Genomic DNA, 57,671 nt, shown 5'->3' on the forward strand with positions numbered 1-57,671 from the left:
ATTGGCTAATAGCACGCGAGGCGCATTCTTATGTGTGCGAAATACAGCAACAGGCTTGCCGGATTGGACAAGCAGTGTCTCATTATCTTCGAGCTGCTTCAGTTCCTTTACAATGGCGTGATAGCTGTTCCAGTTACGAGCTGCCTTGCCAATTCCTCCATACACGACAAGTTTATCCGGATACTCGGCTACTTCAGGGTCCAGATTATTCATGAGCATACGAAGTACGGCTTCTTGTACCCAGCCTTTGGTATTAAGGGTTGTTCCTCTAGGTGCTTGAATCATAGCTTGGTTCTGCTGTGTCATGACAATTTCCTCCTACTTAAATTGAATTACTGAAGATGAACGAGACCACTTAATTCGTCTAAAGCACCTAAATATTTCATCATATTGACCATGGTTATAAAATCAGCAGAAAGCACACGGTCATCTGTTACAGCAGCAACATGATTGCGGCAGTTCGTATAAACCCACTTCGTTCCTTTGCCTAATCGATTCGGATCTCTGTACTCGATAGCTTGTGATGCACACAAAAGCTCAATTGCTAGAACATAGTAGGCGTTCTCAATGATTTGCGCAGCCTTGCGTGCTCCGATGGTTCCCATACTGACATGATCTTCTTGGTTAGCAGATGATGGGATTGAGTCTACACTAGCCGGGTGAGCTAACGATTTATTCTCGGAAACAAGTGCAGCAGCTGCATACTGGGCGATCATGAAACCAGACTGTACGCCACCATGCTGTGTTAGAAATGGAGGTAGCTTCTCATTTAATTGTGGATTAACCAGGCGCTCAATTCTGCGTTCAGAGATATTAGCGAATTCCGACATGGCAATCGATAAGAAATCCATACTCAGTGCAATCGGCTGACCGTGAAAGTTACCTCCTGAAATCACACGATTCTTATCTGCAAAAATCAGAGGATTATCGGTGACGGAGTTAATCTCAATCTGTAATTTATCAGCAATGTACGCTAGTGCATCACGACTTGCACCATGAACCTGTGGTAAACAGCGCAGCGAGTACGCATCTTGTACACGCAGCTCCCCTTGAGTCGTAATTAGCTGACTTCCTTGTGTTAATTGTATGAGGTTACTCGCTACGATTTGCTGGAATTTATGCGGGCGCAGCTCATGTGTCTCAGGGTCAAAGGCATCTCTAACGCCTAATAGTGCTTCATAGGTCAGAGCACCGATGCAGTCTGCCCATTTGGCAAGGTTCAAGGCATCCCAGCAAGCAATAGTACCAATAGCGGTCATTACTTGTGTTCCATTAATAAGAGCGAGTCCTTCCTTCGCTTCGAGAGAGATTGGTTTGATCGCTGCAAGTGACATTGCTTCGAGTCCAGTCATTCGCTTTCCTTCGTAATACGCTTCACCTTCTCCCATAACAACGAGCGCAAAATGTGCCAAAGGAGCTAAGTCCCCGCTAGCACCAAGGGAACCTTTCTCAGGAATAACAGGGATTACATTCTTATTTAACATGGCGGCGATTGTATCCATAAGCTCTAGTCTTACACCTGAATATCCCTGTGCGAGGGCATTCATGCGAAGCAGCATGATCGCACGAACAACTTCCTCGGACAGTGGGTTACCAATTCCGCAGGCATGACTCCGGATTAAATTGACCTGCAAGGGTTTGGCATCTTCACTTGAAATATAGGTGTCACTAAACTTTCCGAAACCTGTCGTAAGTCCGTACACAACTTTCTTTTCTAGGAGTATTTTGTTAACGTAATCCCTGCTTTTAGTGATGTTAAGTTTGCTTGCTTCTGTAAGTCCAACGGGACATTTATGGCGTGCCACTTGAATAACATCGTGTAAGGTAAGCGACAATCCATCTAGCAAGATTACCTGATTCGCTGTATACGTCTGTTGCATGCTGATCAGCTCCTTAGAATAAATAAAAGAGGCCAATACCAAAGAAAGGTATTGACCCCTAAACACTAAAAGACTATGGTCTCCGATTATATATGGTTATATCCAAACCCAAGCGTATCATGCTCGAAACCTTTTTTGGGTGCGCCGATCGATCCATACACACAGACACTAATCCATTCACCCTGATGACCTGGCTTATCGACATTTCCTCTAACAATGGCAAAAGTTAACCCAACCGTTCTTAGAATTTCACCAAACTGGATTGTCCCTCTTCCAATACCTTGTATAGCTTCGATAATGGTGTGATAGAGGGCATGAACCTCGCGATATTGGTTTTCATCAATAATATGCTTCGCTTTCGCAGCCGTTTCAATAGCAGCAACGACTTTAACGATATCCATCGAGCCTACTTTACCAACCGTATAACGATATCCTCTAGCGATCAGCTCATTCTCGACTTCTTTGCCCCAATTGTTCTGGTGCAGCATAGCTAATAGACAGGTTAACTTCCCCATTGAGAACGAATTGCTTTCTAGTTCAACGACTTTCATCATTCCTCTCACACAAGTAAAGGCCATGTCTAAGTAACTAAACAACTAAATAACTAAAGTGGCTGTTCGCTTGGTTTCTTGTTTTCAGTGTAAGTCTCGGATCAGATAGTTGTCAAATTAATTTAATTATTAAGATTATTTACTTGTTATATCTTATGTATGATCGATTCTTCGTGTTAACGAAACAAATACAGGATGCCAGAAGGCATTCTGTATGGTATTGAAGTAGAGCTAGCTTCCTATACCACACTAGTCGGAAACATAGCATACCTCTGTAATACAGATTTCCACCAGATTTGATCTTGATTTGCTCGGTCGTTGTTAATAGTGAATATATCAATGTTATCAGATGATGGGAGTCTCAGCTTAGCTTGATATTCTCTTTTGAGAAAAGATTCATGCTCATTGCCGTAGTGGAGAATGGCTAATCTTTTGCCTGAAGTCGCAAGTGATCGGAACAGTCCATTGATATGACCATCATCTCCGTTAAACCCATACCCAATAATACAAATGATGTCTGAATCATTGAATCGATCATACAGCTCAACATACCTTCGGGACATTGTGATGGAGGTAAGAGGCTTAATTCCGCTCTGTGTAAAAATAAAGGGTACGACGATGTGTGGATATTCCGCTAGTAGTTGCTCTTGTTCGTTTACTTGTTCATCTACTAGTAGGCTGTTGCAATAAGGGTCATAGAATTCATTCACACTTCCATTTAAATGATAGATAGGTACAGATGAGAGCGTGCTTGATTCTAGTACTTGCTGAGCAAAACTATTATAGTTCGTAGTTCCAATGGCAATAATAGATGCATATTCAGCAAGCGATAATAGATCATGATAATAGCCGGGACCATGACTAAGCTTACCCGGATCAATGTTGTTATGATGACTAATATATCTTCTTACTGTATGTAGAAAAATACTAATACGCGTAAACTTCGCCCAATGAGCTTTGGGGTTGTATAGGTACCTAAAATGACTATCGATCAGAGCCTGATAATCCATTGCTTTGGCATAAATATCCTCAAGAATAGTCCTTCCAAGTTCGATGATAATTTCCTCTAATGAATGGTCTGGGGTAACAGGGCGAGCGGCATCTCCTAGTACAATTTCCATACCGGTCTGTCCTACACTGCGGTAATCCAGACTAAAGACACCTGATAAATCGTCAAAGACGGATAGTTTATCAGGCGCCGATTCAAATAACTCTTCATTAAGCTTAGAAATGAGTCGTTGACCACATGATCCAACAAGAAGCTCTAATATAGCTCTAATTGTGCGCTGAAGACACTGATTCTCTGGATTATGCTCCAAGGTTCTTAACATAGCTGAAAAGAATACCGACTCGAATAGCTTAACGCTTTCTGCGAGACGCGTATTTAATTTAACCGCTTGTCCATAAAGAACATCCCCAATGTCATCTTGGGTAGTCTCTTGGAATTTATCGCGCAATTGATCTTCAGTCAGATGCCAATTACGAAGGATACGCATCACATGAATATCAAAGTCATCCAAGTAGGACATGATGTCTTCTCGTCTATATTCTAAGCTTGAAGCAATAATAGCTTCAAAATCACTTTTTCCAAACACATGAACTCGCTTCTTGAGATAACCGCTCGGCAACCATTTGGCAGCATAGGTTGATGTGTTACTGATTCTTTCAAGCTGTCGACGGAATTCAGCTTTATCTTCATCGACTGATGTTCTAAAGAGGTCAAGTGCAAATTTACCGCCTGAAGGTAAGCCATATCCAATCTCTGCGCCAGCTCCAAAGAACAATGAAATTTTAGCCTTCGTCATAATTGGCAGCACCTCAATTTATTGGATACCTTGCGTTATTTTTTTCTTTTCTTTATGAGAGTCAAGAATTGAATCCAATACAATAAGGATTGCCCCACATGTAATCGCTACATCGGCAAGGTTGAAGATCGCAAACGTATAATCAATAAACCCAAAATGAAATTGTAGAAAATCGACTACCTCACCAAATATCGAACGATCAAGAAAATTACCTGCAGCCCCGCCTAGAACAAAACTCAGAGCAAGTGGAAGTAATTGTTTTCCAGCCGACTTCATTTTATGAATAAACCAGATGATCACAACGATTGCGATGAGTGTAACGATCAATAAGAGCCAACGCTTACCTTCTAGTATAGAAAAGGCTGCACCCTTATTTCGTATAGATGTAATTTGAAAAAAATTGCCGATGACACTGATCTCTTGTCCAATATCCATGTATTTCACAATGATCCATTTGGATGCTTGATCGATAGCAAATACGAGTAAAGCGATTAGATAGTAGTACATGGATTTCCTCCTTTATTAAGTGCTGCAACTCCCCATTAAAATGTCATAAAATGACTATATACTTTACGTTATTGTAGCACAAAAAGAGTCTGCATTGTTAATGAAGGAGATGTTAACATTAATAGAGAAAAGAGAAGTAAGTGATAGGATGAAGAAGAGGTGTAAGGGATGAATTTAGAAGACGTTATGCAGAAGCTTGAAGCAATGGGAACCGAGCAAACGAAGAGTACATTTTTACGGCATGGAGCGAAGGAGCCTCTATTCGGAGTGAAAGTTGGGGATATGAAGAAGCTCGTCAAGTATGTTAAGAAGGATCAAGAGCTAGCGCTCACTTTATATGAGACAGGCAACTATGATGCTATGTATTTAGCTGGACTGACAGTTAATCCGAAGCTAGTCACGAAGGAAACCCTTGGGCAATGGGTGAAGCAAGCGAATTGGTATGCGCCAGCTGAATATACGGTAGCGAAAATAACGGCAGAAAGTCCATATGCAGCTGAGTTAGCGAGAGAATGGATCGATTCTGATGAAGAAATAATTGCGACATGTGGATGGAGTACATACGCTAACTATGTATCGGTGGCCCCTGATGAAAACCTGGACATGGAAGAAATTCGAACTTTACTTCAACGAGTCGAATCCACCATTCAGCAGGAAAAAAATCGTGTTCGTTATACAATGAATTCATTTGTTATATCAGTCGGTTCCTATGTGATCGCTTTGAATGAAGAAGCGAAGCGGGTTGCCTCACAGATTGGTAAGGTACAAGTAAATGTTGGACAAACGGCCTGCAAAGTACCACTTGCTACAGACTATATAGCGAAAGTAGAGGAACGGGGATTAGGCAATAAGCGAAAGACGTGTATTTGTTAGAAGGCTAATGTCGGGATAGCGGGATAGCAGGATAGATTGAGACCAGTATATAGCTTATACCACAAATTAAGAGTAGAATAGAAACTCTTCCTTTATAGATGGGGGGAGTTTTTTTGAGGATGGATGAGATCATCCATTTGAAGAAACATTATCAATACATCACGTTCAGCCAGCAAGGAGTGGTAGTGTGACATTAAAAAGCTTTTTTGAGCTAGTTGAGATTAAAACAAAAGTAGCAAGTATGGTACCTTTTGCCATAGGGACTGTATATGCTATATTCCGGTTTCAAGCGTTTCAGTTGGATCATTTTCTGTTGATGTTTATTGCATTAATTAGCTTTGATATGGCGACGACAGCGATTAATAATTATATGGATTACAAAAAAGCCCTCAAAAAGTATGGTTATGGGTATGAAGTTCATAATGCCATCGTTCAATATAAGCTTAAAGAGAGTACGGTCTTAACGCTGATTGCTACTCTTCTAATCATCGCTATGGGAACTGGTTTTATCTTATTTCTAAGCACCAACATCATCGTTTTACTACTAGGCGGTCTGTCTTTTATGATTGGTATTCTATATTCTTTTGGGCCTGTTCCCATCTCTAGATTGCCACTTGGGGAGCTGTTCTCTGGGTTATTTATGGGTTTTGTCATTATTTTTGTTTCGGTACATATTGAGGTTCCGAATGGACAATTAGTTGCCTTGCTTTGGGATCGTGGATATATCAGTTTACATATGAATATTGTGGAGATTTTACTTGTGTTTATGATCTCGATTCCGGCAATTACAGGGATTGCTAACATTATGTTAGCTAATAATATTTGCGATATGGAAGATGATCTAGAGAATAAGCGATATACGCTGCCTGTATTTATCGGTAAGTCAGGAGCGTTATCGCTATTTAAATATGTGTATTATATCTCTTACTTTGATGTAATTATATTGCTTCTATTACGTGTGAATCCTATCTTGATCTTGCTTATTGCAGCGACCTTTATTCCAGTCCGTAAGAACATTCGTTTATTTACTGCCAAGCAAACGAAGCAACATACTTTCGTTCTAGCGGTTAAGAACTTTGTTCTGATCAATTGCACTCGGATTGTAGTGATTGGGATAGCGGCGCTAGCTCCCAAACTGTTCAACCTCTTCTAATGTTGGCAAAGCGGAGATTGCCCCGATCTTGGTACAGACGATCCGGTTCGGTTAGCAAAAGCAATAATCGTCTTCATGGCTTCGAAATCTTGACTATGCTTAATCGGATTATTAGACAAAGACAGCTGATATAAAGTAGCGCCAACAAAAGAATCACCAGCACCAGTGGAATCAATAGATTGAATAGGCATACTGGGTACAATGCATTGATGACTACCAGTAGATAGGAGCGTCCCATTCTTACCTAAGGTAACTGCTATGGTCTGCCCGCCTAGTTCGTGTAGGCGCTTTATGCCTTCATAAATATCATGCCTGCCTGTGATAAGCTGCAATTCTTCATCGCTAACTTTGACAAAATGGGAGAAAGGAAGAGCTTGTTGTACCAATTGCACGAACTCAGCTTCCTTACCCTCCCATAAGTTAGAGCGGTAGTTCGGATCAAATGACACACATACATTCCCTTGATACGCTTGTTCTATTAAAGCTAGATAGGTAGCTCTAGATACTCCGCTAAGCAGAGCTGTCGCAGATCCAAAATGAATGATGGATGACGCCATAACTCGCTCCACATCGAAATCATCGCCTGATAAATTCTCATCCGCACCCCGATAGAATACAAAATCACGCTCTCCGTTTGCCTGTAAGGATACGAAGGCAAGTGTTGTTTTGAGTATCTTATCCTTGGAAATCATGGAAGTATCTACATTCGCTTGGTTAAGCGCGTCAATTAAGAAGTCACCGAAGGGATCATTACCTACTTTGCCGACGAATGCAGAGGCTCCTCCTAGTTTGGAGACCGCGGCTGCTACATTAGCTGGTGCACCACCTGCTTGTTTCATAAAGGATGCTCCATTCATCAGATTAATATTGATGTCTGTACAAAAGAAATCTATCAGCAACTCGCCAATACAAGTGATGATGTTAGCCTGTTTCATTGAAATAAAACTCCCATCTGATGTTCGTTGATCATAATGTTATGTCAATCGTTTGGGGATGTAAAGATAAGCATTAGAGCTTAAGGTTATGCTTCATCTTTAGAACTAATAATTGCCTGAAGCATGTTCGGATAGTCACTTTCCATTCGGGGAAATATTCAACCATAGTGAACATTATGGGAGGGACAGTGACAATGAATCATCTTATTGTATATGCACATCCGAATCCAGCTAGCTTCAATAACGCCATACTGAAAACAGCGGTGAACACCTTACAGAGCAAAGGACATGAAGTTGTCGTGCGTGATCTATATGCTCTAAATTTTAAATCGGTACTTTCAAGTGAAGATTTCGTTACGTTTAGATCGGGGAATGTCCCAGCTGACATTAAAACCGAGCAACAATTCATTACACAAGCGGATGTGATTATTTTCATTTATCCTGTATGGTGGGCAGGGCTCCCAGCTATTATTAAGGGATATGTAGATCGCGTATTCTCTCATGGTTTTGCCTATGGCTCAGATGAAAATGGGATCGTTAAGCTATTAACTGGCAAAAAGGGTTTTATCATTAATACGCATGGTCAGTCTAAAGATTATTATAATGAAAATGGAATGACAAAGAGTATTGCGCAAATAATTGAAACGGGTATTTTCGATTTTGTTGGAATTGAGCCCGTTGGGCATTTATTCTTTGGTAGTGTTCCTTACATCGATGATGCTGCGCGGAAGCAAATGCTAAAGGAAGTTGAAGATAAACTGGGTAGCTTGTTTGGGTAGCTATAATATGAAACGGGTAGAGAATGATTAGGTCTCTACCCGTTTTTTAGTAACTTGGATTTATCGTGATCCTAGTTGATCCTAATCTAATTCTGATAATACATAAACAAGTAAATTGCTAGGCCCGCAAGGCCTAGACATATAAGTGCGAATAATGTAATTTTTAGTGCGCTTCTAGGCACATGACCAGAGACGCTGCCCGTTTCTCCATTCACCATATAGCGATAGGTTTTGCCATTGTAGCTGTACGTTGCGGTCCAAATAGGCAGTAGAATGTGTTTATAAGTCCTGTCCGAATATCGTGTAGAGATGGAAAGATTTCTAATTTCATCGCCACCAATTTCTGCTTTTATTTCTGACTCGAGTGTATCATTTATACGATTCTTAGCGTAAGTCCATCCATCTTGTAGAGAGACGGAGTATCGTTCCGCAATAAAACCGCTTAAGAACTCAGGCTTATAACTAACAAGCTGGTTGAGATCGAAGTCATTGAACTTCTCTAACAGTTTGGTCTCGTGCTTAGCTGATGCCGGGATTAGGATGTCGTCAAATTCACGCTCATAATCGCCATTTGTCCAATGCCACACGGTATATTTGACGGTTTCGGTATAGGTCTCCGTCTTCCCGTCAACTACTCGAGTTCTTGTCTCAGTACGGTAATGGTAAACCCCAACTTCGGCTGTATAAGATGATGCGGTATAGGAGTCAAAAGTCCAAAAGGGGATGTAGACACCATTTAAGCTTGAGTTCGTGTTCCGTTTCTTAAAATTATTAGGAAGGAACCATTTTTTCCGTTTCCAAGCATGAAATGCGGTTGTTGCTTCCTCTTTGGAGATGTGAAAAGGTATGACTGATTCTGGCCGGATGCTATTTGGACTCCCTTGTGGAAGCACTTTGGCTGATCCGCAGAACGGGCAAGCAGTTGCAGTCTGCTGGATGGGAAGCAATATTTCGCCTCCGCAGTTTTCACAGTGGATGACTTGCTGCTCGGTACCCCAATCCGTTAACGAAGCATCACTGTCTCCATGAAAATCAAGTTCGTGTTCGATAGGCGCTTCACCCGAATTGTCAATCGCTGATTCATTGCTACAATACATGCACTTCATCTTCTGGCTTTCGGTATCGAATACCATTTGACCGCCACAATCCGGACAAGGGAAATGGGCCAATGCTTCCTGCGCGTTCATCTTCGCTCACCCTTTATACTTTAGTGCCACAATTGGAGCAGAACTTCATATTAGCATCAAGCTTATTGCCGCATTGCGTGCAATACAGTTGCACAGGACGAGAAGTTCCGCATTGCGGACAAAACTTATCATTAGCCTGTAACTGATGACTGCAATTGCTGCAATCGACAGTGGATTCATTAGTTGTAGATTGAGTGCCATTCGCTGGCTGTGCGGTTTGGGGCTGCACAGGTTGTGCATCTGGCTTAGAGATCATCTGATTGACCATTTGTCCCATTGCCATTCCAGCACCAAGACCAACTCCTGCACCAGCGATACCTGAATCAGGGTTATTCGCTAATTCCCGCATGGCTTCAGCAGATTGATACTTCATATATTGATCCAGATTGCCAACAATGTTCATAGAGGATTTACGATCAATTATTTTCTCAACCTCATCTGGAAGTGATAGATTCTCAATGAAGAAGGCGGTCAGATCCAGACCAATCGCGTCAAAATGTGGCCGTAGTCGTTCACTAGCATCACGGCTAAGCTCGTTATAATGAATAGCGAGGTCTAGCGCAGGAATCTTCGATTCTGCAAGAAGATCGCTCACACCAGAGACAATTACAGTTTTTAGAAAACCAGTAATTTGCTCAGGGCTGAACTGCTGCTTCGTCCCGAATACTTCTTTCATGAATCGAGCAGGATCATTAACCTTGAAGGAATAGTTTCCAAAGCCGCGCAATCGAATAACACCAAATTCTTGGTCCCGCATGAGAACTGGATTGGTCGTTCCCCATTTTTGGTCTGTAAAATTAGTTGTGTTGACGAAGAATACATCAGCTTTGAATGGTGAATTAAATGCATGTGCCCACGACTTTAATGCAGTGAGGACAGGCATATTCTGTGTACTTAACGTATAACGTCCTGGACCGAACACATCAGCGATTTGCCCTTCGTTCAGAAAAATAGCAGCCTGTGACTCACGAACCGTAAGTTGTGCGCCCATTTTGATTGCATTATCATAAACCGGGAAGCGATAGATAATAGAATCTGTATCCTCTGTCCATTCAATTACTTCAATAAATTGACCTTTAATAAATGAAAATAATCCCATGAGTCAACCTCCAATTATGAAGTGATATTCCATAAGAGCCTATTAATATTATTATACGATATAAAGTTGGTTTTGGTAACGATGTAAGAATCAGGAACTAGACTGTAGTCACAGCATTTTATAAGTAAAAAGGGTCGTTCCATCCGCAGCCAAGCTACTTCTGGAACAACCCTGTATAGGTATTCTATTTATTCACTTAGCTTACTACTGAGGATTGGTTGTCCAAATACCTGCGCTCTTAATAAAAACGCGTTGAGGTAACTTCAATGTCGCAGTAATTAACTCAGCAACATCTTCGGACTGCATCATACGATCTTCATCACCAATTTTGAGGCCTGCATTTACAGCTAGGTCAGTATTTACCGTACTAGGTGTGATAGCAGTAACACGAATGTTCGATTTGCGAACTTCTTGTAATAGAGACTCTGTTAAGCCGAGTACGCCAAATTTAGATGCACAGTATGCGGAACCTGTAGCAAAGCCTTTCTCACCAGCAGTGGAAGCAACATTGATGATACTTCCTTCATTTTGCTCCATCATAGCTTGCAATACTGCACGGCTTACATAGTAAGTTCCCATAAGGTTGACCTGAATGATGCGTTCCCATTCCGTTGGCTCCATATCAAGCACAGTACCAAACGAAGCAATTCCAGCATTGTTAATGAGAATATTTACGGATCCGAGTTGTTCAATTAATGATGCAATAGCGGAGTCAACTGCAGACTTGTTAGCGACGTCTGCAGTAGCATAGTAAGCTTTAATTCCATATGCAGCGGTTAACTCTTGCTGAAGGGCTTGTAAATCTGAACTACTTCTAGCTAATAAACCAATGTTAACCCCTTCTTTAGCAAGTGCGATTGCAGTTGCTTTGCCAATACCTTTACCAGCGCCAGTGATGATCGCTGTCTTATTTTGCAAACTCATTCAAGCTCACTCTCCTCGTCAATTCTCGATGCATAACTGTGATGTGTCTATATTATATACTTTTATGAGGGGGAAGATAAAGTGAGTTAGTGTGCTCACGTATGAATGCATTAAAACCCGTTTTCTCTGTTCGCTGTGTCTATTATATAGTCTAACAGGAATTCCTCCCCTTATTTGCAGAATAATTAAAAATTTCACTGGAATAACAGGAATTCCTCCGTTTATTTCAATAGTTTTATCTGTTCTAAGAGTAATACCCTTGAAATAGCGGGACAATTTCCAGTTGTTATATTAGCCGAGCCGAGTGTAGTGACATTAGTGGGAGGATTTCCTGTTAATCGATCTTGTAGAAGCGTATCCGATCATAAAGACGGATGCATTACCTCTTGTTAGAGCATTTTTTCACTAACTGCCGCTGCTGTGCTTTCTTTATTAAGAATAGACTCTTCATGCGTTCTTTTGAAGTATTCTACGTATAGAATATCTAGTAAATAGAGCTGCGAAATTTTGGCTAATAAGGATCCACCCTGTAGAGGACCTTCGTTAGCACCGCATAGCAAGGTAAGATCGGAATAAGAGGTTAGTGGGGACTTAATAAATCTCGTAATCGAAATAACGGTTGCCCCGCGTTCCTTAGCCTTCTTCGCCAGTTCGATCGAATCTTTAGTTGAACCTGAATAAGAAATAACAACAGCGATATCACGCTTGGTCATTAACGCTGCCGATATCATTTGAAGATGTGAATCCATGGAGCATTCCGTTTTGTTTGTTATGCGCATAAATTTATTTTTAGCTTCCAATGCAGTTACGAATGAAGAGCCAACGCCAAAAAATAGGACACGATCCGCATTCACGATATGATTAACTGCTTTATCGATATCCTCAAAATTAATCAAGTTATAGGTCTCGTTAAGTGCGCTGATATTGTTCGATAACACCTTGGAAGCAACCTGTTCAATCGAATCAGTCATCCGTACATGATCCGTCAGCTGTGGTATTTCATGATCAACCGTTATGCTATGGGCGAGGGCAATTTTAAATTCTTGATAGCCTTTATAGCTGAGTGATTTACAGAACCGAAATATGCTTGATTCACCTACACCACATGCCTCCGCGAGATCTGTAATAGACATATAAACGACACTTCCCATATTGTCTAGAACGTAGTCCGCTACTTTTTTATCCGTATTGGTAAAGTTGTTGTATTTCGAATGAATGGAAGAATAAATACTGATTTTACGCATGTCCCCACCCCCCTTTACTTAAATTATAGTTTCTGGCTATTCCTTCTGTGAGAATAAGGAAACAGCTCCTAGAATGCCTGCTTTATTGCCCAAAGAAGCTTTAAGGATTTGTACTCCTGTAAAACTTTCCATGATTAATGCCTTTGTTCTTGCCTCAATGATCCGAACTAAACTCTCTTGCTCCATCACGCCGCCGCCTATAATAATTGCCGCTGGATTGAAGATATGAATAAGCGAAGCTAGTCCGATCGATACTTCATCGATCCAATCGTCCAGAATCGCTTGTAGTTTTTTGTCGCCTTTATGTATTTTACCAAAAAAAATTCTTCCATTGATACACTCAGGATCTACTTCTCTTGCTTTTTTTACTAGAGCTGTAGTTGAAGCAAAGGTTTCATAGTAAGGCTTGTTGCCAATGTCAAGCTGTTCAGACAGTGGGTGAGTCACAATATGCCCGAATTCAGCAGCTACACCATTAGCGCCTTTGTATACTTGTCGATCCATGATAATGGCCCCGCCGATACCCGTACCAAAAGTCAAACATAAGAAATTTTTGAACTCTTTAGCCGCACCGAAATGTGCCTCACCTAATGCGGCCGCATTCACATCATTCTCTACCTTAACGGGCTTATGAAACCTGGCTTCAAGAATATCTTTGATCTTCATTCCAGTGTAATCAGGTATGTTCTCGTTCGCATAAACAATGTAACCTTCTTCGGAATTCACTTGTCCTGCTGTACTAATCGCAATCGCGTCAAAATCATTATACATTGATATCTGATTAAGCAATTTTTGAATGACATACGGTCCGCCCTTGAGACTTTCAGTTTCGTACTCTGAAAATTGATCGATCGTTCCTTGTTCATCACAAAGGCAGATCTTGGTATTCGTTCCGCCAATATCAACCGCAACTATTCTCATTCCCTCATCGTTCCTTTCACGAGAGATATCTGTCAGCTATTGAATAGCCTGCATGAATTTCTTAGTAATATCCATTGGTCTTGTGATCGCAGAACCGACAACTGCTGAGTAAGCACCAAGATCAAACATTTTCTTCAATTTATCAGGTGTCGAAATACCTCCTTCTGCGATGAGAGGAATGGTAAGGTTTTGAATGATTTTCTCTGCCATTGCAAAATCGGGTAAGGATTGACCTTTTGTAGCTGCTGTATATCCAGCTAATGTCGTTCCTACACAATCAAATCCAAGCTCTTCAGCCTTCACAGCTTCCTCATAGGTTGAGCAATCTGCCATGAAGAGCTGATCTTTATACTTTTCTCTCAGGATTGGGAATAGCTCGGATATGGTAGAGCCATCCGGTCTTACCCGATCGGTTGCATCCATTGCGATAATGCTAACACCCTCGCAGTAAAGGCTATCTACTTCTTTCATCGTTGGCGTAATGAATACATCTGAACCTTCATATACGCTTTTGATAATTCCGATAATCGGTAGATTGACATTCTTCTTAATTTCTTGAATATCCTCGACACTGTTAGCTCGTATCCCTGAAGCTCCGCCCAAGTAAGCAGCATAAGCCATTCTCCCCATGATAAAGGGGCTATGCAACGGTTCATCAGGTAATGCTTGACAAGAGACAACTAACTTTCTATGGATATCTTGCAGTATTTTTTGGTTTGTGTTCATAGGTTTCTCAACTCCACTTGATTTGATATATTCTTCCACAACTCCTGCAGTTATACCTTGGATAATTATTTGTATTTTTCTAGTGTCATTGTTCATTTTCGTAGGATATTATTGACGCATACAGCTTTAAAATATCACTTAATTATGATTTTGTAAATTATTTTCATCATATATTTTTTTTGGGAAATTACTTTCTCCAGAAGCTGAGTTTCTAGAAATTAAGTTTGAAGCAATCATTGAATAACAATAAACAAGGGCTCAACCATTCTTCAATGAACGGTCGAGCCCTTGTTTATTGTTATTTATCCGAATCAATTTCATAAATTCATCCTAAATGATTTTATCCAAAAACTGCTGTGCACGATCTGTCTTCGGTTTCACGAAGAATTGTGCGGGCTCTGTTTCTTCGATTAATCTGCCTTCATCAATAAAACAGATCCGATCTGCTACTTCTCTGGCAAAGCCCATCTCATGAGTAACAAGAGCCATCGTAATACCTGTATGAGCCAGGTCTTTGATAACCTGTAGAACTTCTTTGACCATTTCAGGATCAAGTGCAGATGTGGGTTCATCGAAAAGCATGATCTCCGGCTCCATAGCAAGTGAACGGGCGATAGCTACACGCTGCTTCTGTCCACCAGATAGCTTGGATGGGAAGGCATTTGCTTTCTCATTAAGCCCAACACGTTCGAGCAATTCCATCGCTTTGGCTTCCGCATCAGCTTTGGACATGCCTTTCACATGGATGGGTGCATAGGTCATGTTCTGAAGTACAGTCATATGTGGAAATAGGTTAAAGTGTTGAAACACCATCCCGATGTTCTGACGAACGGCCATAATGTTTGTTTTCTTATCGGTAATATTATGGCCATTAATATAGATAGCTCCATCCGTAGGCGTTTCAAGTAAATTCATGCATCTTAGCAAGGTCGATTTACCTGAACCTGACGGTCCAATGATCGCTATGACATCACCTTTGTTAATTTGTAAGGATATATCTTTGAGTACTTTATGATTACCAAATTGTTTGGAGACATGATCGACTTTAATCACTTCGACGCACCCTCTTTTCTAGTAAACGAGCTAATGTAGTTAGAATCATAACAATAATATAGTAAATGACCGCTGCAAGAATTAAGGGTTCAAATGCAAGGAAAGTCGCACTCTGAATGAACTGAGCACCTCTTAGAATATCCATCACCCCGATGGTCGCAACGAGGGAGGATTCCTTAACTAACGCAATGCTTTCATTAACAAGTGCAGGAAGAATATGCTTGAAAGCTTGTGGCAGTATGATGGAGAACATTGTCTTACGGTAAGGAATACCGAGTGACATCGCCGCTTCCATCTGGCCTTTATCCACTGCAAGAATACCGCCTCGAATAATTTCAGCAATATAAGCAGCTGAATTTAATCCGAAGGTTAGAACCCCAGCCCCTAATGGCGAAATATTATAACCAGTTAGTTGCGGTGTTGCAAAATACACGAGAGATAATTGCACAAGCAGCGGTGTTCCGCGGAATATGGACGTATAAGCGATCGCAAACCAAGTGAGTAGTTTAATGTTCGATATCCGAATTAAGCTAAGAACGGTACCCCATATGAAGCCTAAAATCCCGGATAATAGGGTAAAGGTAAGCGTCACCCATATCCCGTCGATTAGAATGGGTAGACTGTTGAATACTTGATCAAAATGCAGATCCATGATGTTAGACTCCTTTATGAGGTGATTATTCTACGAATCCTGCACCTAGCCATTTTTCAATCAGTTTATTTAGTTCGCCGTTCTCTTTCATTTTCTTCAATTCCTGATTAACGGGTTCAAGCCACTTGGAACCTTTAGGGAAAGCGATGGCAAATGCATCCTCTGAAGCTTCGGCAGGAAGCAGGTGCATTTCTAACTTAGGATTTTTCTCCAAGTATTGAGCAGCTGATGAGCCATCAAGAATGGTTGCATCTGCTCGTTTGTTATTCACTTCTTGAATAACTGCCGTAATATCGTCAAGTGCTGTAACTTTGGCATCTTTAATGCCAGCAGCTGTTTTTTCATAAGTGGTACCAAAAGCGACAGTGATTTTCTTGCCCTCTAGTTGCTCAAGTGTAGTAATGTTTGAGCCCTTTGGAGCGATAATCGCGATTCTAGGTTGGAAATAGGTATCTGAGAAATCTACGTTTTGTAAACGTTCAGGCGTAGCTGATAATCCGGAGATCGACAGATCAGCACGTCCTTCAGTTAATGAAGCGATCACACTAGGGAATGGCATTTCGTTGATTTTAACGGTAAGGCCAAGCTCTTTAGCAATATGGTTAGCGATATCAACGTCTAATCCGATAATATCCTTGCCACCTTTAGCTGTATCAATGAATTCAAAAGGAGCGTATGTTGCATTCAAAGCAACGGTAAGAACTTTCTCTGGATCAGCAGGTGGTGTTGCTTCTGCAACATTTGGTTTAGATCCACAACCTGTTAAAAATGTTAGTCCTAAAATAACGGTTAAACTTAATTTACTGAGTGATTTCTTGTTTATCATGATGTAATCCTCCATGTGTTTGTTATGATGTGTACGAGCTAATAACTATGCTTTATATTGTATATTAATTAATTGACATAGTAAACCTATTTTTCATAATAATTGTCAGAAATTACTGACTATTAATGTGGATTTATTTATAAAACCCTTTCATTCAGTGATGTTATTTGATTTGAATTGATGAACATAAATGGATGTAAATTGTAATTTAGTTAATATAATATTTATTTGGTTATGTATGTGCATGCATAAAATTGCTTTTTTATTGTATATAGAATTATAACTTTCAGATCATAAATTCTAAGTATCCCCTTAAGAAATGCATCCGCCATCGCGACGGACGGTAAAACCGTTTCTTCTTGTTGTATATAGAATATTAGGCTTTTGTGTGACAATAAAGGGATTTCGACTAGAAAGAGTTATGCGTATGCTAAGATAGCACTAGTATATTAATAGGAGAATAACAGGATGAACAAGCAGCCTTTATTAGAGAAAGCCGAACGTTTTATTATAGATTACAGCCATGAGCTGATGAAATCGCAAGAAGAAACAAACAGCCGATTGTCTGAAGTTAGGCAAGCGATTATGGAACACGGTTATTATGTGCATACGTTTGAAGAATTACAACACGGAGCCAAAATGGCTTGGCGTAACAGTAATCGCTGTATTGGGCGGTTATTCTGGGATACCATTCAGGTATATGATGCTCGTAAGGTTGAAACAGAGGATGAAATGGTAACAGAGCTATTTCACCATATTGAAATGGCAACCAACGGCGGGAAGATTCGGCCTAGCATTACGGTTTTTAAGCCTGATCTTCAATCAGACGAGCGCGTTCGTATATTAAACCATCAGTTGATTCGTTATGCCGGATACAGGACGGAGAATGGGGTTGTTGGTGATCCCGACTCTCTTATGTTTACCGCTACATGTGAAACATTAGGCTGGCAAGGTTCTATGACACCTTATGATGTCCTGCCGCTAGTTCTGCAAATTGGCAACCGTGAACCACGCGTTTATGAAATTCCTAAGGATTTGGTGCTTGAGGTCCAAATCGAGCATCCGGAAATAACTGCTTTTACTGAGTTAGGCTTACAGTGGTATGCCGTACCGATTGTCTCGAATATGCGGCTTGAAATCGGAGGTATTTCGTATACGGCTGCTCCATTTAACGGATGGTATATGGGCACAGAAATTGGAGCTCGCAACCTGGCTGATACGGAACGTTATAATAAGTTGCCCGAGGTAGCGGCAATGATGGGGCTAGATACGAGCCGACAATCGTCGTTGTGGAAAGACAGAGCGCTAGTTGAGCTTAATGTGGCGGTGCTTCATTCTTATAAACAGAGTGGAGTGGCGATCGTGGACCATCATACAGCAGCACAACAATTCATGCATTTTAAAGCTAACGAACAGAAGGCGGGCCGAGATGTGACGGGCAATTGGGCCTGGCTAATCCCTCCAATGTCTGCAGCAGCTACGCCCATCTTTCATAAGCCATTTAAGAATGAAATAAATACTCCTAATTTTTTCTATCAAAAATGATATCCTATAATCAAGCAGAAGCGCAGACAAGCCAACGATAGTTGATGGGTGAGTCTGCGCTTCTTGTATATCTGTAAGTTAAAAGTACCGACTGTATCTTATTTTTGGGTATCACAGGATATTGCTGGGTATATCTAGTTATTACTGATTATTATCCGCGTATACAGCCATTGCATCTCGCATAAACACAGCTAACCCTTCCCCAAATTTATCGATGTTCTTCGTGAAGCGTTCGTCATCTACATACATTTGACCTAAACCTTTGAAGGCTTCGAGTGAGTAGCTGCCGAGTTGATTCAGAAAGTCATACCACTCTCTAATTGCCACTTGTGCTTCAGGCGAATCAGGTGATTCATTACGGAGAGAAGCGAGTTTGGTGTAGATTTCGTTCATAGCTGCTAACATACCATCCTGCTCCTTCCTAGGTAGGCTTTCCACCTTAGCATTTGAAGAATCAACAGCTTTATCTCCCCAACGCTCGCGTGCTTCTTGTTCATATGGGTTATGACTAAAGTCAAACCCTTCAAATTTCTCTTTATTCGTCATGGTAATTTCTCCTTTTGTATATTGAATCGTTTTATCCACTGTTGCAATCATCTGATCCAGTCTGCGGCGTTTCTCAAGTAGCATTTGACGGTGTAAGTTCAACGCCTCTTGTCGATCATATGAGGGATTATGAATAATTTCTTTAATTTGTTTCAAAGGGAAGCCCAGCTCTTTAAAAAATAAGATTTGCTGCAGCAATTCAAGATTGTCTTGTGAGTAGAGGCGATAGCCGGACTCAGTTGTCTCCTCAGGAGTTAATAACCCCATTTCATCGTAATGGTGTAGTGTGCGCACACTAATACCAACTAAATCGGCAACCTCTTTCACCTTCATAGCCATTGTTTCTATTCTCCCTTCACAATTCACTATAAGTTATAACGTAACGTGAGAGTCAATATTCAAAAAAAAGCTCCATCCGCAGGAGCAGATAGAAGCTATGTGTTCTTCATTAATCATTTAATTGAATAAAGCGATGATTCCTGGTGTGAGTCCTAGCGTGAAGATCGCTGCTAATATCATGGATATGCTGGAAATAGCTCCGGCTTTCGAGCTAAACTCAAATGCTTTGGTGGTTCCGAGTGCATGTGCGCCAGTACCAAGTAGAATACCGCGTGAAATGTCGTTATGCAAATGTAGCTTTTGAATAATGAGAGGTCCAATCATACTACCGATTAAGCCTGTCATAATAACTATTGCAGCTGTAATACTAGGATTTCCTCCAATGGATTGCGATAGTCCCATCGCAATCGGCGTTGTAATGGAGCGTGGAACCATGCTTGTCACTATTTGTGAACTAAGATCAAACCAGCCAGCAATTATAATGGTTGATATGATGGAAATCAATGAACCGGATATGACGCTGACGATGATCTCTACTGCATATTTTTTGAGAACGTCATAATATTTATATAGTGGAATTGCAAAAGCAATTGTTGCAGGTTCTAGCATATCAATTAATACCTTCGTGCCTTTGTTGTAGGTGGTGAGGGGAATATCCGCCCAGACTAAGAAGAGAATAAGAATCGCAGGAACAACGAGAATAGGCGATAAATATAATTTAGGCTTACGCATATATCCCCATTTTGCTCCATAGTACGCCCCTATAGTAGCTATTAAGCAAACAATTGCAATGATCATGATGATTTACGCTCCTTTATATGGGCGAGTCTTTGCGCAATGATTCCAGAGCATGCCATTACAAGAGCTGTACTTAGAATAATGATTACGACTAAACTAACACCATGCGTATAAATCATATTTTTAAACTCCATAATCCCAACTGCAGCTGGAATGAAAAATAATAAAATATGAGCTAACAACCAGTTAGCGCCAAGCTCAATCCAACTTAGCTTTAGAATGTTAAACTTAAGCAGGAGGAACACAACTATAATTCCTAGAATGGTCCCAGGAATCGGTAAGTGGAGTAAGTCTGTGAGCTTATGCATGATGTAAGCAATGATGGACAAGAAGACAACCTGCCAGGAAACTTTGAGTATATTAATCATGATGACTTACCTCCCTAACCTATAAAAGTATAAGGAATCTGTTATCATAGGTAAAATACATATAAAGAATCATTGCCATTCATTTTATCTATACAAAGGAGTGATTAAGAGGATGGATATCCGTCATTTACAGTACTTTCTAGAGGTCGCTCGCTGGAAAAGCTTTACGAAAGCGGGAGAGGAACTTCATATAACACAGCCTACTATCAGTAAAATGATTAAGAATATAGAAGAGGAATTAGGCGTCGAGTTATTTGATCGCTCAGGTAGACGAGTGGAGCTGACGGATGCAGGAGAGGTTATATTGGCGCAAGCGAAGCACATTGTAACAGCATTCGAGAATCTATCTTCGGAGCTTGATGTCCTTAGAAGTTTGAAGAAAGGACATATTCGGATTGGACTACCACCAATGGCTGGTTCGAGCTTCTTTCCGCAGGTGATTGGTCAGTTTCACGAGCAGTATCCTGAAATCACAGTAGAGCTAGTAGAAGTAGGGGCAAAGAAAGTTGAAGCGGATGTAGAAAGTGGTGCGCTTGATATTGGCGTTGGTCTATTACCGACGAAGGCAGATATTTATCATTCTATTACCATAGTCAAAGGGAGACTTATGGTGCTTGTCCATCCCACGCATCCGCTTGCTAACAGGAGTGAAGTGAGGTTAGCTGAGCTATCACAAGAACTGTTCGTTCTATTTCGCGAGGATTTTGCCCTTCATGACCGTATTCCGGCTGAATGTATGCGTGCGGGGTTCCAGCCACATGTAGTGTGCGAGAGCTCGCAGTGGGATTTTATTCGCGAAATGGTCGCAGCAAATCTAGGTATTGCCCTATTGCCAGAGACGATATGCCAGGGATTTGATCCCACACGTGTATGCTTCATTCCCCTCGTAGAGCCGGAGATTCCATGGCATTTAGCCATTATTTGGCGTAAAGACCGCTATGTTTCATTTGCTACACAGGAATGGATAAAATTTACTCGTAAATTACTTACCCCTTAAACTGAGGTTCCATTAAATTAGAACTCTTCTCAAATTAGACTTATTTTTTCTACCTTTTTGTGACGTTTAAGCGAACGGTCTGTATTTATTGATTTCTTTCGTGTATATTGTGATAATAATCACATGTTTATAGATGAAAATCTGACATTATATCTCAAGGGTATTAATAATGACTATTATTAATTCTATTTTTTGTAACCTCTGAGAATGGCAGATTCATACTATTAGAGAAAGAAGGAATGTGAAATGTTGGATGTAGTTTTCCTGTCTAGACTTCAATTTGCTTCAACGACTATTTTCCACTTTATTTTTGTTCCATTGTCGATTGGTTTAGCTCTACTAATTGCTATCATGGAAACGATGTATGTCGTTAAAGGCGACGAGAAGTACAAGAAAATGGCAAAGTTCTGGGGACATTTTTTCCTCATTAACTTCGCAGTCGGTATTGTTACTGGTATTTTACAAGAATTCCAATTCGGAATGAACTGGTCAGATTACTCACGCTTTGTTGGGGATGTGTTCGGTGCTCCGTTAGCTATTGAAGCTTTACTAGCATTCTTTATGGAATCTACCTTTATTGGTTTATGGATATTCGGTTGGGATAAGTTATCCAAAAAGGTTCACTTAGCCTGTATATGGCTCGTTGCCTTTGGTACAACAATCTCGGCATTCTGGATTCTAGCAGCGAATTCCTTTATGCAAAGACCTGTTGGAATGGAGATTGTTGATGGAAGAGCACAAATGAATGATGTTTTCGCGCTCTTGGGTAATGGACAGCTGTGGGTGGAATTCCCACATACGGTACTAGGCGCATTTGCTACTGGTGCTTTCCTGATTGCAGGAATAAGCGCGTTCAAGTTGCTTAAGAAACAAGATATAGCTTTCTTCAAAAAATCATTCTCAATCGCGATTATTGTTGCGTTAATTGCTTCTTCTGGTACAGCACTTTACGGTCATCAGCAAGCACAATACTTAATGCACACACAACCTATGAAAATGGCAGCAAGTGAAGCTCTGTGGGATACAAGCGCCGACCCTGCGCCTTGGACTGTGTTTGCTGTCATTGATACAGAAAAGAAAGACAATTCCGCAGAGATCAAAATTCCTTACATGCTGAGCTTCTTGTCCTACAGTAAATTCTCAGGTTCAGTTCCCGGGATGAATGAGCTTCAAGCACAGTATGAGCAACAATACGGGCCAGGAAATTACATTCCGCCTGTCAAAACAACCTTCTGGAGCTTTAGAATCATGGTTGCAGCTGGATCACTTATGATCGTTCTTGCCCTGTATGGTGTATATTTGGTCGCTCGCAAGAAGCTGGATCGACCGAACAAATGGTTCATGCGCTCAATGATTGGGGCGATTTTCCTGCCAATCATCGCGAGTACAACGGGTTGGATTATGACAGAAGTGGGTCGTCAGCCTTGGACTGTATTTGGTTATATGACAACGGAAAACTCTGTTTCTCCTAGTGTTACAGGAGGGGAAGTGCTATTCTCATTAATTACTTTCTCCACAATCTACCTGATTCTATTATGTGTTCTGATTTACTTGTTCGTTCGTGAAATTAAAAAAGGACCATACGGAGAACACCCAGTTGCATCGAACTCCGTTGATCCATTTGCTAAGGGAGGACACTAATTATGTCACTGCCAGAACTGTGGTTTCTACTTGTCGCTGTTTTGTTCGTTGGTTTCTTTTTCCTAGAAGGATTTGACTTTGGTGTAGGTATGGCAACTAAGCTATTAGCTCGCAATGATGGAGAACGTCGTGTTCTGATTAATACAATTGGTCCCTTCTGGGATGCGAATGAAGTTTGGCTTATTACTGCAGGCGGTGCGATGTTCGCAGCGTTTCCAAACTGGTATGCTACCCTATTTAGCGGGTTCTACATTCCATTAGTATTCGTTCTGCTGGCGTTGATTGGCCGTGGTGTTGCGTTTGAGTTTAGAAGTAAAGGCAAAGGTCCAACCTGGACCAAAACATGGGATTGGGCTATCTTTATCGGAAGTCTAGTACCTCCTCTCTTATTTGGTATTGTATTTGCAAACCTACTTAAAGGATTGCCAATTGATAAAGATATGGAATTGCATGCAAGCTTATTGGATATGGTGAATCCATATGCGCTTCTGGTTGGTATTACGGTAGTCGCTCTCTGCCTTGTTCATGGTCTGATGTTTACATCACTAAGAACCTTGGGAAGCTTACAAGAGAGAGCACGTAAAATGGCACAAGTTCTATTAGTACCGCTTGGTGTATTACTTGTTGCTTTTGTAATTGCAACTTACTTCGTGACAGATGCATTTGAAGTTCGTGGTGCGATTCTTTATCCGGTTGTTGCAATCATTGTAGTTGCATTAGTTCTCTCCTATATCTTCATGACGAAGAAGAGAGATGGATGGGCATTTGGTATGACTGGCATCATGATTGTCCTATCTATTGCTTCTGTGTTTATCGGACTATTCCCACGTGTTATGGTCAGCTCAATTGATAGTGCATTCAATTTAACGATTGAAAATGCATCATCTGGTGCATACTCACTCAAGGTAATGACAATTGTTGCCTTAACGTTATTACCGTTCGTAATCGGCTATCAGATTTGGAGTTACTTCGTATTTAACAAACGCGTTACTGAGAAGGAGCACTTGGAATACTAATGGGTAAAGACCTGCTCGGATACAAAGGGGTTAAGCAAGTACTTTTTATCGTAACCTTAATTACTTTGGTGCAAAGCTTCATCATACTTGTTCAAGCAAAATGGTTGGCGGAAGTTATTTCCGCCCTTTTTGCGCATGAGCCTCTACAGGAACAATTCGGGACAATGGGCTTGTTCTTGGCTGCTTTTCTAATTAGACATTTATGCAATTTAATTATGCAAAAGGTGTCATATCGATTCGCTGAAATAACGGGTACGACTCTACGTAAACAGCTATTAGATAAACTATTCAAGTTAGGTCCACTCTTCTCGAAAACGGAAGGGACGGGTAATCTAGTTACACTTGCGTTAGAAGGTGTGGGCTATTTCCGTACCTATTTGGAGCTGATCATCCCTCGGATGATCAGTACGTCTATCACGCCTATTATCGTACTCGTCTATATTTTCATGCAGGATGTAGTTTCGGGTATCATTCTACTCGTGACCATGCCAATTCTGATTGTCTTCATGATTCTGATTGGCCTTGCTGCACGTAAACAAATGGATCAACAGTGGCAGTCCTATCGTATTCTGTCGAATCACTTTGTTGATTCGCTTCGGGGATTAGAGACTCTAAAGTTTCTAGGACGCAGCCGTGAGCATGAACAAACAATCGATCGTGTAAGTAACTCCTATCGATCGGCTACAATGCGCACACTGCGAGTTGCTTTCTTATCTTCATTTGCACTTGATTTCTTCGCTATGTTATCAGTTGCTTCGGTAGCGGTTAGCTTAGGTTTACGCCTAATAAGCGGTGATATGCTGCTTACAACAGGACTTACGATTTTGATTCTAGCGCCTGAGTATTTCTTGCCGGTTCGAATGGTGGGAGCAGATTACCATGCTACGTTAAATGGCAAAGAGGCTGGAGCAGCTATTCAGTCGATTATTGATCATCCAGTAGAGGAAACAGAATTAGGAGATTCCTCCTCATCTACCTTGCGCTGGACGAAGGATAGCACGCTTGCTTTATCTTCTATTGAAGTACAGCATACTAAGGAAGGCTCGCCTTCACTGCATGATGTTTCTTTTGAAATTAAAGGTATGAATAAAATTGGGATCATTGGCGAGAGTGGGGCTGGAAAGTCAACGCTGATCGATGTCCTTGGTGGTTTCTTAAGACCATCGGCTGGCACAATTGAATTGAATGGTCGTCCTATCCAATCGTTAACAGGTACGGCTTGGCAAAAGGAGCTTACCTATATTCCGCAGAGTCCGTATCTGTTTAGTGGTTCTGTGGCTGACAATGTTAAATTCTATATACCGGAAGCATCGATCCATGAAGTTGTTGAAGCGATTAAAACGGCGGGTTTATCTGAGCTTGTAGGTCAATTGCCTAATGGTTATGACGAATTGATTGGTAATGGTGGACGTACGCTAAGTGGTGGACAAGAGCAGCGTGTAGCGCTTGCTCGTGCATTTTTAAGTGATCGTCCTGTTATTTTATTAGATGAGCCAACGGCTCACTTAGATATTGAAACGGAATATGAATTGAAAAGCACGATGCTTTCTTTGTTTGAGAATAAACTGGTGTTCCTAGCCACCCATCGGTTACATTGGATGCCCGATATGGACTGGATCATCGTTATAGATAACGGCTTAGTAGCTGAGACAGGTACACATGAACAATTAATTGCACGCAAAGGTGTGTACTACGCAATGATTCAATCACAACTGGAGGTGCTGCAGTGAAAAGGGAACAATGGCTTCGTCCCTATATCCGCGCACACATCGGAAGGTTTATCGCGATTATTGCCTTGGCGACACTCACGATTCTGTGTGCGGCTTCGCTCATGTTTACTTCCGGTTACCTCATTTCGAAATCATCACTTCGTCCGGAGAACATCCTCATGGTTTATGTTCCTGTTGTTCTAGTAAGAACCTTCGGGATCAGCAAGTCGTTTGTTAATTACGTAGAACGACTTGTGGGACATGACGCGGTTCTACGGATTCTGTCCAAGATGCGTGTAAGGCTGTATCGCATTCTTGAGCCGCAGGCTTTGTTCATTCGGTCTAGATTCCGTACAGGTGATGTTCTTGGTGTGTTAGCTGATGATATTGAACATCTGCAAAATATTTACTTGCGGACTGTATTCCCAAGCATTGTGGCATTAGTTCTATATGCCGTATGTATCATCGCTTTAGGATGGTTTGACATGCAGTTTGCTCTCTTAATGGCGCTCTATATCCTGATTCTCGTATTTATTCTGCCATGTATCTCCTTGTGGCTGACAAAGAATAAGCAGAAGCAGGTTAAGCAGCAACGTAATCGGTTATATCAGACGCTAACGGATGCTGTTCTCGGCATGAACGATTGGGTCATTAGCGGAAGACAATCACAATTTGTCCAGACGTATGAATCTGACGAGGCAGAAGTAGCCCGAATGGAAAGAATTCTTAGTAACTGGGCCAGATGGCGTACGTTTATCGGTCAATTGGTAGTCGGTATTGCAGTCATTTCGATGATTTATTGGACGGGACAACAGGTCTCTGACGGACATATGGATGTAGTACTGATTGCAGCATTTGTACTTGTTGTATTTCCTTTGATGGAAGCCTTCCTGCCTATATCCGAGGCGATTGAGAAATTGCCTAGATATCAGGAATCGTTACATCGATTATCGACAATGAGTGACCCTACTCCTAGTGAAACGAGTGGATATTCACTTAGCCAGGAACAGATTGATGCAGTGGGTAAGAAAGCCAATATTCAATTGGACCGCATTAGCTATCAATATGATGCGGAGCATTTAACAGTCAACAATGTTTCATTGGATATCCCGCAGGGGAAGAAGGTGGCTATCATTGGACGAAGCGGTGCAGGGAAATCTACTCTGCTCAAAGTGATTCAAGGTGCGCTTGTGCCTCATCAAGGCTTAGTCACGATTAATGGTACCCCAGCCGCTGCTTATGGTGAGCATATCCCAACTGTTATTTCAGTGTTGAACCAAAGTCCGCATTTATTCGATACGACAGTGGCTAATAACATTCGCCTAGGCGATGTGGATGCGTCTGATGAAGAGATAAGAAGAGTAGCTAAGCAAGTTAAATTAGATGCTTTGATTGAATCTTTACCTTCGGGCTATGATACCCGAATGCTAGAAACGGGTCAGCGCTTCTCAGGCGGTGAACGTCAGCGAATTGCACTTGCGCGTGTGTTATTGCAAGACACGCCAGTTGTTATTCTGGATGAACCGACGATTGGGCTTGATCCTCGGACGGAGAAAGATCTACTTTCGACGATTTTCCACTCTATAGAGGGGAAATCACTCATTTGGATTACGCATCACCTTGTAGGTGCTGAACTCATGGATGAAATTATTTTCATGGAGCATGGTCGGATCGTGATGCGCGGCTCACATGATGAGTTAATGGAGCATGAGGAACGTTATCGGAACTTATATCAGCTTGATCGGCCAATCCAGCTGTCCTAATACTTGTAAGAAAAGCGTGGTACCAGAGAAATGTGAATTTCACTTTTCTCGGTACCACGCTTTGTTGTATTTGTTCGTCTGAATAGGCTGTTTAATCTTACTCTGTTCGCAAATCTGGACGGATCGAGCGGAGGTAATTCAGGCTTCTTTTTGTTATTTTACAGTTTTATTGTATTGCTGAAGCTTGGAACTGATTTCTTTAGCAGCGGCATCTAGAGCATCCTTTGGCGATTTCTTGTTGTTAAGAGCCTCTTCAATAGCTCCTTCAACAATTTGCCTTGCTTCTGGGAATACACCCATAACTCCGCCCTGTGTTGCTGTGTTTAATTTTGTTGAATGAAGTTGTTCGATTGCTGTCTTGAACTGCGGGAACTTCTTCAAGTTTTCCTTAACGCTTTCTTCTTCATAAGCCTTGGTAGTGATTGGGAAGTATCCTGTATTAATATGCCAGTAAGCTTGCTCTTTAGGTGAAGTCAAGAATTTGATGAAATCCCAAGCAGCATTTTGCTCATCATCCGGACGGTTGTTCATCATCCACAAGCTAGCTCCGCCGACGATTACGCCGCCTTCTTTGCCATCGGCAGGTTTAGGTAGTGGTGCAGTACCAACTTCGAATTTACCCGTATTGCTGTCTACAAGTCCTTTAAGTGCTGCAGTGGAATCGAGGATCATTCCGACTTGCCCTGCAGAGAATGCCTTCTTGGAATCATCTGTTTTACGTCCAAGATTATTTGCAGCCTTCGTGTCAATTAGGTCTTTCCACCAAGTAAGTGTTTTCACACCAGCTTCAGAATTCACGAGGGATTCAGTTGCGAGTTCTGTACGACCATTACCGTTATTTAGATATTCTGCACCTTGTTTAGCAAAGAATTGCTCCATGAACCAGCCATAGATTGCGAAGTTTGCACCAGTTGCTTTACCAGCTTTGGTAATCGCAGTAGCAGCTGCTTTGATTTCTTCATACGTTGTTGGCGGTTTCTCTGGATCTAGACCAGCTTCTTTAAAAATTGTTTTGTTATAGTAAAGAATAGGATTAGATGTGTTGAAAGGCATTGAGTTTAGTTTACCGTTAAAAGTATAATAGCCTGCAATGTTCGGCTCTAACTGAGTTACATCCCATTTATCAGCATCAATGAATTTTTGCATCGGTGTAACCGTTTTGGAATCGATCATGAAGCGGCTACCGATTTCGTACATTTGTACAACAGTAGGACCGTCATTAGTGCCCATTGATGCTTTAAGCTTGGCTAATAGTTCATCGTAGTTACCTTGGAAAACAGCTTCAACCTTGATTTTGTCTTGAGAAGCATTGTAATTCGCAACCAATTGGTCTACGACCTTGGTGTTTGCTCCGCCCATTGCATGCCAGAACGTTACTTTCTTTGTGCCAGCTGCTACAGGAGCGGAAGTACTGCCACTTTCTTTTTTCTCTTCTGTTTTTTTGGCACCGTCCCCCATATTTACGTTACAAGCAGACAAGAATAGCATAACCATAACTAAAAGTAGACTCATTAACCCTTTTTTCTTCATAAGTTTATTCCCTCTTTCTTCGTACATATTTAAATGAAACTATATGATAAGTCTGTCAAAGGACAGACGGATCACCAGACAGCTATCCTTTCAGTGCACCTGCTGTAATTCCGCGTACCAGTTGTTTTACTCCAAATGCAAGTAGGATAAAGGAGGGTAGTAAAACGAGCGTAACACCTGCCAAAATTAAGTTCCACGACATAACCTCAGCATGTTGCAGCATGGCTACCCCGATTTGAACGGTTCTCATCGATGGTGAATTGGTAATTAGAAGTGGCCACAAATAGTGATTCCAGTGCGTTAGGAAAACATACACAGCTAGTGTCGAAAGCGCAGGTCGTGACAGTGGCAATACGATTGAGAAAAAGTTTCGTAAGTGTCCACAACCATCGATTTTGGCTGCATCAAACAATTCGCTAGGCAGTTGTAGGAAGAATTGACGTAGTAAGAATACGCCGAATGCGCCAGCCATGAATGGAACAATAAGACCTTGATAGCTATCCATCCACTGTAAATCTTTTATCATGAGATAATTCGGGATGATCGTAACTTCCCATGGAATCATCATCGTAGCTAGGAATAGAGTGAATAGTAATGTTTTGAATCTGAAATTTAAGAATGAGAACGCATAAGCAGCTAATGCGGAGGTGACGACTTGGCTGGCCATAATCGCCGACGATACAATAAAGCTGTTCAGAATAAATCGGATAATAGGAAAGCCTTCAACTGCTTGCTGAAAATTTCCTAAGTACAACTGAGAAGGAAATAGTGCTGGTGGAAAGCTGGATACTTCCTGCTCTGTCATGAAAGATGATAGAACGGTGAAAATCAGCGGATACAGAACCGTGAGAGCCAGTAAGATCAGCAATAAGTATTGTAGAGTGGATGAGATCCTTCTCGCCATCATTGATAATGCACCTTCTTTTCGAGAACTTTAAACTGAATAATCGTTAATGCTAGGATAATCAAGAAGAGAATTAATGCCTGAGCACTCCCTGTTCCAAACCGGAAGTTGATGAATGCATCCTGGTAGATGGAATACACGATTACATTTGTTGAATCCATCGGACCACCTTTGGTCAGAATGTGGATTTGCCCGAAGGTTTGGAAGGCACTAATGACAGAAACGATAAGGGCAAAGAATAGGGTAGGAGTTATAAGCGGTAGAACGATTTGGATAAAGGTTCTAACTGGTCCCGCACCATCGATTTTTGCACTCTCATAAATTTCCTCAGGAACCCCTTGCAGACCGCTAGACAGGACGATGAAGAGGAAGCCCATGTTCATCCATATGGTCATGAGGGAGATGGATATAAGAGCCCATGAAGGATCTGTTAACCATGGAATCGCCTCAATATGCACAAAGCTTAAGAAATAATTCAGCATGCCTGCAGTGGGGTGAAAGAGCAATAACCAGATAATGGATCCTGTACCTACAGAAATAACAATGGGTAATGAGAAAATGAACTGGAATATCTTCATACCCCTAAGTTTGTTGTGTGTGAATGCTGCTAACAGTAACGACCAAATAATTGAAGTAGGCACTGTAAACAAGATGAATAATAGCGTTACCTCCAAATTCGAGTAAAATTTCTCCGATGAAAGCAAATCGATAAAGTTCTCTAGGCCTACGAATTCAACGACTCTACCACGTGGATCTGTAATCGTCATGCTTAAGTAAATGGATCTCAACATTGGGAAAAAAAGGAATACAATGAAAATAAATAAGGAAGGAGCTAAAAATAAATAGGCTAATGCGTTTTCGCCTGACTTTCTCTTTTTTTTAAGTAGAGCGCTTTCATTAATTTTGGTAGTTAAAACGCTTTCATTTACTGACATGATGCATGCCCCTTTCTTTCAAAAATATAACCTCTTAGCAAATGGGGTTGTTTCCCTCTATTGCTCTTGATGCATTTAGGATGGATCATTGCTTCTCGAAATGAAGGAATAAAAAAACACATAGAATGCAATGTCGATTGACATGCAATCTATGTGAATCTCCTAATCTCCATCACATTTTATTAACTTGTTAACATCATACAAGGTTGTAATGACTACTGTCAACGTAATATTCTGAATTTTCTTTCCTTAATTTAACTGTACATATGACATGGCTTTGCCAAGCAGTTGTTATTGAGGTAACTATTCGGTGGAGCCGTTGATTGTCTTGTTATCAATAAAGATATGAAAAGCAGACTGCCGAATTAAATCGACAGCCTGCTAGGGGTAGTGAGTTTAGTTGATTAGTTTGGCTTTTTGTAACAAGAAATAAATAGCTGATGCAGCAGTTTCACGAGAGGTAGGATCTACTGGTTTGAAGTAGATGGAAGAATCTTCTTTTTCCCCGTCCATTAAGCCATTCTCTGTAATGATTTGAATGCTGCTTTGTGCGTAGGAGGAGATTTGCGATGCATCTGCATAAGTTACATTTCCAGGTAAGCTCTTGCTTTGGACTTTAAGCAGGGTCATCGCTCTGGAAAGCATCACAGCCAAATCCTGACGACTAATTGTTGCATTCGGATCGAACTTGTCGTTTCCAACACCACTTATTAAACCTGCTTCATAAGCAGCAGCAACGTTATTCGCGAACCAATCAGTAGCTTTTACATCTGTGAATGGTGCAGCGGATTTGGCTTGTAAGCCAAGAGCACGTGTTAACAAAGCTGCAAACTCAGCACGTGTTACATCTTGTTTAGGTGAGAAGGTATCAGCAGATGTCCCACTGATTAGGAACTTGTTCGCAAGTGTCTGAATTCTGGCTTGTGCCAAAGAAGTAGCGATGTCATTGAATTTGATCTGATGCGATGCAGCTGCATAGATCGAGAATCCAGGGCGGTTGATAACAACGGTTGTTGTACCATTACTATTACGTGTAAATGTGGCTGGAACCCCATTCATCTTGCCATCTTCCACAAATAGCGCTCCTGTTGCATTTGAATCAACAGTTCCAGATACTGTGAATGAACGTTTAATGAAGTCGCGATTAGAAACCTCAATTGGCGTAGATTCACTGCCATTAATCACATTTACTTCAAAATGGAATGGTGTACCTAGAATCTTGCTTCCAGGTAGTAGACCAGAGACCGTAGCATTTTGGATTGCTACTCCACCAAGGGTAATACTGACACTAGCGTTTGCAGGCAAGTTCTTGAAGATCGACACAGGTATTGCTACAGAAGCGTTTCCTATGGTTACAAGAATGGTGTTTCCTGCATTGGAATCTGCTAGTAGTTTTAACTGTGTAGGAGTCAATACAATTTGAGCTTGTTGTGGGCTTGTTACAGGGACATTGATTACAATCGCTGCTGGCGAATTACCGTTTTTCTTCAAAATTGCTTGAAGATCTGCGTCCGTAATTGTTGCAGTCGAAGTTTGACCCGTTTTGCTGATCTTGGCTTTGATTGGAGATGTCAGCTGGCCTTGATTAACGATAGCAATACTTGACGGGTTGCTACTTGGAGGTGTAGTGACACCGCCACTACTTCCGCCACCGCCGGAACTGCCACTGCCAGTATTACCGTTGCCATTATTTTGGGCTGTTAGAGTAACCGTAACATTCGTAGTAGTATTAATAGTTGGTTTAGATGCTGATGCAATGGTTACGGTCAGATCAACATTAGCCGATCCACTAGTAGGAAGAGCTGCAAGAATACCATCATTTCCAATTAAATCTCTATTATTACTTGCTGTCACCTGATAAGTAATTCCTTCGGTTGTTGGAAGAGTCAATACAGGTGAGTTGATGACTGTTGTATTCGAGATGTTCGGAACAAATGCGTTCTTGGCGTCAGTCACCTTTTGAAGTTCAATGAGGTCTACGTCTATAGGTGGAGCATCAAGATTAAAGCTAACGACCACGCCGTCGAAAATACTTGGTTTGGATGCTGAAGCAATGGTTACGTTAAGACGGACATTAACCGTTCCGCTAGTTGGAAGAGCTTTAAGGATACCATCGTTTCCAATGTAGGTTGAATTATTGCTTCCAGTCACTTGATAAGTTATTCCCTCTGTAGTAGGGAAAGCGAGTACAGGAGAGTTAATGACTGTTTTATTTATAATATTGGGTACAAATTGTTCTTTGGCTTTATTGACTTTTTCCTGTTCGATGGAGTCGTTACTTTTGACAGCAAATACTTTCATTGTGTTATATTCAATTGGAGTACCATCTGGATTTAGAACTCTTTCTTCGGTTAATGGATCAAGCTGTAGTGCAACAACGTTAACCTGATATTGACCAACAGGCAGCTTTTTAACTACAGGTTCTGCACCATTATCATCTACATATTGCTGATCAAATTCAAATTCATAGTAGCCAGTTTCCAATAGACTTAAATCGTCGTTATATTTAGCTCCAAAGTTACCTAGATATTCGTCATCTAAATTATTAATTTTGAATACGATTAAGTTTACATCTTCAGCTGTAAGCTTAAACGTTCCTTTAATTGGAGTGCCATTGTTTCCATCTTCAACAATAGCGGTAGGAGAGAATTCGAACTCCTGTAAACCAAACCCATTATCAGGAATCTCAGTGCCTACATGTACGGAGAATGGCAGGTGAAGTGATGGCAATCCATCGCTCTCTAGAAGAACTTCTCCTTCGTAAACTCCGTCTACTGCATCAGCAGTCGGCTCAACTGTCAGCGAGAAGACCTTATTAGAATTTCCGCTAACTGAAATTGTATTATCAGGACCGAGATTTTCGAGTGTCGTCCGAATATGATTGACATTCGGTGTAGCGATCGGGTCGTTTGGATCAGAAGTTACACTTGAATGCATACGAACGGATGCTTTGTACTGAACATTGCCTGCAATAGTGTTCTTGAGCTGTAGAATATTCGTTTTAACATCCCCATTATCCATTAAACCGAAGCTTGTATTGTCGCCATAATTCGTAACCACTTGCGGGTTCAGATCTTTGTCGAGTATCGTAAGTTCTTCAACAGATTGAAGAATAGCAGGCGTCAATAAAGCGTTCTTGATATTAACGCGTCCTGCACCTTGCGAATAGACATCATATTGCGTTCCAGTACTGTCACTGATTTGATCGGCTGTATTGCCCAGCGCAGCCCGAATATCAAATGGCGTCCACTCAGGATGCGCTTGCTTTAACAAGAGCGCAAGTCCTGTAACATGAGGAGTTGCCATACTAGTACCGCTCATGCGTGTGTAAGCTTGATCATAGGAGACAGTTTGATCGAATTTGCCGTAAGCTGGATAGGTTGAAAGAATGTTTACTCCAGGAGCAATGAAATCAGGCTTAATGCTGAAATTGCCATCAGACTCAGGTCCTCTGGAGCTAAAGGTAGCCATATCATCACCTGGTGCAATCACTGCAATGTAATTCGAGTCAAAGGTGAAGGATAAAGCGGAACCAGGATTGTCAATTACCTGCTTGGCAAGTTTACGGCCTTCTATTCCTGACATGTCAAAAGTAGGTATATAGGCAAAGTCATCTCCTAAATAACCACTGCTGCCGATATTGGAATCTCTGCCTGGAATGGATTCAGAGAGATTAGGAGTTGACGTTCCTGGAATTACATTACCATTGAAAATGATGATCGCTTTGGCATTGTGTTTCTTAGCGTTTGCGATCTTGTCAACGAAAGGCAATACACCTCTTGAAACCAAAGCAATTTTGTTGGCAACGTCGACATTCGCGTAATCAGCATCTGCTCCAATGCCTACATAGACCGTCTCAACTGGATCTGTACCTATAATCGCAGCAAAATCATTTTTGGCTGTTTCCCATCCCATGACATTAAAGTGGTGAGGTGCTGTAGTTGCCGCAACATTAGCAGGCTCTTCGCTTGGAGTAGGAGCAGCTTCTGGAGAAGGACTAGGCTCTTCGCTTGGAGTAGGAGCAGCTTCTGGAGAAGGACTAGGCTCTTCGCTTGGAGCAGGAGCAGCTTCTGGTGAATTAGCAGGTTCATCTTGCGGGCTGATAGGCTCATCGCCTGATGGTAGACTAGCGTCCGGTGAAACTGGTGGCGCAACGGGTGCCACTGGTGTCAACGTACTTGCAGCTGCTACTGAGTAGCGATAAGAAGGGCTCGTAACAGCTCCTACCGATATGGACAGCAGAGAGGAAGCTGGTGATCCCATTGAATAGTAATAAGGACCTTTATCTCCTGCATTACCGCTGGCTACAACAACTGTGACACCAGACAGAACCGCATTATTGAGCGCTATAGAATCTGGTGAGTTGGGATCTTTGTCCTCATCAGAGCCGAGTGACAGGTTGATGGCATCCATTCCATCCTTGACGGCATGTTCAATACCATCCAGAACCTGAGCAGTAGATCCTGAGGATCTTCCGGTTTTCGGATCAAAGCCAAGCACCTTGTATACGTAGAGGTCTGCTTCATATGCAAGCCCTTTCTGGACGATATCTGAGGTTGGATTGGCGGCTCGACCTACAATCGTACCTGCTACGTGAGTGCCATGATAGGTACCTCCGAAGGCTGTACCTGGTTTAGGAGCCTCTTCATATGGATCATCATTTTTGAAGTATGAGTTATATCCTCCCTTAAAAGCACCCTTCAAATCAGGATGGAGATAATCGACACCAGAATCAATGACTCCAACCTTTAATCCTTTTCCAGTTAGACCTTGGCTCCAGGCATAGTCTGCACCGATTTGTTGAATCGGCATAGCTTCGAAGTTCTTGCCCTCAGCATCTAATGGTGAACTATCAGCTATCGGCATTTCGTAGTAGATATGATTTTCATGGATGGATTTAACTCCTGGCAGTTTGGCCAATTGTGTGATTTGGTTTGCAGGTATTGTTACTTCCATTCCATTGAAAACCGTATTATATTCATAGTTTTTCTTCAGATTAATTCCTTGACTGCCAGCCAAATTGATTAGATTCGTTTGTTCAGTCTTGATGGAGGCTTCGGTAGCTGGTGCTGCGAAAGAGCGTAAGCCCATTTTGGCTGCATACTTGCTTGCAGTGATCGACTCGCTTTGCATTTGAATGATAACTCGAACGGGGTCTGAGGATGTTGTGTTAAGCTTGGGAGAAACGAATGCTTGCTGTGGAGCTGATTTTGCAGAATTGGAAGTAAGAATCTTATGAAGTGCTGGAAAACCTGTTTCTTTCAGCAGCATCTTGGTTGTACTTGCTTGAGCTAGACCACTCTGGAACAGTGTGCCGGAGCCAAGTAGAGAGAGAGCGAGTGCCGCAACCGAAATTCTTTTAAATAGCTTTCTTCTCAATCTTTTCCCTCTTTTCTTTTTAGAATTGGTGATACACTTCTATTGCTAGAACAAGTAGAAATAGTCCTAGCATCTAGAATTAAACAATACATTCTACTATAGTAATGTAATTTCCTTTTTATTCCTTGGTTAATAATATAACCCATAAATTGAGATATTTTGTCAGTATATGTTCCTGATTTTAGTGACATCAAACACGATAAATATAGGAAGGGCTTCATAATTTTATAGAAATGACTTTTTTTGATGGCATTGCGAGAAAAGATATTTTTTGAGAATAAGAGAGTTATTTGATCAAATAGTGACGATGGATGGAGGTAAAATATTATTTATGAAAATAAAAAAAATTAGAGTTGTGAAATTTATTTACTAGCAATAACAGGAAAATGCTGTTAATTATACAGCCAGGCTAACATTACATGTGTTAGAATAAGTTTACTAATTAGGGCGGTGTGCCTCAAAACGATTCTGAAAGGTTGAAATATGCAAAATGAATATAGGTACTAATGATCAAGCTCAGCCGTCGTCTGGGCTTACCAATAAACAGCGATTGTCCATGGCTGTAACACTAGGTGCGATGACAGGAATAGGACCCTTATCAATCGATATGTATTTACCCGCTTTGCCGATCATCACGAACGACTTGCAAACGAGTACCTCGCTTACACAGTTTAGCTTAACCGCTTGTTTATTAGGACTCGCAATTGGTCAACTGATTATGGGAGCGCTTAGTGATTCGAGAGGTCGCCGCATACCTCTGATTACTTCCCTCATTGTATATGCCATTGCATCCGTACTTTGCGCGATTGTTCCTTCTATATGGGGGCTCATTGCACTACGGTTTATTCAAGGGCTAGCTGGAGCGGGAGGCATTGTTATTGCTCGCGCAATGGCACGTGATCTATATACAGGATCAGAGCTAACGAAGTTCTTCTCTCTATTAATGCTTGTTAATGGGCTTGCACCCATTCTTGCACCTATTGCAGGCGGGCAACTGCTTAAGTTCATTTCATGGCATGGTGTCTTTATTGTCTTAGGTGTTCTTGGCGTACTGATGGTTGTTGCAGCTGTCCTGGGCCTTCCTGAAACATTACCTGTTAATCGTCGAAGTAAGGGTGGCATTAAGACTACGTTTTCTACCTTCCGAGGCTTGATCGGTGATCGTGTGTTTATGGGATATGCATTATCACAGGGATTCATATCTGCGGCGATGTTTAGTTATATTTCAGGTTCACCTTTTGTGCTGCAAGATATATATGGTATCTCTCCGCAGGCATTTAGTATGTTCTTCGCTATGAATGGGCTAGGGATTATCCTTGCTACTCAAATTACGGGCAGACTGTCACCCAAACTGGGCGAGACCAAATTGTTTAGTAGCGGTCTTATTATTGCGATTTTGAGTGGATTCACATTACTTGCAATGATTATGATTAAGGCACCGTTAATTGGCATACTAATCCCCTTATTCATGGTTGTTTCGTGTGTTGGGATTGTCAGTACCGCTGGATTCTCACTCGCGATGCAGAGCCAAGGAGAAAAGGCAGGCAGTGCTTCTGCGATGCTTGGTCTCTTACCGTTCATTTTTGGTTCCATTGCAGCTCCACTCGTCGGTATTGCTGGAAGCCAGACGGCTATTCCAATGGGTGTGGTCATTGCTTGTTGTGTAATGGTGGCGGCAGGATGTTATTTGCTCATGGTTAGAAGAAGGCAAAGTGTATCTAGTTCTACGGTTACGTTAAAACAATAATCTATTGTTATTCATTTATAGGCTAAAGCATACATGTTTTAGCCTTTTTGTGTTCCTATTATAATCAGTCTCCAGTCGCTTTAGCCTATTTCTCCATCCTATGATTGATCTATCAATCTGATAGGTGAGGCTCATTGATGAAACCTTCCTTACATGTTTATAATATGAATAGAAAAATAATCCATTTACATATAAAGCTGCCCGAGAGGAACATTCCTATGAATCCTTATCAAGCCCGAGGCTAGCTTTATCAACATACTTCCGGGTGTGAACTTAGACTGACAGTAACAATCTCTGTTGTTTCAAATCAAGAGGGTAAGCCTGAATTCTCTGACCATGACCTATGAAGGAGAAAGAGCCGTTCTCGGTGTTTTTATAGATGTTACGAAGCGCAAAATCGAGGAAGAATTATTGATGCAGTCAGAGAAGCTTTCAACAGCAGGCCAATTAGGGTTATTTTTTTAAAAAAAGTGTTACCTATATTATCCATTCTACGTATTAACTTATCGTTCTTATAGATACAAGATTCAAGGAGGCTTAATGTGTATTGCCTATACTTTTACGCCGTATATCACTGCAGTTATTAAAGCTTAAAAATTCAGTGCTTGCAATTGCCGCTTTTATTTTTATTGTGATAAGCAGTACGATTGCTTACTTCCTAGAGCCGGAGACGTTCGGAACATGGTTTAACGCTTTATACTGGGTACTTACAACGATGGCGACAGTGGGATATGGAGACTATTATGCTCATAGCTTAGCTGGCAAAATATTCTCGATCTTCCTATACGTATTTGGGATCGGATTACTCAGCTTAATCATCAGTAAAGTAATTGATGGGATTTCTAATTTCCAAAGACGAAGGGAGTCTGGCAGGTTGAAGTATCATGGCAAGAATCACATTATTATTATCAACTGGAGTAAGAAAGCGCATTATGCGATTGATGAGTTGTTGTCGTCTGAGCCTAATTTAGAGATCGTTATTATTGATGAGGGTGATCGGCGTCCTTATGATCATGCGCAGGTTCAGTTTGTTAGCGGTGACCCAAGCTCTGAAGAAATTCTGAGGCAGGCTAATCTTGCTGAGGCACGAGCAGCCATTATTTTTGCGGATTCCAGAATTGATGAGCCTTCGCTTGTTGATGGTAAATCACTTCTTGTTGCCTCGAGTATTGAGAGTATTGCTCCAAATGTTCATACGACGGTAGAGGTTATGCTGGAGAAGCATATTCAGAATTTTAAACATAATCGTGTGAACGAGTTCGTTCTCTCTCACGATTCGGTGTCTAGATTAGTGGCACGTTCAGCGCTTAATGAAGGTAGTATAGATATATTCACCCAACTGCTCAGTCATCAGCATGGAGCGGATATTCGTCATGTTCCGATAAGAGCGGAATGGAAGACCTATTTGGATGCTTTTCACGATCTCTTAGATGAAGGGGCAACACTCATTTCGGATAGGAACGATTTAAGTATTAATCGCAAGCTACACGATCCCATCCCGAAGGATGCCAGGCTGTTCGTCGTATGTGAGCCGGAGACTTATAACAGAATCATGAGTAATGAGAGGTGAAAGAATGACTACTACGCGATCCATTAGCTATCAAGAATGGTCAGAAGACGAAGGTAAAGTTGTACGTGTGTTACAAGAGCAATCCGTAACGAACGAAGAAATCTTTATTCGTAAGCTAGTGAATGCAACCGTTATACGGAATCAATTATATGAGCATACATCACATGAATCAGAAGAGGGTACACGGCATATTGTGTACGCTAAACCATTCCAAGAATCTGATGTTCAGGTGTATGGCAATAGCATTAAACCGCCTTTATTCGAGTACTGTTCCAGTACCATTCGTGTGGAGCCAGAGTTTCTCTACTGGGATGGCCATACATTCAGGCGTGGCAGTAGATTGATGCTAACGAGAGAGCCTTTGGAGATTGCTCAATTGCTGCTTGATCATTATTTGGTCGTACAGGATACGACATATGAAACCGTATATTCCGTACTCGATACGGATCGGAATAAAGCAGTCTTCTATTTGAAGGAGGTGAATAGTTAATGGATGAGCATAAACGCCTTCCTTTGTCCAAAATGCTGGCATTTGCCCTACTCTTGACTGTACCTGTTGCAATGACAGGCTGTAGCTCACCAACGCAATCTAGTATTAATTGTGATGAGAATAATGATAACTGCGAAGAGGGTTATTATGATTCAGGGGGGAACTCCATCTATTACGGCTCATCAAGGTCTTATAAGTCTTCGGGCAATTCTTCTTATAATTCTAACGCGACAAATAACTCTGGCTCTTCCTATAAATCCTCTAGTTCGAGCAGCAGTTCGTATAAAGGGTTTGGCAGTAGCGGTAGTAGCAGTACAGGGGGCTGAGTTCACTTGAGTTACATGTATCATTTGGGTCGCTCGCATGATAAAGTTTTTCAAGGCGAAATCGCAGCAAAACTTCCCTACCATCGGATGAACGGCAAAGAGTATTGTGTACCATCCCTTGTTGTATTCCGTTCAGCTGAGCTGGAGCAAATGCGCATCGCAGCTGAGAGCGTGGATCGGCTATATTGGAAGGTGCTACGGTTTACCCAAAGATTCATGCCCGATGTATTCTTGGAGAATCAGCTAGGCATTCATCCTGCGCTAATTCCTGCAGCAAGAATGGAAGTGCCTTATCATGGGGTATCTCGTCAAGATTGGATTAGGAATAATCAAGGACTTAAATGTATTGAGAATAACACGGATACACCTACAGGCATTCCCGAAACCGCTTATTTAGCCGAAGCCATTATATCTGCATATAGTACATACACTTCAGCTTCTTCTCATATGAAGGAAGCCATTCAACAAGCATTTAAGCAGTTAATTGACTACTATCAAGACTTAGGATTGACAGATGCGATTGCTTTCTCTAGTTATAGCTGGCATCTCGAGGATAAGACGAACACACAGTATCTGATGGAGGCCGTCCAAGAGTTAGGTTATGATACGTTATTCGCACCACTGGAAGATCTCGAAATCATCCCGGGTGATGGGCTGTATGTTAATGGGAAACGGATTTCCATTCTGTATCGATTATATCCCTTAGAATACCTTGTCTATGATATCGATGAAGCCACACAACGTAAAATCGGTGAAGATTTACTCCAGCTAATTGTAGATGGCAAGCTAGGACTTATCAATCCCGTTCAGAGCATCATTACCCAAAGCAAAGGCTTCACAGCTTTAATCTGGTCACTTTATGAGCACAGAGCAGAAACCGAGGAACTACTCGGTCATTCGCTTTTTGAACCACAGGATATTCAGGCCATCGAGAGCTATTTACTCCCAACCTATTATGACAACTCTGTATTCATTCAGACACAAACCTCTTTCGTTGCCAAAAGCTATTGGGGACGAGAAGGCAAGGGAACGGCACTATATGATGAGTCTGCAACCCTGGAACAAGTGGAGTGGGGACATCATGAAGCGGAAGTACAGGAAGTACAGACATATTACGACAACCAGCCCAAAATCTATCAGCAGCGCTGGATCATGCAAGAAGTAGAACTTCAAACGGAGGACGGTCCTTATACTGGATACCTGCTTACAGGTGCTTATGTACTTGGAGGCAAGCTGGCAGGATTACTTCCTCGGATCGGCAGTAAAATTACAGGGGACATGGCCTACTATTGTCCAGCAGCGATATCGAAATAAATCACAATAAGGAGGAATAACGTTGGGAAATTTGTGGAATAATGTTCTGAATGTCGGGGTTGGGATCGCAATCCTGCTCGTCGTTCTTGTCGCTGGATCGTTTGTTTTTAGTAAGTTAACTCGCTTTAATGATGCAGAGGAAATCGCCAAAGGAAATGAAGCAGCCGGTATTTATATGGGAAGTAAGCTGTTTGGGCTCTGTATTATTATTGGAATGGTATCCTATAGCTCAAATTCGTGGGTATCAATGCTCATTTGGTCAGTCATTGGAATCGGTATTCTATGTCTGGTATACATTGTTTTTGATTTCTTGACGCCGAAGATGAAAGTGAATGAAGAGATTGCCAAAGGGAATAAAGCAGTTGCACAGCTACTGCGCGCCATTATTATCGGTACCTCCTTCGTCATCGGTACTTTTCTTATGTAAACAGTCCTGCATCTGATCGGAATCTTGAAGCAGGCCCCATTCAATTGGAAACACTTAGGAGACTACTGTTCTTTCAGTAGTCTATTTTATTTGAATAATATGATATATTTGTTGTTGTGAGATTGTTTTTGAAGACGCTAGATTAAATATGGAGGAGGTACTCACATGATTCCTCGCGGTGAACGTAAAGAGACTTCGACGAAATCCAATAACCGGCCATATAAAGGCTGGCTCATCACAATCCGAATCGTGGTATTAAGCTGCTTGGTTACTTTGCTTATTCTTGTACAGCAGCAAGTAAATGCTCCTCGTGAGGCAATGGTGTCAGTATCGCAGGCCGTAACTACGCCTACTCCAAGCGCTACGATCTCAGAATCTGCGATTGCAGCAGAGGAAGGTCTTGCTTCCGAGAACGAGAATTGGAGGCAAGAAGCTCAGCCTGTGTTTAAAGCGATACGAGAGCAAGCGGAGCTTGAAGGAAAGGAATCCACCTACTACACAGATATTCAGACAGCCAATAAGGCAATGAGTTCGGAGTGGACGCTGCTACCAGACACAGTTGCTCCTGGTGACGTGGTGCTTGTTCGACATAAGCAGGCTGGTGAAGTGAAGTGGCTGGATAAAACCTACACCTTACAGTCCTTTGGAGCGGGGTATTTCACCTACTTGCCAATCGGGATTAATACCAAGGCAGGGAAATATTCGATAGGTGATCAGACACTAACGATTCAGAATAAGAAATTTGAGACGCAATATATTAAAGTTACCAAGCAAATGGCGAGCATGCGGCAGGAGACAGATCGTATTCAAGCAGATCAGAAGAAAATCAATTTAGCACGCGGTAAATCCAGTCCCGAGTTTCTGTTTACCACTGATTTTATCCAACCGATTGAAGGTATACTAACAACACCTTATGGATATACGCGTTATGTAAATGATAAATTGGATAGTCGGCATACGGCAATTGACCTTGCAGCAGACGAAGGAACGCCGATTCATGCAACCAATGATGGAGTTGTCGCTTTAGCAGATAACTTGTATTTAACAGGAAATTCGATTTATATTGATCATGGGATGCATTTGTTTTCTCAATATGCTCATATGTCCAAGCTGCTCGTTAAAGCGGGTGATCAGGTAAAGCAAGGCGATATTATTGGACTTGTAGGGTCGACTGGCTTCTCAACGGGACCTCATTTGCATTTTACATTCTGGGCGCATAATGTACCGGTCAATCCCAATCTTTTTTTTAAAACAACACCATTTCACTGGCTGAAGAAGGCTGACGATCATAACGGAGGATAGCAGGAATGGATTTGAAAGTGATGACGTTTAATTTGAGAATAGGTACATTAATTGACGGACTGAATACGTGGTATCTACGCAAAAAGGCCATTAATGAAGCCATTCAAGCATCGAATGCTGCCATAATTGGTGTACAGGAATGCCGCGGATATATGCTCGATGCCATTAGCAGACATATGCCAGCCTACAAGTTGGCAGGCGAGCCTCGAAGCAAATTTGGTGAATATTGTGCTGTGCTTTATAATGCGCAGATTGTAACCAAAATCGATAATGGGACCTTCTGGCTATCCAAGACACCATCCATTCCAGGGAGCAAAAGCTGGCGCAGCGCTTGGGTTCGAGTCTGTACATGGGTACATTTCCAGTTGGTCGATGCGCCTCATCAGGAGTTTATCGTGTATAATACGCACTTGGATAACCAAAGTCAGGAAGCACGAGAGCAAGGGCTGCAGGTGATATGGAGGCATGTGCAAGAGTACACGAAGAACAATAAGTTGCCTATCATTTTGATGGGTGATTTTAATGCCGAACCGAAGAATAAAGTGATTCAGTACTTACGTGGGTTAAAAAATAAAAAGAATAGTAAGGTTTCGATTTTTACAGATGTGTACTCGAAATTAAAAAAAGGCAGTTTAGACAAGATCGGGAGTACATACCATAACTTCAAGGGCGGTAACAAAGGGGAAACGATTGACTATATATTCGTTACACAGCCTTTTATCGTACTCGAGTCCACTGTGGATCGCCGCAAATTTAGCTCGCGTTATCCGTCTGATCATTATCCCGTGATTGCGAAGCTGAAGCTGAAATTATCGCCTTTGATACGTTCTAATGAATAATCGATTGTAGGTCTTAGCGATCGACTTCCAGTGGTATTTACTAGCTGTCTGACGGGCTTGATTGACTTTGGCATTCGTTCGTGATGGATTGCTCCACATAGTCTGGACGCTTTGGGCAATGATAGATGGTTTGATCTGCGAAATGATTGTCGCATTGCGGTCAGTTACAAAACTGCTTAATCCACCTTTGCGTGAGGAAACAAGTGGTATCCCGGCAGCCATTGCTTCGAGTGCTACTAAACCAAAAGATTCTACATAACTTGGTACAATAACGCATCCATAAGATGCATACAGCTGCTGCACAGCTGAGGGATTCTGCTTTCCTAACCATGTGACGTTTGAACTAATGAGCAGTGAAGAAGCTCTATTTGTAAGCAACTGGATGTATTTTTCTGAGCCTGTACCTACAATATCTAGCTGTACATTTGGTTCATTTAGCTTTAATAGGGCAATTGCGTTTATAAGATCGGTTACTCCTTTGGATGGAATTACCCGACCTACAAATAAAAGCCGATGTGCGTTATTGCTATAGTCAGGATGGGTAGTTGGCATATGCACACCATTGTGAATGACGAAAATCTTATTCCGAGCCCAAGGACAGTATCGAATGATTTCGGCTTTTTGCCATTGACTAGGCGTGGTTATGTACGCCGAGTGACGAAGGAGCTGGAGCTGCCTAAGATCGATTTTCCCAGATCGAATTGCCATCGAATGACAGGTGTATATGAAAGGGATCTGATATCTTCGTTTATAGAATAGGGCCAGTTTCTCGCATTGTAGGCTATGAACGTGAATAAGGTCTGGCTTGGAAAGTCTCTTGGCATGGATCCATTTAGCAATCGATAGATAATTAAAATTTTTAGTAGCCGGCAGAATATACTTGGATTTTCTCGGAAAATGAATCACTTGCAGGTTGTTTGTTTGATTCCTTGTTATGCTCACACTTTGCTCTGTGCCTGCGCATAGGACGGTAACGTGTGTACCCTTAATTTGAGCCAATGCTTCGGATAAGTGGGTGGCAACCGTACCTAGCCCGCCAATAATGTTGTCTTTATACTCATTTGTTAGCACCCATATTCTCATTGATACTTCCCTTTCGCGTTCAATTGTTGAAGGAAGACTGTAATCCTTCGATCTTCTTGAAAATATTGCTTTATATTACTGAGCCTCACCGCTTTTTGCCTTCGATTTAATCTACCGTATGAGTCCAACGCCTTGCATATTTTTCTAGGAAACCGAAGCCAAGCGCTTAATAAATCAATGTCTGTTTGTGTTAACTTAGATACACTATGGTATCCATCCAAGATCGCTTCAGCAATTTCAACCTTCCAGTCATGATCTTTACAAGAGTTATAGATTACACGGAATAAATCATATGCACGTAAGTCGTAGCGCAAAGTTTCAAAATCAATGAGGTACATTCCTTTGGCAGTTTGAATAAAGTTGGTAGGGCCTCCATCTCCATGGCATAATGTACAGCTCTTGCGTGCTTCGAGACAAACTCGCTTATAATCACTACTTTGCAGGATTTGGATACCTTCTTTGGCATACTGAATGATTTCACTGCCGTTTGTTTGGAGAAATGAATCTAAGTCTGTGCCATGTCCATTACGCTCCGCCTTTGCTGCTTTTAATTGCAGTCTATCAAGATAACCACGGAAAAGCTTCGGCCATTCACCAACCATATTGACGGCACCGGATTTGTATTTGGGTAACTTCTGACCACTTAGATGAAACTTAGCTAGAACCTCCCCGCATTTAACCATATCCTGCAGAGAGGTCGGTGAAGGCCATCTACCTGAAATCCAAGGTGCAAGAACATACGGTCGTTTAAACTTGCTTGTTTTAATAAATAGCTTCTTTCCTTCAACTGTATTAGGCTTGCGCCATGAAATTTGGTTATAACCATTTTTCATTAGCTTCTGAAGGGTACGATCGATCCACTTTAAGCTAACAACCGAGCACCTGATCTTTTTTATACAGTATTGCTGACCATCTTTAGTTGTAAGGTGATACACACCGTTCTGAATACGTTTGATGTGTTTAGCATCGATGCCAAATCGGTTAGCTGTACGAAAGAGCTTGCGGTTAGCTTTCATCTGCGTCCTCCTAGACCGTTTCTCTTGATACCATATGTTAGTCACTCCAAGGTTGTAAGTGTGACCACCTATGAATAGGGTAAAGAATTTTGTTTGTTAAGTGTTTGTTAAGAGGCTTGTTCGTCACTGCTCATGAGCAGTATGCGATTTCAGCATCGCGAGCAGATTCTGGAACTACTGTTTCTTCTTGTGATTAAAAGTATGCTATATTAATCTAATTGTTAACCTGTTAAAATGAATTAGGTTGACAATTAATGCGATAAATTGATAATCATAAAATGTAGTAAAGTTTGTAGTAAATGATGAATTGAAAGGTGAAGGTAAATGAGTGTAATGAATCGTAGAGAGTTATTGAACTGGCAGCACTATGCGGATAAGGTGTTAGGTGGTGAGTGCTTAACACATGAGGAGGGGTTATCGATTCTTCGATCAAATGATCAGGAACTACTCTCTTTGCTAGATGCAGCCTATCAAGTTAGGTATCATTATTATGGTAATAAAGTGAAGCTAAATATGATCCTTAATGCTAAGAGTGGTTATTGCCCTGAAGACTGTGGATATTGTTCGCAGTCTAGTATATCGAAGGCGCCGATTGAAAAATATACGATGCTGAACAAGGATGCGATTGTTAAGGGAGCGAAAGAAGCGGTATCTAGAAAAGCAGGAACATACTGCATTGTTGCTAGTGGGCGAGGACCAACAGATAGAGAATTAAATGAGGTGCTCGGAGCTGTGGCTGAGATTAAACAAAACTATCAACTCAAAATTTGTACCTGTTTGGGTATTTTGAAGGAAGGCCAAGCCGATCAGTTAAAGCAAGCAGGTGTGGACCGTTATAATCACAATTTGAATACAAGTGAGGATCATTTTGATCAGATTACAAGAACACATACATATGCGGACAGAGTGCATACTGTTGAAGAAACCAAGATAGCTGGCATTTCTCCATGTTCAGGCTGTATTGTGGGGATGGGAGAGACTCATGAGCAGCTAGTTGATTTGGCGTTATCCTTGCGTGCTCTTGATGCTGACTCGATACCTATTAATTTTCTCAACTCGATTCATGGGACACCACTAGAAGATATGAAGCAGCTGAATCCCCGTTACTGTCTTAAAGTGCTTGCCCTATTCCGTTTCATATGCCCAGATAAAGAAATACGTGTGGCGGGCGGAAGAGAGCTTAATTTAGGACATTTACAGCCGCTTTCCCTATACGCAGCCAATTCACTATTTGTAGGTGATTATTTAACAACAGATGGACAAGCGATCAGCAATGATCACCAAATGATCGAGGAGCTGGGCTTTGAAATTGAGGAAAGCTGTGTTTAAGGATACTATTGTAACTACGTGAGCTATCTGATAATTTGGTTAATACAAGGAACTAATCCAATAATGGAGATGATTTCATGGCAAAGCCAACTTACATTGTACCGAATCTAGAAGAGTGGTTAAGTAAGTTTGAGATTTATTCAAAGGTTAAGGTTCGGTATTCTGAAACAGATATGTCTGGTCATGTAAATAACATCAGCTATTTAATCTATTTGGAGCAGGCACGTGCTGAGTATTTGGATAGCTTGGAGCTAGGGTCCTTAAATCCAAATGCAATCGTCGTGACAGCTGATGTTTGGTGTCATTATCATGCGGAGGCTTTCTATTCGGAGGAACTAGATGTCGGAGTTAGAGTTGCTAGGATAGGTAACTCTTCTATTGATTTGGAGTATTGTATCCAGTCGACCCGAGATCGTCGTCTTGTTGTAACAGGAGCGGGTACAATTGTTATTGTCGATAAACAAACGAAGAAGCCGCTACAAATCCCAGAGGCTGTAAGGGATCGTATAGAGGTCAAAGCTTACAAACCATAAGCATCGGAGATTGTATGAATGTGGAAATACGGTGCAAGATTATGTATGATTTCTAGAAACAAGGGCAGTTTATCTTTGTGATGAATAGCAATATTAGCAACGTATCACAAGAAGGAGCTGCAAGATATGAGTGAGTCACGTGAGGAAGAAGTTAGAAGTGCTTTAGAGGCTGAATACGTAGAACTCAATGCAACAAATGCCTATAGTACTGGTTTGACGTCATCACAACCGGGGCGAGCATCAGGGCTGCCATCAGCGGTTAGTGAAGAATTGAGGGCATTACTGGATCAAGATGATGTTAGTCTTGATGAAGAAGTCTAGTAACATTAGTAACGCTCAAACCTTACATGAGGCTTGAGCGTTTTTCTTGTTGATATACATAATAGTGAGGCCAGTTCACCTAAACGAAACGGTTCAACCGTTTATTTTTTTGCCCGATAAAGAAGATAATGAAATTATTACTTGTCGAATGAACTTTTGACGTACACTATTCGTACTATAGGTGATTCGGGTTAGAGAAGGAGTGGTGATCATCGAGACGGAAGAGCAGGAGAATATCAAACGGGCTATTAAGGGAGATGAGCGTGCCCTGGCCCATTTGCTACATCAACACTACTCGTTTCTAATGAAATATTTGCTCAAAGTAACGATGAATCCCATTCTTGCGGAGGATTTAACTCAGGAGACGATGCTTAAATGCATCGAGAAAATACATTTATACAATGGGAAGTCCAAATTCTCCTCTTGGCTCATTACGATTGCAACTAGATTGTATATTGATGGCATGCGCCGGAAGCAGCTAGAGCGCAAATGGCAAGAGCAGGAGCAGCCCAGGCGGCTCATGCAGTGGCAATTGGAGCAAGCACAAGAGCAATGGACGGATATTCTTGAGGTGCTAGCTTCAGTCTCCTATGATGTCAGACTCCCTATATTACTAAAGCATTATTATGGCTACAGCTACGAGGAAATAGCACAACTCATGAGCATTCCAATGGGCACCGTTAAATCACGTATTTATAACGGTTTGGCGCAAATTCGAAGGGAGTTGAACGATAATGAGCAAAGCGCGGTGGAATAAACAGCAAAGTCACATTGATAAAGGACAAGCGGATGAGAATGAGTTATTAATCGCCTCTATTCAACAGGACGTAGATTCCATCGATAAGGCGTACAGCGACGTCCTAGAGCCACCGAATTTACAGTATATCGAGCAGATGGTCGTTCAGCGCCAAGCCTTGAATCGTCGCAAGCTTCACAAGGAGTTAATCATTTTTGTACTGGTAGCAATTGTACTGGTAACTGGTGGTATGCTCGTAGCTTATAGTAGTTTAACGATATATGGCATTCTACAGGTAAGTATCACATTCTTTGCCTTATCACTAATTGTTATACGTCAGCTTCACGCTAAAGGTAGGGAGATCACAGATGACAATAGATAATGTTCCAGTTTGGGCGTTGATTGTCTTGTTTATGATTCTATTAACTCAAAGTATTTGCTTATTCCTGCATGCAAGACATCGAAATTACAAGTTCTATTGGCTATGGGGATTATTTGGAATGATTCAATTCCCTTGTCCAACGCTTTTATATATCTTGTTTGTGGTTAAACCTTGGCGTAATAAGAAACAGCTCTAGCTTGAAATAAAGAATAGGAGTGATTTCAAATGTCAGATTTGGCAGAAGTGAATTGGGGCTTGATTGCTCCACTTATCGTGATTCAGCTTATTTTGGTTCTCGTCGGACTTATATCTTTGCTGAAAGCACCTGCAACAAGAGGTCCTAAATGGATATGGATTCCGATTATTATGTTCATTACTTTACTAGGTCCCGTTCTCTATTTTGTCATAGGAAGGAAAGAAGAATAGTGGAATTATTAAGAGTTGATAAGCTTACAAAACAATACGGTTCATACCGAGCTGTTAATGAACTTTCCTTTCAGATTGAGTCAGGGCGCTGTATTGCTCTACTTGGACCTAACGGAGCGGGTAAGACAACAACCATTCGAATGCTAGCAGGTTTACTTAAACCAACATCAGGGCATATCAAGTGGAGAGACGGATTGAATGAGAGTGGTGACATTCGCCAGCTCATTGGTTATTTACCTCAAATGCCTGTGTTCTATAATTGGATGAGTGGACTAGAGTTTCTTCAATATGTAGGACAGCTAGCGAATCTTTCTTCCAAGGCAGCTAAACAACGTGCAGTAGAAGTAATAGATCAGGTTGGATTAAAGGATGCTGCTAAACGTAAAATTGGCGGCTACTCCGGTGGAATGAAGCAGCGTTTAGGACTTGCTCAAGCACTTGTACATCGACCAAAGCTGTTAATGCTTGATGAGCCTGTCTCGGCACTTGATCCGATCGGAAGACGTGAAGTTCTTGACCTGATGCAAGCTATTCGTCAAGAGACAACCATTCTCTTCTCGACCCATGTCTTACATGATGCAGCGGAAGTTTGTGATGATGTGCTGATCATGAATCAAGGTCAAATTGCTGTGCAGGGAGACCTCAATTCTATTTATAAGCAGTACAGATCACAGACGATCAAGCTTCAAGTTGAGCCGTTTGAAGGAGAAGCAGAGTGGTTAGCTGAACTGATTGGCAAACCTTTTGTGACAGAAGGAACTATAGATCTACATAGTGCTACATTAACAATTAAGGATGTCGATCAGGCAAGTAGAGAACTACTAACGGAAATTCTTTCCCGTCAAATTCCACTTGTTAAGTTTGAGATTGGGCAGACAACCTTAGAGGACTTGTTTATGAAGGTGGTTAGCAAATGAGACAGTGGGTAGTTCTATATAAGAAAGAAATGCGTGAAATGTGTCGTAATTTCAAATGGATATGGGTTCCGCTCGTATTTATACTACTAGGAATTATGCAGCCTGTTACCTTCTATTTTTTACCTGAAATCTTGCAAGGAGCAGGTAATATTCCAGCAGGCTCTATCATTGAAATGCCACTACCAAGCGGCGGAGAAGTGATGATGCAAACCATTAGTCAATATGGCATTATGGGTTTGCTTATTATTGTGTTATCCATGATGTCAGTTGTATCGGGTGAGAGAAACAGCGGGGTAATTGAGCTTATTCTGGTTAAGCCGGTCTCTTATACGAAATTTATTACGGCCAAATGGGCAGGGATGCTCACCATTACAGCAGTATCGTTCTTGCTTAGTTATGCAGGAGCTTGGTATTACACGGAGCAATTAATAGGCGAAGTTGATTTTCTAGCGGTTATTTATTCTTTCCTTCTCTATTTGTTATGGTTATTCTTCATCGTATCGATCACACTCTTAATGAGCACTTTATTCCGTTCGATGGGAGCGACAGCATTCGTTACACTTGGAATTGTAGCGATTCTAACAATCTGTACGGGACTTTTTAATAAAGTAATGACATTAAGTCCAAGTCGACTGTCTGATTTTGCTGGACAATGGGTCATGGGCATAGGGAGTAATAGTGATGTTCCACTTGTAGGTGTTATCATAATTACGATCTTATGTATTGCAGCATGTGTTGGGTTAGCTGTGTATGGTTTGCATAAGAAACAAAGCTTAAGCTAGTTGATTTACTTTAGTTATTAATAAAATACTTTTATAAATTATAAAAGCTTTCTATAATCAAGCCTGGTTGTTATCCTAAGGATACAGCCAGGCTTGTCTGCTAATTGACAAGATTATTGAAAATTATATCGTTTGAGATGAGAATGGTACTTATAAACCGTCGAAATTTAGATGAATGGTACTTAGAATAGAATAATACTAATTTATTACGAATTTTTTGATAAATATACAAAAAGACTTCTTTAGGGGGAACAGAAACTTGAGTATATTGTTGAAATTTGGACTAAGGATCAAAGAGTTAAGGGCCCATGCAGGTTTATCTCAAGAAGGACTTGCATCACGGGCTAATTTAGATCGCTCCTACATTGGAGGAATTGAGCGGGGAGAGCGAAATGTATCTCTCTTGAACATTGAGAAATTAGCGAATGCTTTAGACGTCGATCTTTCCTATTTTATGGATGAAGAACAGTTTAAGCCACAAACGGCTTATATGAAGCAAGAATATATGAAACCTCTAGAGTCTAGATTTATATATGATTTTGATCGGCATCAGCATGTCATCGCATGGCGAGTCCAAGGTGTTCTATCTGAACATGAAGTTAAACGAATCTCCCAAAATATGAAGAATACAGTGTCATTCCTCCCCAAAGAGAAGCTTAAGTTGATTATAGATAATCGGACGATGATGGTTAATGGTCAGCCTTTTGTATTTACCCCTGAAGTAAATGAGCTATTGGAAGAGTTGCAAATCTGGTTCCGACCTTATATTAAGAATATAGTTGTCTTATGTAATTCCAAATTAATGAAGATACAGATGGATCGTATAGCGAAGAGAAGTGGTGTTTGGGAAGTATCTAAACATCTCTACTATGATGAGAATGAAAAGTACATAACGGAGACTTATCTTTACTTAGACATAACTAGTAACCGGATCCTAGATACGGCGATATAAGTCGCACTCATATAAGGAGTAAAAACAGGTATGGCGAGAATTATGGTCGTAGATGACACCGCTTTTATGAGAGCGATTCTGAAAACTGCGCTTGAGGAAGACGGTCATAAAGTCGTTGCAGAAGCAGCTAATGGACAGGAGGCTGTCCAAATGTATAAGCAATATAAACCAGCTTTAGTGACAATGGATATTACAATGCCTGTAATGGATGGATTAGAAGCTTTGACCGAGATAAGGACATTAGATCCAGGGGCAAAAATCATCATGTGCTCAGCAATGGCTCAACAGAAGCTTGTTATTGAAGCAATTTATGCGGGAGCCAAGGATTTTATTGTGAAGCCTTTTCATAAAGATAGGGTACTGGAAACAATTGAAAGGGTACTAGAACTATAAGTGAATCAACAAATTAGATACAACAAGGACAGATTAGTATATTTACTTGTATAACTTAGAGTACGACTTGTATTAAGAGAAAACCGATTGCAATAGCTAAGAAGGTCGCGATCAGACCTGGTAACATAAAGGAATGATTCAGTACATATTTGCCGATTCGGGTCGTTCCTGTCTGATCGAAATTAATAGCCGCAATGACGGTTGGATAATTAGGAATAAAGAAATAGCCATTCACTGCTGGGAACATAGCAATAAGGGTTGCAGGTGGGAGACCAAGTGCAATACCAAGTGGCATTAATGCTCGAACGGTGGCTGCCTGACTATAGAGCAAGATGGATAATACAAACAGAGCGATGGCAAATAGCCAAGGTGCCGAAGTGACGCTTGCTTGAATCCAGCTGCGAATGAGATCGAGGTGAGCAGCAAAGAAGGTATCGCCCATCCATGCGATTCCAAAAATACTAATGACGGCTTGCATACCTGCAAGGAATACATTGCTTTTAGGCATATGCGCAGCGTTCACCTTACAACATATTAGGATCAATGCAGCGACAGTTAGCATGATTAGTTCTATGGTGTATGTCATGTTAAGGGTTTGATTAACACCATTAACGTTGTCCCATGCAGGACGGAGCTGCGGTACGGAGCCGAGCAATACAACGGTGAATACACCAACTAGAAATAAACCAATGGCGAGCTTAGCTCGTCTATTTTCGTTGTTAGATTTCTGGCTAATATTATTTTCTATCAGAGAACCTTCTCTTAATCGTTGCTGGTAATCGGGATCTTGGTCTAGCTCTTTACCAACCTTGGTCATAACCCAAGCTGCAACCATACAGCTAATGAAAGTAGAAGGGACACTAATAAACAAGATGTCCATAAGTGAAATATCATAATCTGTCAGCATCGACACTAAAGCAACCGTTGCCGCGGAAATAGGACTTGCAGTAATTGCTTGCTGAGAAGCAATTACTGATATCGATAAAGGGCGTTCTGGCCGAACACCAGATTGCCTAGCAACCTCTGCTATAACAGGTAGAACCGAGTAGGAAACATGTCCAGTTCCAGCGCAGAACGTGAATAGATAAGTAACGATTGGTCCAACAAAGGTAATATGACTCGGGTGCTTACGCAGCAGCTTCTCAGCTAATTGAACCAGATAATCCATTCCTCCTGCTATTTGCAAAGCTCCTGCAGCGGTAATAACTGCCGTAATCATGAGCATCACGTCGATAGGCGGTGCTGTTGGTTGTAAGTGAAAACCAAACACTAATACAGTTAAACCAAGTCCCCCCATAACACCGAGGCCTATTCCTCCAAGTCTAGCCCCAACTACAATTGCAAGTAAGACCAAAGCAAGTTGAACCCCAAACACACCAATCTCACATCACTTTCCCTCAAAATTTAACTAATCAAAAAATAATGAAATACGCGTGTCCTTATGTAAGGATATCCAATACTGGCTTCTTTGAATCACTTTGTCTGTTAAGTGTCGTTGTAAATTCTACCACTACTTTTGTGACTTCCCGATACGAAAACAATATAATTCAATAATAAACCAAATGAATACAACAAAAAACAACGAATATTCATTGCAATGTTGGTAATAACGTGATAATATTCAATTACAAACAACAAATTACTACATCTCCGATATTGCATCTAGAAATTTGCTGTTTGTTATTTTTTTAGTGAATAAGAAAGTTTAAGTTTAATGCTTCTACTTTCATATATTCACCGTAAGAAATGCCGCTGTCATATAGATGATGAAAGCGGTTTATCTTGGTAAGATATCAAATAAACGGGGTGGAAAAATGAAACACAAGTTTATGAAAACGCTTATTGTCAGTCTATTAGCAATGGTTTTACTGATCACGGGTTGTTCATCTAGTGGAGGATCTTCTTCAGCTCCAATCGAGAAGAAAGTTGTTGAAGGCTTACCTGCGAAAATCAAGGAAAAAGATGAAGTTAAAGTCATGGTTATCCGCAAAATTGGTGGAGACGACCATACTGCGCAATTCCTAGCAGGTGCTAAGCAAGAAGGCGAATCAATGGGAATCAAAGTCGATACATTCTCCGCAAATGGTGATTCGGCTAAGTTCCACGATGCTATATCGCAAGCTGTTGACAAGAATTATGATGGTATCATTATTTCTCATGGTGATGACGCTGCAACAGTAGAACAAGTTCAGAAGATTGTGGACAAAGGTATTCCAGTTGTTGCTTTTGACTCCAATCCAGATTTAAAGAAAATTCCAGGTGTGACATTAACCTCACAAGATGATGAGGCGCTCGCACAGTTAACCTTAGATAAAATGATCGAAGAACAAGGTAAGGAAGCTAAAATTGCTTACTTATGGGTCGATGGTTTTCCTCCAATGGTAAGACGTAATAACATTTATCAGGAAACATTGAAAAAATATCCAGGGATCGTTGAACTTGAAAGATTTGGCGTTGCCTCTGGAGATACTTCCGTACAAGCACAGAATGCTGTAACTGCAATGTTAACCAAGTATAAAAAAGGTGAAATTAATGCGATTTATGCTGCATGGGATGCATTTGCAATTGGTGCGACAAGAGCAGTCAAAGAAGCTGGACGTGATGAAGTTAAAATTTACGGAATTGACGTATCCAACGCGGATCTTCAATTAATGCAAGAGCCAGGAAGTCCTTGGGTTTCTACAGCGGCCGTTGATCCGAAAATGATTGGTGCTGTAAATCTACGTATTCTTCTAAGCAAAGTTGCAGGCGAAGAAACACCACAAACATTTGATATGGAAGCTACATTAATTACACAGGACAAGCTCTCGAGCTCCAAAGATCCTGTTAACATGGTAAACCTTAATGCAATTATCCCTGGTTGGGGACAAACAGATGCCTTCTTAACAGATTGGATGAAGGCGCTTAAAGAAGCTTACAAGAAATAGGTAGAATAGCCAGCACGAAAGCGCTCGCCTGTATCGGGAGCGCTTCCTTACAACGACAAACTGTTAGAAGGTGGTAAAAATGGGCGAGATTCAAACAATTTCTTTGGAAATGAAGAGTATTTCAATTGAGTTTCCAGGTGTCAAGGCTCTCAAAAATGTAGATTTCAAAACGGAGACAGGCACCTCACACGCTCTGATTGGCGCCAATGGAGCAGGTAAATCAACTTTAATGAAGGTTCTATCAGGAGCTTATAATCATTATACAGGTGAGATTTACATTGATGGCAAACAGGTCAATATTCGTTCACCAAAGGATGCAAAGGAACTAGGCATTCAGATCGTTTATCAAGAGGTTGATACAGCGTTGATTCCTTACCTGACCGTTGGTGAGAATATCATGCTGGATGAGACTGTGAATGATATGGGCAATAAGCAATTCATCAACTGGAAGGCTGTTCATAGTAAAGCGAAAGAGGTTCTAGCGCGACTTAATATCCAAGTATCCTCTAAGAAACTAGCAAGTCAATTGACGCTAGCTGAGAAGCAAATGGTGTTAATTGCAAGAGCCATTACCAAAGAATGTAGATTTCTAATTTTAGACGAGCCTACTGCCCCACTTAGTCATTCCGAAACAGAAGAATTGTTTCGAATTGTCAGAGACTTGAAGCAAGCGAATGTAGGCGTCATTTTTATTTCTCATCGTCTGCCCGAACTGTTTGAAATTTGTGACGATATTACGATTATGCGTGACGGAGAGTTTGTCGTAAAAGAACGTCTCGCGAATCTTGTTCAGAATCAGGTTGTAGAATATATGCTGGGCAAGAAAATGGACCATCAATTCCCTAAACATGACGTTAGTATCGGCGAAATAGCTTTTGAGGTGAAGGATTTCAGCGATGAGGATAAAGTACGTGGCATTAACCTACATGTAAGAAAAGGTGAAATCATTGGACTTGCAGGATTGGTTGGGGCAGGTAAAACGGAGTTATGCAAAGCTTTGTTTGGCTTATCCAAGATCAAAACAGGAGAGCGATTACTCCATGGTAAGAAGCTAAAAATTAAGACTCCTCACGATGCTGTTAAGCAGGGTATGGCTCTTGTGCCTGAAGAAAGAAGAAAAGAAGGCATTATGGTATCAGAATCCGTTGCAATCAACCTGACGGCTGTCAGCTTAAATAGCGTTACTAGGCTAAAGACGTTCCTTAGCTTCCGTAAAGAGAAGGAAGTTGCCAACCAGATGATTACGAGCTTAGGGATTAAGACTCCTGGCAATC

55 protein-coding genes and 1 pseudogene (2 of these 56 only partly in view) are annotated in these 57,671 nt (G+C 41.3%); 31 read left to right on the forward strand and 25 right to left on the reverse strand.

From position 1 onward, the window contains the following. The 5 genes from hutU to lspA all read right to left on the reverse strand — a co-directional run. A protein-coding gene (gene hutU, locus AC1DOK_RS04265) for a urocanate hydratase (RefSeq protein ID WP_477552988.1) crosses the window boundary here: on the reverse strand, window positions 1-306 show its 5' end (the start). 1,359 nt of this gene lie to the left of the window's left edge; the window shows 306 of its 1,665 coding nt (coding positions 1-306); the start codon lies at window positions 304-306; the stop codon falls past the left edge of the window. A gap of 26 nt (window positions 307-332) precedes the next feature. Beyond that, entirely contained in the window at window positions 333-1,880 is a 1,548-nt protein-coding gene (gene hutH / locus AC1DOK_RS04270) for a histidine ammonia-lyase (protein ID WP_477552989.1), read from the reverse strand. Window positions 1,881-1,966: 86 nt separating this feature from the next. After that, window positions 1,967-2,431 (reverse strand): hut operon transcriptional regulator HutP, encoded by a 465-nt coding sequence (gene hutP / locus AC1DOK_RS04275; RefSeq protein WP_477552990.1) that lies wholly within the window; start codon window positions 2,429-2,431, stop codon window positions 1,967-1,969. Window positions 2,432-2,670: 239 nt separating this feature from the next. Continuing rightward, complete coding sequence (locus tag AC1DOK_RS04280) at window positions 2,671-4,236, reverse strand: hypothetical protein (RefSeq protein ID WP_477552991.1); 1,566 nt, start codon at window positions 4,234-4,236, stop codon at window positions 2,671-2,673. An 18-nt stretch (window positions 4,237-4,254) separates the two neighbouring features. Then, a complete protein-coding gene (lspA, locus tag AC1DOK_RS04285; RefSeq protein WP_477552992.1) occupies window positions 4,255-4,743 on the reverse strand; it encodes a signal peptidase II in 489 nt (162 codons plus the stop codon). Window positions 4,744-4,911: 168 nt separating this feature from the next. Between lspA and AC1DOK_RS04290 the strand changes: the two genes are divergently transcribed. Further along, entirely contained in the window at window positions 4,912-5,616 is a 705-nt protein-coding gene (locus tag AC1DOK_RS04290) for a DNA alkylation repair protein (RefSeq protein WP_477552993.1), read from the forward strand. A gap of 187 nt (window positions 5,617-5,803) precedes the next feature. Beyond that, window positions 5,804-6,769, forward strand: a complete 966-nt coding sequence (locus AC1DOK_RS04295; RefSeq protein WP_477552994.1) for a 1,4-dihydroxy-2-naphthoate polyprenyltransferase — start codon at window positions 5,804-5,806, stop codon at window positions 6,767-6,769. Here AC1DOK_RS04295 and AC1DOK_RS04300 read toward each other — a convergent pair. After that, window positions 6,740-7,704 (reverse strand): annotated as a pseudogene (locus AC1DOK_RS04300) (carbohydrate kinase family protein). The gene AC1DOK_RS04295 and the pseudogene AC1DOK_RS04300 overlap by 30 nt on opposite strands. Window positions 7,705-7,898: 194 nt before the next feature. Between AC1DOK_RS04300 and AC1DOK_RS04305 the strand changes: the two are divergent. After that, complete coding sequence (locus AC1DOK_RS04305; protein WP_477552995.1) at window positions 7,899-8,483, forward strand: NAD(P)H-dependent oxidoreductase; 585 nt, start codon at window positions 7,899-7,901, stop codon at window positions 8,481-8,483. Window positions 8,484-8,569: 86 nt separating this feature from the next. On the opposite strand, the gene AC1DOK_RS04310 is transcribed toward AC1DOK_RS04305, so the two are convergent. The 9 genes from AC1DOK_RS04310 to AC1DOK_RS04350 all read right to left on the reverse strand — a co-directional run bounded on the left by AC1DOK_RS04310 (window position 8,570) and on the right by AC1DOK_RS04350 (window position 17,115). Continuing rightward, window positions 8,570-9,670, reverse strand: a complete 1,101-nt coding sequence (locus tag AC1DOK_RS04310) for a TFIIB-type zinc ribbon-containing protein (protein ID WP_477552996.1) — start codon at window positions 9,668-9,670, stop codon at window positions 8,570-8,572. A gap of 13 nt (window positions 9,671-9,683) precedes the next feature. After that, on the reverse strand, window positions 9,684-10,769 hold the full coding sequence (locus tag AC1DOK_RS04315) for an SPFH domain-containing protein (protein ID WP_477552997.1): 1,086 nt from the start codon (window positions 10,767-10,769) through the stop codon (window positions 9,684-9,686). A gap of 204 nt (window positions 10,770-10,973) precedes the next feature. Continuing rightward, a complete protein-coding gene (locus AC1DOK_RS04320) occupies window positions 10,974-11,693 on the reverse strand; it encodes a 3-ketoacyl-ACP reductase (RefSeq protein WP_477552998.1) in 720 nt (239 codons plus the stop codon). A gap of 389 nt (window positions 11,694-12,082) precedes the next feature. Then, window positions 12,083-12,937: a MurR/RpiR family transcriptional regulator gene (locus AC1DOK_RS04325; RefSeq protein WP_477552999.1), complete on the reverse strand. Its 855-nt coding sequence runs from the start codon at window positions 12,935-12,937 to the stop codon at window positions 12,083-12,085. Window positions 12,938-12,973: 36 nt separating this feature from the next. Further along, entirely contained in the window at window positions 12,974-13,858 is an 885-nt protein-coding gene (locus tag AC1DOK_RS04330; RefSeq protein ID WP_477553000.1) for an ROK family protein, read from the reverse strand. A gap of 36 nt (window positions 13,859-13,894) precedes the next feature. Beyond that, a complete protein-coding gene (locus AC1DOK_RS04335; protein WP_477553001.1) occupies window positions 13,895-14,584 on the reverse strand; it encodes an N-acetylmannosamine-6-phosphate 2-epimerase in 690 nt (229 codons plus the stop codon). Window positions 14,585-14,914: 330 nt separating this feature from the next. Next, window positions 14,915-15,637 (reverse strand): amino acid ABC transporter ATP-binding protein, encoded by a 723-nt coding sequence (locus tag AC1DOK_RS04340; RefSeq protein ID WP_477553002.1) that lies wholly within the window; start codon window positions 15,635-15,637, stop codon window positions 14,915-14,917. Beyond that, the gene (locus AC1DOK_RS04345) at window positions 15,630-16,289 is read right to left on the reverse strand and encodes an amino acid ABC transporter permease (RefSeq protein WP_477553003.1); all 660 of its coding nucleotides are present in this window, start codon (window positions 16,287-16,289) and stop codon (window positions 15,630-15,632) included. The genes AC1DOK_RS04340 and AC1DOK_RS04345 overlap by 8 nt, the downstream gene beginning before the upstream one ends. Before the next feature lie 25 nt (window positions 16,290-16,314). Then, window positions 16,315-17,115 carry a transporter substrate-binding domain-containing protein gene (locus AC1DOK_RS04350; protein WP_477553004.1) on the reverse strand — a complete coding sequence of 267 codons (801 nt, stop codon included), beginning with the start codon at window positions 17,113-17,115 and terminating at the stop codon, window positions 16,315-16,317. Between the two features lie 468 nt (window positions 17,116-17,583). Between AC1DOK_RS04350 and AC1DOK_RS04355 the strand changes: the two genes are divergently transcribed. Continuing rightward, window positions 17,584-18,660 carry a nitric oxide synthase oxygenase gene (locus tag AC1DOK_RS04355; RefSeq protein ID WP_477553005.1) on the forward strand — a complete coding sequence of 359 codons (1,077 nt, stop codon included), beginning with the start codon at window positions 17,584-17,586 and terminating at the stop codon, window positions 18,658-18,660. Between the two features lie 141 nt (window positions 18,661-18,801). On the opposite strand, the gene AC1DOK_RS04360 is transcribed toward AC1DOK_RS04355, so the two are convergent. From AC1DOK_RS04360 to AC1DOK_RS04370, 3 genes are all read right to left on the reverse strand, one after another. Next, window positions 18,802-19,545, reverse strand: a complete 744-nt coding sequence (locus AC1DOK_RS04360; protein WP_477553006.1) for a MerR family transcriptional regulator — start codon at window positions 19,543-19,545, stop codon at window positions 18,802-18,804. Window positions 19,546-19,662: 117 nt separating this feature from the next. Continuing rightward, on the reverse strand, window positions 19,663-20,343 hold the full coding sequence (locus AC1DOK_RS04365; protein WP_477553007.1) for an LrgB family protein: 681 nt from the start codon (window positions 20,341-20,343) through the stop codon (window positions 19,663-19,665). Then, on the reverse strand, window positions 20,340-20,711 hold the full coding sequence (locus tag AC1DOK_RS04370) for a CidA/LrgA family protein (RefSeq protein WP_477553008.1): 372 nt from the start codon (window positions 20,709-20,711) through the stop codon (window positions 20,340-20,342). The genes AC1DOK_RS04365 and AC1DOK_RS04370 overlap by 4 nt, the downstream gene beginning before the upstream one ends. Window positions 20,712-20,823: 112 nt before the next feature. On the opposite strand from AC1DOK_RS04370, the gene cidR reads away from it, so the two are divergent. The 5 genes from cidR (at window position 20,824) to cydC (ending at window position 27,837) form a co-directional block, all read left to right on the forward strand. Further along, the gene (gene cidR / locus AC1DOK_RS04375) at window positions 20,824-21,708 is read left to right on the forward strand and encodes a cidABC operon transcriptional activator CidR (RefSeq protein ID WP_477553009.1); all 885 of its coding nucleotides are present in this window, start codon (window positions 20,824-20,826) and stop codon (window positions 21,706-21,708) included. A gap of 249 nt (window positions 21,709-21,957) precedes the next feature. Next, window positions 21,958-23,349 (forward strand): cytochrome ubiquinol oxidase subunit I, encoded by a 1,392-nt coding sequence (locus AC1DOK_RS04380; RefSeq protein ID WP_477553099.1) that lies wholly within the window; start codon window positions 21,958-21,960, stop codon window positions 23,347-23,349. Next, window positions 23,349-24,365: a cytochrome d ubiquinol oxidase subunit II gene (gene cydB, locus AC1DOK_RS04385; protein WP_477553100.1), complete on the forward strand. Its 1,017-nt coding sequence runs from the start codon at window positions 23,349-23,351 to the stop codon at window positions 24,363-24,365. Before AC1DOK_RS04380 ends, cydB begins: the two co-directional genes overlap by 1 nt. Further along, the gene (gene cydD / locus AC1DOK_RS04390) at window positions 24,365-26,095 is read left to right on the forward strand and encodes a thiol reductant ABC exporter subunit CydD (RefSeq protein ID WP_477553010.1); all 1,731 of its coding nucleotides are present in this window, start codon (window positions 24,365-24,367) and stop codon (window positions 26,093-26,095) included. The genes cydB and cydD overlap by 1 nt, the downstream gene beginning before the upstream one ends. Beyond that, window positions 26,092-27,837 carry a thiol reductant ABC exporter subunit CydC gene (gene cydC, locus AC1DOK_RS04395; protein ID WP_477553011.1) on the forward strand — a complete coding sequence of 582 codons (1,746 nt, stop codon included), beginning with the start codon at window positions 26,092-26,094 and terminating at the stop codon, window positions 27,835-27,837. Before cydD ends, cydC begins: the two co-directional genes overlap by 4 nt. A gap of 153 nt (window positions 27,838-27,990) precedes the next feature. Here cydC and AC1DOK_RS04400 read toward each other — a convergent pair whose 3' ends face one another. The 4 genes from AC1DOK_RS04400 to AC1DOK_RS04415 form a co-directional block, all read right to left on the reverse strand. Continuing rightward, a complete protein-coding gene (locus tag AC1DOK_RS04400) occupies window positions 27,991-29,367 on the reverse strand; it encodes an ABC transporter substrate-binding protein (protein ID WP_477553012.1) in 1,377 nt (458 codons plus the stop codon). Between the two features lie 82 nt (window positions 29,368-29,449). Next, complete coding sequence (locus AC1DOK_RS04405) at window positions 29,450-30,274, reverse strand: carbohydrate ABC transporter permease (RefSeq protein ID WP_477553013.1); 825 nt, start codon at window positions 30,272-30,274, stop codon at window positions 29,450-29,452. Further along, window positions 30,271-31,206 (reverse strand): carbohydrate ABC transporter permease, encoded by a 936-nt coding sequence (locus AC1DOK_RS04410; protein WP_477553014.1) that lies wholly within the window; start codon window positions 31,204-31,206, stop codon window positions 30,271-30,273. The genes AC1DOK_RS04405 and AC1DOK_RS04410 overlap by 4 nt, the downstream gene beginning before the upstream one ends. A 396-nt stretch (window positions 31,207-31,602) precedes the next feature. Further along, window positions 31,603-36,585 carry a S8 family serine peptidase gene (locus tag AC1DOK_RS04415; RefSeq protein WP_477553015.1) on the reverse strand — a complete coding sequence of 1,661 codons (4,983 nt, stop codon included), beginning with the start codon at window positions 36,583-36,585 and terminating at the stop codon, window positions 31,603-31,605. Between the two features lie 490 nt (window positions 36,586-37,075). On the opposite strand from AC1DOK_RS04415, the gene AC1DOK_RS04420 reads away from it, so the two are divergent. From AC1DOK_RS04420 to AC1DOK_RS04460, 9 genes are all read left to right on the forward strand, one after another. Further along, window positions 37,076-38,332: a Bcr/CflA family multidrug efflux MFS transporter gene (locus AC1DOK_RS04420; RefSeq protein ID WP_477553016.1), complete on the forward strand. Its 1,257-nt coding sequence runs from the start codon at window positions 37,076-37,078 to the stop codon at window positions 38,330-38,332. Window positions 38,333-38,668: 336 nt separating this feature from the next. Beyond that, on the forward strand, window positions 38,669-38,797 hold the full coding sequence (locus tag AC1DOK_RS04425; protein WP_477553017.1) for a hypothetical protein: 129 nt from the start codon (window positions 38,669-38,671) through the stop codon (window positions 38,795-38,797). 82 nt (window positions 38,798-38,879) lie between these two features. Beyond that, window positions 38,880-39,902 (forward strand): potassium channel family protein, encoded by a 1,023-nt coding sequence (locus AC1DOK_RS04430; RefSeq protein WP_477553018.1) that lies wholly within the window; start codon window positions 38,880-38,882, stop codon window positions 39,900-39,902. 4 nt (window positions 39,903-39,906) lie between these two features. Further along, window positions 39,907-40,392, forward strand: a complete 486-nt coding sequence (locus tag AC1DOK_RS04435; protein WP_477553019.1) for a hypothetical protein — start codon at window positions 39,907-39,909, stop codon at window positions 40,390-40,392. Further along, complete coding sequence (locus AC1DOK_RS04440) at window positions 40,392-40,718, forward strand: hypothetical protein (RefSeq protein WP_477553020.1); 327 nt, start codon at window positions 40,392-40,394, stop codon at window positions 40,716-40,718. The genes AC1DOK_RS04435 and AC1DOK_RS04440 overlap by 1 nt, the downstream gene beginning before the upstream one ends. 15 nt (window positions 40,719-40,733) lie before the next feature. Then, a complete protein-coding gene (locus tag AC1DOK_RS04445; RefSeq protein WP_477553101.1) occupies window positions 40,734-42,032 on the forward strand; it encodes a glutathionylspermidine synthase family protein in 1,299 nt (432 codons plus the stop codon). 22 nt (window positions 42,033-42,054) lie between these two features. Next, a complete protein-coding gene (locus AC1DOK_RS04450; protein ID WP_477553021.1) occupies window positions 42,055-42,459 on the forward strand; it encodes a DUF350 domain-containing protein in 405 nt (134 codons plus the stop codon). Between the two features lie 165 nt (window positions 42,460-42,624). After that, window positions 42,625-43,761 carry a M23 family metallopeptidase gene (locus AC1DOK_RS04455; RefSeq protein ID WP_477553022.1) on the forward strand — a complete coding sequence of 379 codons (1,137 nt, stop codon included), beginning with the start codon at window positions 42,625-42,627 and terminating at the stop codon, window positions 43,759-43,761. A 5-nt stretch (window positions 43,762-43,766) separates the two neighbouring features. Further along, entirely contained in the window at window positions 43,767-44,600 is an 834-nt protein-coding gene (locus tag AC1DOK_RS04460) for an endonuclease/exonuclease/phosphatase family protein (RefSeq protein ID WP_477553023.1), read from the forward strand. On the opposite strand, the gene AC1DOK_RS04465 is transcribed toward AC1DOK_RS04460, so the two are convergent. After that, window positions 44,571-45,683, reverse strand: a complete 1,113-nt coding sequence (locus AC1DOK_RS04465; RefSeq protein ID WP_477553024.1) for a glycosyltransferase family 4 protein — start codon at window positions 45,681-45,683, stop codon at window positions 44,571-44,573. The genes AC1DOK_RS04460 and AC1DOK_RS04465 overlap by 30 nt on opposite strands. Next, complete coding sequence (locus tag AC1DOK_RS04470; protein ID WP_477553025.1) at window positions 45,680-46,699, reverse strand: phosphotransferase; 1,020 nt, start codon at window positions 46,697-46,699, stop codon at window positions 45,680-45,682. Before AC1DOK_RS04470 ends, AC1DOK_RS04465 begins: the two co-directional genes overlap by 4 nt. A gap of 333 nt (window positions 46,700-47,032) precedes the next feature. On the opposite strand from AC1DOK_RS04470, the gene bioB reads away from it, so the two are divergent. The 11 genes from bioB to AC1DOK_RS04525 all read left to right on the forward strand — a co-directional run bounded on the left by bioB (window position 47,033) and on the right by AC1DOK_RS04525 (window position 53,470). Further along, complete coding sequence (gene bioB / locus AC1DOK_RS04475; protein ID WP_477553102.1) at window positions 47,033-48,028, forward strand: biotin synthase BioB; 996 nt, start codon at window positions 47,033-47,035, stop codon at window positions 48,026-48,028. A gap of 77 nt (window positions 48,029-48,105) precedes the next feature. Further along, window positions 48,106-48,561 (forward strand): acyl-CoA thioesterase, encoded by a 456-nt coding sequence (locus AC1DOK_RS04480; RefSeq protein ID WP_477553026.1) that lies wholly within the window; start codon window positions 48,106-48,108, stop codon window positions 48,559-48,561. Between the two features lie 126 nt (window positions 48,562-48,687). Next, complete coding sequence (locus AC1DOK_RS04485; protein WP_477553027.1) at window positions 48,688-48,882, forward strand: hypothetical protein; 195 nt, start codon at window positions 48,688-48,690, stop codon at window positions 48,880-48,882. Window positions 48,883-49,087: 205 nt separating this feature from the next. Further along, complete coding sequence (gene sigY / locus AC1DOK_RS04490; protein WP_477553028.1) at window positions 49,088-49,639, forward strand: RNA polymerase sigma factor SigY; 552 nt, start codon at window positions 49,088-49,090, stop codon at window positions 49,637-49,639. Continuing rightward, a complete protein-coding gene (locus AC1DOK_RS04495) occupies window positions 49,617-50,000 on the forward strand; it encodes a YxlC family protein (protein WP_477553029.1) in 384 nt (127 codons plus the stop codon). Before sigY ends, AC1DOK_RS04495 begins: the two co-directional genes overlap by 23 nt. Then, window positions 49,987-50,196, forward strand: a complete 210-nt coding sequence (locus AC1DOK_RS04500) for a sigma-Y antisigma factor component (RefSeq protein WP_477553030.1) — start codon at window positions 49,987-49,989, stop codon at window positions 50,194-50,196. The genes AC1DOK_RS04495 and AC1DOK_RS04500 overlap by 14 nt, the downstream gene beginning before the upstream one ends. Before the next feature lie 29 nt (window positions 50,197-50,225). Then, the gene (locus AC1DOK_RS04505) at window positions 50,226-50,426 is read left to right on the forward strand and encodes a PLD nuclease N-terminal domain-containing protein (protein WP_477553031.1); all 201 of its coding nucleotides are present in this window, start codon (window positions 50,226-50,228) and stop codon (window positions 50,424-50,426) included. After that, window positions 50,426-51,343 (forward strand): ABC transporter ATP-binding protein, encoded by a 918-nt coding sequence (locus tag AC1DOK_RS04510; RefSeq protein ID WP_477553032.1) that lies wholly within the window; start codon window positions 50,426-50,428, stop codon window positions 51,341-51,343. Before AC1DOK_RS04505 ends, AC1DOK_RS04510 begins: the two co-directional genes overlap by 1 nt. After that, window positions 51,340-52,125, forward strand: a complete 786-nt coding sequence (locus tag AC1DOK_RS04515) for an ABC transporter permease (RefSeq protein ID WP_477553033.1) — start codon at window positions 51,340-51,342, stop codon at window positions 52,123-52,125. Before AC1DOK_RS04510 ends, AC1DOK_RS04515 begins: the two co-directional genes overlap by 4 nt. Before the next feature lie 259 nt (window positions 52,126-52,384). Continuing rightward, window positions 52,385-53,077, forward strand: coding sequence for a helix-turn-helix domain-containing protein (locus AC1DOK_RS04520; RefSeq protein WP_477553034.1), 693 nt, complete (start codon window positions 52,385-52,387; stop codon window positions 53,075-53,077). Between the two features lie 30 nt (window positions 53,078-53,107). After that, window positions 53,108-53,470: a response regulator gene (locus tag AC1DOK_RS04525; protein ID WP_477553035.1), complete on the forward strand. Its 363-nt coding sequence runs from the start codon at window positions 53,108-53,110 to the stop codon at window positions 53,468-53,470. Window positions 53,471-53,525: 55 nt separating this feature from the next. On the opposite strand, the gene AC1DOK_RS04530 is transcribed toward AC1DOK_RS04525, so the two are convergent. Beyond that, entirely contained in the window at window positions 53,526-54,845 is a 1,320-nt protein-coding gene (locus AC1DOK_RS04530; protein WP_477553036.1) for an anaerobic C4-dicarboxylate transporter family protein, read from the reverse strand. A 439-nt stretch (window positions 54,846-55,284) separates the two neighbouring features. On the opposite strand from AC1DOK_RS04530, the gene AC1DOK_RS04535 reads away from it, so the two are divergent. Continuing rightward, complete coding sequence (locus tag AC1DOK_RS04535; RefSeq protein WP_477553037.1) at window positions 55,285-56,397, forward strand: sugar ABC transporter substrate-binding protein; 1,113 nt, start codon at window positions 55,285-55,287, stop codon at window positions 56,395-56,397. Window positions 56,398-56,476: 79 nt separating this feature from the next. After that, window positions 56,477-57,671 carry the 5' portion of a sugar ABC transporter ATP-binding protein gene (locus tag AC1DOK_RS04540; protein WP_477553038.1) on the forward strand. Its footprint extends 320 nt past the window's final position, so 1,195 of the gene's 1,515 nt are visible here — the first part of the coding sequence; it begins with the start codon at window positions 56,477-56,479; the stop codon falls past the right edge of the window.

The sequence above is a fragment of the Paenibacillus sp. P5_B5 genome (assembly GCF_056400365.1).

Coding starts and splice junctions, on each gene's coding strand:
- hutH (WP_477552989.1), bottom strand. CDS start 1,880: ATGCAACAGACGTATACAGCGAATCAGGTAATCTTGCTAGATGGATTG.
- hutP (WP_477552990.1), bottom strand. CDS start 2,431: ATGAAAGTCGTTGAACTAGAAAGCAATTCGTTCTCAATGGGGAAGTTA.
- AC1DOK_RS04280 (WP_477552991.1), bottom strand. CDS start 4,236: ATGACGAAGGCTAAAATTTCATTGTTCTTTGGAGCTGGCGCAGAGATT.
- lspA (WP_477552992.1), bottom strand. CDS start 4,743: ATGTACTACTATCTAATCGCTTTACTCGTATTTGCTATCGATCAAGCA.
- AC1DOK_RS04290 (WP_477552993.1), top strand. CDS start 4,912: ATGAATTTAGAAGACGTTATGCAGAAGCTTGAAGCAATGGGAACCGAG.
- AC1DOK_RS04305 (WP_477552995.1), top strand. CDS start 7,899: ATGAATCATCTTATTGTATATGCACATCCGAATCCAGCTAGCTTCAAT.
- AC1DOK_RS04310 (WP_477552996.1), bottom strand. CDS start 9,670: ATGAACGCGCAGGAAGCATTGGCCCATTTCCCTTGTCCGGATTGTGGC.
- AC1DOK_RS04315 (WP_477552997.1), bottom strand. CDS start 10,769: ATGGGATTATTTTCATTTATTAAAGGTCAATTTATTGAAGTAATTGAA.
- AC1DOK_RS04320 (WP_477552998.1), bottom strand. CDS start 11,693: ATGAGTTTGCAAAATAAGACAGCGATCATCACTGGCGCTGGTAAAGGT.
- AC1DOK_RS04325 (WP_477552999.1), bottom strand. CDS start 12,937: ATGCGTAAAATCAGTATTTATTCTTCCATTCATTCGAAATACAACAAC.
- AC1DOK_RS04330 (WP_477553000.1), bottom strand. CDS start 13,858: ATGAGAATAGTTGCGGTTGATATTGGCGGAACGAATACCAAGATCTGC.
- AC1DOK_RS04335 (WP_477553001.1), bottom strand. CDS start 14,584: ATGAACACAAACCAAAAAATACTGCAAGATATCCATAGAAAGTTAGTT.
- AC1DOK_RS04345 (WP_477553003.1), bottom strand. CDS start 16,289: ATGGATCTGCATTTTGATCAAGTATTCAACAGTCTACCCATTCTAATC.
- AC1DOK_RS04350 (WP_477553004.1), bottom strand. CDS start 17,115: ATGATAAACAAGAAATCACTCAGTAAATTAAGTTTAACCGTTATTTTA.
- AC1DOK_RS04355 (WP_477553005.1), top strand. CDS start 17,584: ATGAACAAGCAGCCTTTATTAGAGAAAGCCGAACGTTTTATTATAGAT.
- AC1DOK_RS04360 (WP_477553006.1), bottom strand. CDS start 19,545: ATGGCTATGAAGGTGAAAGAGGTTGCCGATTTAGTTGGTATTAGTGTG.
- AC1DOK_RS04365 (WP_477553007.1), bottom strand. CDS start 20,343: ATGATCATTGCAATTGTTTGCTTAATAGCTACTATAGGGGCGTACTAT.
- AC1DOK_RS04370 (WP_477553008.1), bottom strand. CDS start 20,711: ATGATTAATATACTCAAAGTTTCCTGGCAGGTTGTCTTCTTGTCCATC.
- cidR (WP_477553009.1), top strand. CDS start 20,824: ATGGATATCCGTCATTTACAGTACTTTCTAGAGGTCGCTCGCTGGAAA.
- cydD (WP_477553010.1), top strand. CDS start 24,365: ATGGGTAAAGACCTGCTCGGATACAAAGGGGTTAAGCAAGTACTTTTT.
- AC1DOK_RS04400 (WP_477553012.1), bottom strand. CDS start 29,367: ATGAAGAAAAAAGGGTTAATGAGTCTACTTTTAGTTATGGTTATGCTA.
- AC1DOK_RS04405 (WP_477553013.1), bottom strand. CDS start 30,274: ATGATGGCGAGAAGGATCTCATCCACTCTACAATACTTATTGCTGATC.
- AC1DOK_RS04410 (WP_477553014.1), bottom strand. CDS start 31,206: ATGTCAGTAAATGAAAGCGTTTTAACTACCAAAATTAATGAAAGCGCT.
- AC1DOK_RS04420 (WP_477553016.1), top strand. CDS start 37,076: ATGAATATAGGTACTAATGATCAAGCTCAGCCGTCGTCTGGGCTTACC.
- AC1DOK_RS04425 (WP_477553017.1), top strand. CDS start 38,669: ATGACCTATGAAGGAGAAAGAGCCGTTCTCGGTGTTTTTATAGATGTT.
- AC1DOK_RS04435 (WP_477553019.1), top strand. CDS start 39,907: ATGACTACTACGCGATCCATTAGCTATCAAGAATGGTCAGAAGACGAA.
- AC1DOK_RS04440 (WP_477553020.1), top strand. CDS start 40,392: ATGGATGAGCATAAACGCCTTCCTTTGTCCAAAATGCTGGCATTTGCC.
- AC1DOK_RS04445 (WP_477553101.1), top strand. CDS start 40,734: ATGTATCATTTGGGTCGCTCGCATGATAAAGTTTTTCAAGGCGAAATC.
- AC1DOK_RS04455 (WP_477553022.1), top strand. CDS start 42,625: ATGATTCCTCGCGGTGAACGTAAAGAGACTTCGACGAAATCCAATAAC.
- AC1DOK_RS04460 (WP_477553023.1), top strand. CDS start 43,767: ATGGATTTGAAAGTGATGACGTTTAATTTGAGAATAGGTACATTAATT.
- AC1DOK_RS04465 (WP_477553024.1), bottom strand. CDS start 45,683: ATGAGAATATGGGTGCTAACAAATGAGTATAAAGACAACATTATTGGC.
- AC1DOK_RS04470 (WP_477553025.1), bottom strand. CDS start 46,699: ATGAAAGCTAACCGCAAGCTCTTTCGTACAGCTAACCGATTTGGCATC.
- bioB (WP_477553102.1), top strand. CDS start 47,033: ATGAATCGTAGAGAGTTATTGAACTGGCAGCACTATGCGGATAAGGTG.
- AC1DOK_RS04480 (WP_477553026.1), top strand. CDS start 48,106: ATGGCAAAGCCAACTTACATTGTACCGAATCTAGAAGAGTGGTTAAGT.
- AC1DOK_RS04485 (WP_477553027.1), top strand. CDS start 48,688: ATGAGTGAGTCACGTGAGGAAGAAGTTAGAAGTGCTTTAGAGGCTGAA.
- AC1DOK_RS04495 (WP_477553029.1), top strand. CDS start 49,617: ATGAGCAAAGCGCGGTGGAATAAACAGCAAAGTCACATTGATAAAGGA.
- AC1DOK_RS04500 (WP_477553030.1), top strand. CDS start 49,987: ATGACAATAGATAATGTTCCAGTTTGGGCGTTGATTGTCTTGTTTATG.
- AC1DOK_RS04505 (WP_477553031.1), top strand. CDS start 50,226: ATGTCAGATTTGGCAGAAGTGAATTGGGGCTTGATTGCTCCACTTATC.
- AC1DOK_RS04515 (WP_477553033.1), top strand. CDS start 51,340: ATGAGACAGTGGGTAGTTCTATATAAGAAAGAAATGCGTGAAATGTGT.
- AC1DOK_RS04525 (WP_477553035.1), top strand. CDS start 53,108: ATGGCGAGAATTATGGTCGTAGATGACACCGCTTTTATGAGAGCGATT.
- AC1DOK_RS04535 (WP_477553037.1), top strand. CDS start 55,285: ATGAAACACAAGTTTATGAAAACGCTTATTGTCAGTCTATTAGCAATG.